Here is a 57,671-nt window from a genome sequence, read left to right on the forward strand (position 1 = left end):
TCTTCTTTACGCTGGCCCCTGGTTAAAAAAGGTTCGCCTTCAATATTGATGTCCCTGTCTACACGCATCATTTCTTTACCCTTACTATCCAGCGCTGGCTTAAAGCGGCTGATGTTTTTAACCTTTTTAAATAAATAGATTATGATGGTGATTAGAACCAGCGGAGAAAAGATGATCAGCCAGAAATTCTTTTTGTTAAAATTACTTACGGAATTAAAGAAGTTTTTATCGTCATTGTGCATTTTTCGCAATGCCGAAATGTGGAAAAGGTACCTGCCGAATAGTGCAAGCGCCAACACAACATATAAAATAACCGGTACATGTTTTAAGCTTATTTTTTCAATTAGCTGGAAGCCACCAAAAAAGAAGAAGATAAAGCATGTTACAAAGGTGATCATCATCGCCAATGCACAACCTTTACCAATTTTATCATATTTATTATTATCTGCCTTTGATGTTTTGATCGTGTTTTTAGCCTGCCGGTTTACAATTTTAAATACTCCCCAGAAAAGCAGGCAGATTACCCCGGTTGGCAGCCAGAAATTTTCTAAATGATTACTGCTATCGTGCTGGGTGAAAAACTGGTTGAGCTCCGATTTATTCTCAGGTTTTAAAATCACCTCGCCAATGGCATTTATGGCATTGGTAATACCAGTTGCAAAATCATTTTCTCTGAAAGCCGGTAAAAGCTGTTGTTCGGCAATGTGCTTTAGCTTTACATCGGGTAAAACACCTTCAGCGCCTGTACCTGTAATAAAGCGGTATTTGCGGCGCTCCTTCGAAATAAATAATAGCAGGCCATTATTACTGGTTTTAGAACCTATTCCCCAGGTGTTAAACAATTCATAAGCAAAATCGAAGTCTTCCTTGTCATGGTCGAAATCGTTAACCACCACCACTGCCACCTGCACATTGGTTTTTCTTTCGAAATCTGCAATGGTACTGTTAAGGTGCGAAACCGCGTCGATTCCTAAAATGCCATCAGGATCACTAACATAACCTCCGCCATTGTTTTTCGGATCTGGGATATCTTTTACCTGATAGGCTTTTTGTGCAAATGCAATATTGGCAATAAATAGAAAAAATAATAAAGCAAAGCGTTTAAACAGCGGGATGTGGAGCATTATATAAATTTAAGTGTAAGGCTTTTACATCATCATTTAACAAATGAGTGCCGATATAGTTTACTCTTTTAATATTTTGGCGAGTACTTTATCCAATTTTGCTTTGTCTTTCATATAAGCTTCTAAATCATACAGTTGCACCGTTTTAAATTCTATCGGGTGACTTTCGCTTTGCAAAGAAATATAACCAGATTTTAGCGGTTTGCCGTCTATTTTAACTTTCGGATCAAAGTTGGAAACGTTGCCGCCACCAATTTGAGGTTTGGTATATTCCAGAACAACCTCGCCTTCAATGATGTGTTTTACAACCGAATCGCCCAGCACTAAAAACTCTGCTGTTACCCATTGGTCGCCTGCATAGGTCTTAGATTTAGAATCCAGGCAGTGTGGGGTAAATAATTTACCATTATAATTAATTAAGGTTCCCGGGGTACAAACATTACTGGTATGGCGCTCGTGTTCGCCATCGCCACCCAAAATTTGTCCTTCAATAGAGATGGGAAAATCCTGGTTTTTTAACATCGTGGCCGGATCCTGGCAGTGCAGCATGGCGCCGCTGTTCCGGGTTGCCCAGCCTTCGCCACCTTTAGCCTGCTCACCAACAAAACGATAGGTTACTTTTAAAAGATAGGCTGAAAAAGGTTTTTTATAGAAAATATGTCCGTATTGCTGGTCAAATTCCTGGTAACCATCATAACTTACTTTCATTACCCCGTTTTCTACACGGAAAGTATTGGCATAATTTTCTTTATAATCGTGTTTGGCAATTTTGATGTTCCAATCTTTTAAATCTTTCCCGTTAAACAGATTGATCCAGCCTTTTTGGGCATTGGCATTTAACATAATGAGGGATAGAAATAATACGGTAAGGTAAATTGATTTTAATTTCATAGCAACATTTGGGTTAGGTGCTAAAAATATGAAATTTTTTCTGAAGTCAATGATTCAATAGGTGGGATAGTTTATGGTTGATAGCCGAGGCGATCCTAACTAAAATAAACAACTGGTTGTTCCTTCGGTATGTCACCCTGAGCGGAGTCGAAGGGTTGGTAGTTAAGTCTGGTGGCCCATAGCTCAGGTTTCAGTTCACCAGTTTAAACAATTAACCAGTTAACCCAATAAACCAATGACCAATAAACCAATGACCAATAAACGAATGACCAATAAATGAATGACCAATAAATGAATGACTAATAAATGAATGACTAATGACAAGTGAACTAATGAAACATCCGCTAATGAACCAAAAAAGGATTTACCTTCTCCAACGCAAAGTCCAGTTGTTCTTCTTGTGTCAGGTCGGTATTGTCTAAAATAATGGCATCATCGGCCCTCACCAGCGGACTTTCTTTTCTGGTAGTATCAGCATAATCACGGTGTGCCAGATTTTCGAAAACCTCTTCCAGTGTCGTTTCGTTGTTACCTTTACTTTCCAGTTCCTTAAACCTGCGTTCGGCCCTGATTTTTGGATCAGCCGTCATAAAGAACTTTACCGGTGCATCAGGAAAAACGGTGGTACCAATATCGCGGCCATCCATCACGATGTTTTTCGATTTACCCATACGCTGCTGTTGTTTTACCATTTCATGACGCACAATTTTATGCGCCGAAACTTCGCTTACATTTTCAGAAACGGGCATCAAACGGATCTCGTCAGAAATTTCTTCACCATTAAGGGTAATGTGCGATTCGTAATCGCGGGAGTGGAAATTCAGTTCGATATGCTGTAGCGCGTCAACAACTTTAGCATCATCAGATACATCAATATTATTCCTTAAAAAATATAGCGTAACGGCACGGTACATCGCTCCGCTATCTACATAAATAAAACCTAATTTTTTAGCCAGCGCTTTCGCTAACGTACTTTTTCCGCAAGATGAATAGCCATCTATTGCTATTACCAGGTTTTTCTTCATCGTAGCGCAAAGGTAAAAAATAGAAAGAGAATGCTGAATTTTTTGAGGATATAAAGATAGATTCTAAACAAGCTCATGCTAAAACATTGATTTGCTGATTGTGTTTATAGTAAAATTAAATACACTATTATGTTGTTATCTGAAAAAATGCTGGCGGCTCTGAATAACCAGGTTAAGCTGGAAGCCGAATCATCGCAAGTATATTTGGGGATTGCCTCGTGGTTAGAAACTCAACCAGGCCTGGAAGGATATACCGAGTTTTTCTACCGCCAAAGCGACGAAGAACGTCACCACATGTTAAAGTTGATCCACTACATTAACGACCGCGACGGACATGCCATTATAACCGCCCTGGATATGCCAAAAAATACATTCGGACAGGTTATAGAGGTTTTCCAGGATTTTCTTGATAACGAATTGCTGGTATCGAAAAGCATTAACGACCTGGTAGAACTTTCGCTTAACGAAAAAGATTACCTCACCTTTAAATTTTTGCAATGGTATTTAGATGAACAACTGGAAGAAGAAAAAATGGCAAAAACCATGTTGGAAAAACTACAGTTGGTGGGCAGCGACAGGGGCGGAATTTACCAGTTGGATAAAGATATTGTGGGTTTACGCACTAAGGTAAGCGAAACCAAAGAAGGAGAATAAGCTATTTTTATTCGCAAATTCTTACTTTTGCAGCATGTTGCCTGCAAGAGAAGAAATTTTACGGTCTGTTACTTTCAAAACTTCCAGAAGTGGGGGTAAAGGTGGACAAAATGTAAATAAAGTTTCGAGTAAGGTAGAGCTTATTTTCAGTATTGATGCTTTTGAACATTTTAGTGAGGAAGAAAAAGCACTTTTGAAAGAAAAACTTCAGCGTCGTTTAGATGCTGAAGGACTTTTGCACATCGTGTCGCAGGAAGATAGAAGTCAGCTGCTTAACAAAGAGAAAACCATTGTAAAACTGATCGATTTGTTAAAACGATCGCTTATTGTACAAAAAAAAAGAAAACCGACTAAAATTCCCAAAGCGGTTATCGAAAAAAGATTAAAAAATAAAGCCTCTACCTCCGAAAAGAAGAAAAACAGGAAAATGACTGAATTTTAATGGCTTAAACATAATTTTCTACTATTTATTTAGTTGTTCTCTTAAGTGTTTTGAGAAAGCTTATCAAAGTTTAAAATTTGTGCGTGTCAATGGCATAAAAATTGACGGTGCTGGCACACACACAAATAATTAAACCAAATGAAAAAAACTATTTTAGCGCTGGCCCTTATGGCCACACTTGCTGCCTGCAAGAAAAACTCAGAAGAAATTCCAAATCCGGTTCCCGAAGAAAAATTATCGCCTGATATTGCTTTTACTGTTAAAGGAGCCACACAAGAAACACAGCCTTTATACCGGCCATCCGTAAAATATAGTTTTTTAGGCAATGGATATGATGTTACGGATAAATTCGATGATGCTGTTTCTGTAAGAGCTGGTGTAGTTGACATTCCTGCTTATGATGCCAGCGGTAAATACAGGGTTAACCTAGCGGGGGGAACTCAAAGTTCGTGGACCACCACTCAGGCTGAAAGTGCGGTAGATCTGGCAACAAAACTTTCTAATTCATACGATGCAACCAAGGGCTTAAAGCTTTTTGGAAACACGATCGATAAATTTCCGGGCACTGATATTACGGATAAAAAATATGTCTACGGGTATTATTCTTACTATATGATATGGAAGAGATATAATTTTGATGAACAATTGCGTGTGAATAATTATTTAACAGCTGATTTTAAAAGGGATATTACTTTATTAAGCACGCAGGAACTTATTAATAAATATGGAACACATGTACTGGCGGAAATAAAAATAGGCTCTAAATTCGATGTTGTTTATCAGGCAGAAGCGCCTCAGAATGGAAGAAGGGGGAATATTATTATGGAAGGATTGCGTTATACACTAAAAAGAACATTTGGTTTGCCTACCGGCTACCTGGATGAGCCTAACCTCCGCGATTTAAATGATAATACTTCAGCTCAGATTTATTACAGTTCAACCGGTGGCGATATCAGTAAACTAAAAACCGAAACGATAAATAACAGGTTAATTTTGAACATTAACAATTGGGTAGCTTCCACAACTGAAGATAAAGCGACTTTTATAGGCGCTACCGATGATGGTTTGATTCCGCTATATAACTTTATTGATGATGCAGTTAAAAAAGCTGAAGTGAAAGCTTACCTCGATCAGTATTATGCGTCAAAAACAGTAAAACTTAAAAATTAGTAAAAATAAAGGGGCGATTTAATCGCCCTTTTTGTATAATTTCTACTTCTCAAATTCAAAATAGAATTTAAGGCCTGATCTCAATTTTGGTTCCGATTTTTACAGCAGTAAACAATTCATCTATTTCTGTATTGGTTAAAGCCATACAGCCGTTGGTCCAGTCGAAAAGCCTTTGAAATTTACCAATAAAACCTATATGGTTTCTGATTCCATGTATTTTGTCGCCACCCGGATCCTTGCCTAGTAATTTGGCCGTGGCTATATCTTTTGCATTCGGATAAGATACCCCCAGGTTTTTGTGATAGCCACTGTTCGGATTTTTAGCATTAATGGTATAAATACCTTCAGGCGTTTTTTCGTCGCCTTCAAATACTTTATGTCCGGTAGGATGGTCGCCTAAAGAAATCTCATACGTTTTGATTAGTTTTTGCTTTGAATAAGCCAGCAACTTCCGGTTGGATTTTTTTACAACGATATAATCAATTTCGGTATTACCAGGAAGTTTTTTTTCAGGATACAGATTGTAAATAGCTGCAGCAGCAATAACGAGTAAAATGGCAAAAACAATTACTTTTTTCATACAGTAAATTTATTTTTTTCATTTTCAATAAACCTTTACCAGTTTACAGTTGGCAGTTTTCGGTTTTCAGTTAATGCCTCAATTAACCGATTAAACAGTTAACCAATTAACCTTTACCAGTTCACAGTTGGCAGTTACCAGTTAATTCCTCAATTAACCGATTAACCAATTTAAACAGTTAACCAATTAACTCTTCCCAAACCTATAATACAAGCTCAAACCACCGTAATTCTGTGCTTTGGCAACACTTTTTACCTCTTTTGTTTTAAAAATCACGTTAAAATCAGCAGTAAATCTTCTCGAACTATAATTTACACCAAATTGTTGCTCAAAAACAATAGGTTTTACCCCAAACGTAACCGGACTATTGTTGTTAAACAAACTTCCCTGTATCGTAGCATCATAAGCCACAAAATTAAGCTGCGGTTTTACATAAAAGAAAAATTCCGAATTGTTCAGGCTTTTAGTTTTCGAATTCCCGATTACTGCATTATGGTAAGCACTGTTAAACAATTGATTTAATTTGCCAATCCTAATAAGTGCAGACGCACCCAAACCAGAAAAAGTGGTACCTAAATTGGCATAACCCTGTCCGCTGATATCAAAAACAGGATCTTCGGGCCTGAAAAGTAATTTGCTATAATTTGCGGCGAAATTTACAGCTAGTTCGTTTTTAATCTGATAGTCCCAGCCTGCCGGAGTGTAGAAACCAACGGTTTTATGGAGAAAACGCTGCGCATCCTGGGCAAGCGAGTTAGGGCCAACCGTACCTACCTCTACACTGGTTTTTAACACACTTTCGTTTTTATAGAAAACCGAATAGGCGCCACCAGCATATAAATATCCCGCAAAAGGCCTGTCCTGGTCTTCTTTGTTGGGTACCTGCCCCCAGTAAGGCGTGTACATTTTCTGTCCGGCAGAAATTTCGAAAGTCTTTTTTTCTATTTTATCAGAAAGCTTTTCGGTATTTAGTGCCCTGCGATAATAAATAAATAAGCCGTTGGTGTAGTAACGGTCGTTTAAAGTAGCCAGATAAGCATCGTTTTCAGTTTTAAAACCAAATTCGTTTTTAAAAGATTGAGCAAAACCGGTTGAAACAACCAGACAAAAAACTATAGTGGATAAAATTGATTTCATAAAAAAAGTCCCGATGATTACCGGGACTATAAAAGTATTTATTGTAATTGGATTTTTGACTGTTAATCAAAAAGATTTACCAATTAGTTTACAATCGGAGCAATTTTAATGCTCAAATCCAACGGTTTTTTAACCTTGTTTTTAGTTAAAGCCAGTTCAATTACCTCGCTCATTTCGGTTACATAGTGGAATGTTAAATCTTTGATGTAACTTTCTTTGATCTCTAAAATATCTTTACGGTTGCTTTTGCAAAGGATAATTTCTTTGATATTTGCCCTTTTTGCCGCAAGTATTTTTTCTTTGATACCACCCACCGGAAGCACTTTTCCACGCAGGGTAATCTCACCTGTCATGGCTAAATGTTGCTTTACTTTACGCTGTGTAAATGCCGAAGTTAAAGCCGTTAGCATGGTTACACCTGCCGACGGGCCATCTTTTGGCGTAGCACCTGCCGGAACGTGAACGTGAACATCCCAGTTATCAAATAAAGTATAATCGATGCCGAATTCTGCAGCATGGGCACGTAAATAAGCCAGAGCAATTACTGCTGATTCTTTCATTACATCGCCCAGGTTACCAGTTAAGGTCAGTTTTCCTTTACCAGGACTTAAGCTCGACTCGATGAATAAAATATCGCCACCCACACTTGTCCAGGCTAAACCCGTTACCACACCGGCAACTTCATTGCCTTCGTACAAATCTTTATCGAAAATCGGTGCACCTAAAATACGCTCAACATCATCATTGGTTAGGTTAGCTTCATAGGTTTCTTCCATGGCAATTTTTGTGGCTACACCACGCACCAGCGAACCTATTTTTTTCTCTAAACCACGAACACCCGATTCTCTTGTATAATCTTCGATCACTTTCTCAATCAACGCAGGTTTGAGGTTGATGTCCTTCGTCTGCAAACCATGATTTTCTTTCTGTTTTGGCAGCAGGTATTTTTTGGCAATCTCTATTTTTTCTTCAATGGTATATCCGTTTACTTCAATAATTTCCATACGATCTAACAAAGCAGGTTGTATGGTACTTAAAGAATTTGCGGTGGCTATAAACAGGATATTCGATAAATCGTAATCCACCTCTACATAATGATCGTAAAAAGCATTATTCTGTTCAGGATCCAAAACCTCGAGCAAAGCTGATGACGGATCGCCACGATGATCGGTACCTACTTTATCAATCTCATCTAAAACGAAAACAGGGTTATCTGCGCCAGCTTTTTTGATGGAAGAAATAATGCGGCCTGGCATTGCACCAATATAGGTTTTACGGTGACCACGGATTTCGGCTTCATCGCGGATACCACCCAAAGCCATCCGCACATATTTACGGCCTAAAGCTTTGGCAATTGATTTACCCAAAGAGGTTTTACCCACTCCCGGAGGGCCAACCAGGCATAAAATCGGCGCTTTCATATTACGCTTTAGTTTAAGAACGGCCAGGTACTCGATAATACGCTGCTTTACTTTTTCTAAACCAAAGTGATCCTTATCTAAGATGCGCTGTGCTCTTTTCAGGTCGAAATTATCCTTTGTAAACTCACTCCAGGGTAAATCAAGAAGCAGTTCAAGGTAATTTAACTGTACCGAATAATCGGGAGCAGCAGGATTCATCCTGCCTAATTTATCTAATTCCTTGTCAAAATGGTCGGCAACGGTCTGTGCCCATTTTTTCTTTTTGGCTTTTTCCTGTAAAGCATCAAACTCTAAATCGGCCGAATTACCGCCCAGCTCTTCCTGGATGGTTTTTAACTGCTGATTTAAGAAATAATCACGTTGTTGCTTATCCAGATCGGTACGCACTTTAGACTGGATCTGGTTTCTCAGTTCCAGCATCTGCAGTTCTACCATTAAAAGCTCCATTACCTTTTGTGCCCTTTCCTGCAATTTATCCATTTCGAGGATTTTTTGCTTATCGGCCATTTCGGCATTCATGTTTGACGAAATAAAATTGATCAAAAATGAATTGCTCTCTATATTTTTAAGCGCGATGCTGGCCTCGCTCGGGATATTCGGAGAAAGCTGGATAATCTGTGCAGACATCTCGCGGATAGAGGCGATCAATGTTTTGAACTCTTTATCTGCCTTATGTTTCTGCTCTTCAAACTTTTTAACAACGGCTTTAATATAAGGCTCGTTCTGTACTTCTTCTATCAGGCTGAAACGTTGTTTACCCTGTATAATTACAGTGGTATTTCCGTCAGGCATCTGCAACAGTTTAATAATGTTTGCAACGGTACCAACGGTGTTAAGTTGCTCAAAGGTAGGGTCTTCTATCGAAACATCCTTTTGAGATACCACTCCGATAATTTTATTTCCCTTATAGGCTTCCTTAATTAATTTAATTGATTTATCCCGGCCAACTGTAATGGGAATCACTACGCCCGGAAATAAAACGGTGTTTCGCAAAGGCAATATGGCCAATGTATCAGGGGTTTCCTCATTGTTCATTTCCTCTTCGTCCTGCTGAGACATTAAAGGGAAAAACTCGGTATCTTCGTTGATGATTGGCATTGCTGACTGGAAATCAAATATATCTTGTTTACTCATTATCACATTTTCCGCTAACGACAAACTGGCAGTTTAATCGTATTCACTTTGTTTAATTTTTGTATTAAGTTAATAAATTCAACTCTTGTGCCAAAGTGAAAATAGTATTAATCTTATGTTAAAAAGGCAGAGTAACATAAATATTTCCATCAATATCATATAAAGCGGATTTTAGCGTTAAAGCTAATGTTTGGCGCATTTGGTTTTGAATGAAAGAAAATTAAAACTTTTAAATTATCAGAATAGAATTATATTGCGAAAAAATTCTCCTATAATTTAATAGGCGTTTGATTTGTTAAACTTATTACTCATACATGAACTATTTTAAAAAGGCGATTTTAGGACTTATTATTTTTTCATCTACCGCTAGTTTTGCACAGAGCAATTACGAAAGGAGTATGCAGGCAATGATGAAAGGGGACTATAAAACCGCTGCTGCGCAACTGGAAAAAGCCGATCTTAAAACTCCTGATAATGCACAGGTTTTACAGATGCTTGGATATTCATATTTTCAGAACCGCGAATATGAGAAATGTATTGCCACTTACAGCCGTTTATTAACCGTTAAACCAACAGAGGTTTCGGCTTATTATTACCGTGGAATTGCCCGGTTAAAAATTGCCAACGATCCTAAAGAATCGTTAAATACCATGCGCGAAAACTTTTATCTGGCATCTCTCAAAGATTTTACAAAAGCCATAGAGATTAATGGCGATGAAGATGCACAGATGTTTCAGAACCGTGGCTTAGCTTACAAGGATTATGCAATTTTTAAATCGTTTAAAGCCAAGAAAAAAGAAGAGAAAACAGCTTGCGTGGCATTATTCAATAATTCAATTGCCGATTTCCAAAAAGTATTGACTTTGCAGCCGTTAAGGAAAGATATTATTGATTGGGTTACTTATGATAAAGCGCAGATTGCGAGCTTGAAATAATAACCGGCCAACAAAAGAAAAAGGGATCTGAACATATTCAAATCCCTTTTTTTATTTCAATTTTCCAATAATTGAATATTTCTTTTCATTTAAAAACCTTATTTTCTGCTGTTTTTTGATGGCATACAAACTATCAGGATAATATGTTAAAGTATCCTGAGATTGATATAAAATGTTTTTATTATCAATAATGATCTCCACCTTTTCCACTTGCTGATTTTTCTCTGTTACAGAAATTTTCTTGATCGGAATTTTTTTACTGTCAGAGGTGTAAACATTAATTCCGTTCTGTTTAACCGTTTTAAAACTTCCCTTCCATGAAGTTTTATTGATGTCAGCATTAACAAAGATGGCCAATTCTTTAGTCCAGTCGTTAATTTTTGATTTTTTGTTTTCTGAAGTTCCGTTTATGCTTACAGTTTTGTCCACATCAGGGTTTAACTGCTGCATGCGCGAAATTTCTTTCCCGAAATAGCCTTTTATGTCAAAATATGTCAGATCAGTATTTGCTTCAGCTTCTTTTCGCTGATTACAGGAAAACAAGGCTAAAGCAAATACCAGGATATACAGTTTTTTAGTCATTATACTAAAACGTTTCCTGTCATTTCTGCTGGAATGGCGACACCTAATATTTTTAAAACAGTAGGGGCAATGTCGCCCAATTTACCATCAGCAATGGTTTTGTAATCGTTATCAATTAAAATACAAGGAACCAGGTTAGTGGTGTGCGCAGTATTGGCAGAACCATCACCATTTACCATAAACTCTGAGTTTCCGTGATCGGCCAGAAGAATAAACGAATAACCGTGTTCTAAACCTTTTTTTACCACTTCTTCAGCGCATTTATCAGCAGTTTCAACAGCTTTAATTACCGCTTCAAAAACACCGGTATGGCCTACCATATCCGGATTGGCAAAGTTTAAACAGATAAAATCGGCCCAGCCGGTTTCCATTTCTTTGGTAATGGCTTCGGTAATGCCAGCAGCACTCATTTCAGGCTGAAGATCGTAAGTAGCTACTTTTGGCGAAGGGATTAAAAGACGTTTCTCGTTAGTAAATTCGGTTTCCCTACCGCCAGAGAAGAAGAAAGTCACATGCGGGTATTTTTCAGTTTCGGCAATGCGGATCTGGTTTTTATTATTATTGGCCAGCACTTCACCAATGGTTTGGGTTAAATCATCTTTAGTAAAGATTACATTTACCTTTTCAAAACTCTCATCATAAGTAGTCATGGTAACGTAGTACAAAGGCAGTTTATGCATTTGCTGCTCGGGGAAATCTTTCTGTGTTAGGGCAGTGGTAATTTCACGGCCTCTATCAGTACGGAAATTGAAACAGATTACCACGTCATCATTCTGGATGGTAGCAACGGGAGCGCCATTATCCTGTGTTAATACAACCGGTTTTAAAAATTCATCAGTTATACCTTCAGCATATGACTTTTTGATCGCAGCCAAAGCATCCTGGGTTTTTTCGCCAACACCATTTACCATCACATCATAAGCTTGCTTTACGCGCTCCCAACGGTTATCGCGGTCCATTGCATAGTAACGGCCAACCATGGTCGCTAATTTTGCACTGGTATTTTGAATATGATTTTGAAGATCGGTAATAAAGCCTAATCCCGAATTTGGATCGGTATCTCGGCCATCTAAAAATGCGTGCACATAAGTATTGGGTACGTTTGCTTCGTTAGCTGCATCGCATAAAGCTTTTAAATGCTCGATGTGGGCATGCACACCACCGTTTGAAACCAGCCCTATAAAATGGACAGCTTTATTGTTTTGTTTAGCATAATCGAATGCGCTCAGCAAAATGGGGTTATGGTGTAATTCTCTGTCGGTAATCGATTTATTGATTCTTCCAAGTTCCTGGTAAACCACACGGCCGGCACCTAAGTTCATATGTCCAACTTCTGAGTTTCCCATTTGTCCTGCTGGCAAACCTACTGCCTCACCAGACGCTTCAAGCTTAGAATTTGGGTATTTTTGTAATAACGAATCGAAAAAAGGAGTGTTGGCAGCATAAGCAGCATCAGAATTGTCTTGTTTTCCGTAGCCCCAACCATCAAGGATTATCAGCGCGAGTTTTTTATCGTTTACCATCTTTATTGTAAAATTTATTGATACCTGTTAAAACATTTTCATGCATAACATGTTTTAGTGTTTTGTTTATATGGCAAATATAACTTTATTGATGCTTATACAAATTAAGAAATCCTTTTTTTGATATGCTAATGGCATAATTTTAGCTGTAGGGTTCTGTATAAAATACAGAAATGATCCGGAGCTTATTTTTATTCATTATTAGTTTGTCATCGTTATATAGTTCTAAAGCCTTCCAGGCTGATATTATTGATGATTTATCCTCGTATTTTAAAGCTGGCAACGCTAAAGAGATTGCCAAAAGTTTTGCGTCTACGATCGAACTGATCATAGTTGATGAAGAAGATGTCTACTCAAAAGCACAAGGTGAACAAATTTTGAGAGATTTTTTTGTGAAACATCCTCCTGTTAAAACCAGTATTTTTCATAAAATTAATACCAATCCAAATTATCGTTTCGGCGTAATTATCCTTAGCACCGCTAAAGAAACTTTTAGGGTTTCCATTACGATGAAAAAATTTAACACCAGTTTTTCGATCACTGAATTAAGAATTGAACCTGTTAAGGATTAAGCTAAATCGGAATTCGGAAAAGTTTTGCCAAATAATTCTTATTTTTGCGGCATAAAGCCTACGTTTTGGATATTCAACTTATACATCAATTTATAAAAAATGCCCTTACCGAAGATGTTGGTGATGGCGATCATACTTCACTTTCAACCATTTCTTCCGGTACACAGGGAAAAGCAAAACTCATTATCAAAGAAGAGGGTATTTTGGCCGGAATCGAATTGGCTATTGAGATTTTTAAGGAAGTTGATGCTGATCTGAAAGTTGATGTACTATTGAAGGATGGCGCTGCAGTAAAAGTGGGCGATATTGCTTTAACCGTTTCGGGAAGCACACATTCTATTTTAATTGCAGAGCGTTTGGTTTTAAACTGCATGCAACGCATGAGCGGTATTGCAACAAAAACCCATCGCATTGTTTCGCTGCTGGAATCAACTAAAACCAAAATTTTAGATACCCGCAAAACCACACCCGGACTTCGTTATTTAGAAAAATGGGCCGTGCGAATTGGTGGCGGCGTAAACCACCGCATCGGTTTATATGATATGATTCTGATTAAAGATAATCATGTAGATTATGCCGGAGGAATTGCGAATGCCATTACAGCTGCGCAAAAATACCTTGCCGATAAAAATAAAAACCTGCAGATAGAAGTCGAAGTGAGGAATTTAGAAGAGCTGAAACAGGTTTTAACCATTGGTGGTGTAGACCGGATTATGCTTGATAATTTTAGCTTTGAAAACCTGAGGGCAGCAGTTGCCTTAATCGACGGTAAATTTATCACAGAAGCTTCCGGAGGAATAACCGAAGAGAATGTTGCAGAATATGCAGCTTGTGGTGTCGATTTTATCTCAATGGGTGCGCTAACACACTCTGTAAAAAGCCTGGATATGAGTTTAAAAGCATACTAAAGTGATTTGCTATAAAATTAAAAGCTTATTTTTTGTATCATTGTAGGCTATGGTTACGGTTTATTCTCTCAGCGCACTATTAATTGCTTACCTTTTTGGATCTATACCAACAGCTGTATGGCTTGGTCAGGCCTTTTATGGGGTTGATGTAAGGGAATACGGAAGTGGTAACGCTGGCGCAACCAATACATTCAGGGTGTTGGGCAAGAAAGCCGGAATTGCCGTAATGATTATTGATATTGCAAAAGGTTATACCGCAACCAATCTGGCCTATTTAATCGGCATGTCGGTAACCGGACCACAAAATTCAGTTGTTTTTGTTAACTATCAGCTCGCACTGGGTGTAACCGCGGTAATGGGGCATTTATTCCCTGTTTTTGCCGGCTTTAGGGGAGGAAAAGGAGTGGCTACACTTTTTGGAATGGTTTTGGCAGTAAACTTTGAAGCATCTATGCTTTGCGTTCTGGTTTTCGTGGTGGTGTTGTTATTAACCAAATATGTTTCATTAAGTTCCATCTGTGCAGGCTTTACATTTCCGCTAAGTGTGGTCTTTTTGTTTCAGGTTTCCATCAAATCTGAAGTGCTTTATGGCATGGTGGTTTGTATTTTAATCCTGGTAACCCACCAAAAGAACCTCGAAAGATTGCTGAAAGGCAAAGAATCCAAAGTGTACTTGTTTAGGAAGAAAACTAATTAATTAAACAAAACACATTTCATTAAAACTTATTTATTGGCTTGCTGTTTAATCTTCGGTTTTGCTTACAGGTATTACTAATCATTTAAAATCGCATTTATGAAAAAGTTATTTTTAACAGCAAGTGTTGCTGGTATTTTATTATTTAACTCATGTTCTACCGTTCCTTTAACAGGCCGTAGTCGATTTGATTTAGTTAGTAACGATCAGGTTTTGCCAATGGCATTTCAAGCTTACAGTACTTTCCTGACAGAAAATAAATCAACCGTTTTGCCCGCTTCAAGTGCACAGGCATTAAAGGTTAAAACCATCGGCAGCAGGTTAATTACTGCTGTAAAATCTTATATGAACAGCAATAACTACGGTAATTTAATTGCCGATTACCAGTGGGAAGTTAACGTAGTACAAAACAATGAAAAAAATGCATGGTGTATGCCAGGTGGTAAAATTGTTGTTTATACGGGTATTTTGCCGGTAACACAGGATGATGCTGGCTTAGCAACGGTGATGGGCCATGAGATTGCACACGCTATTGCTGGTCACTCAGCTGAACGTATGTCGCAGGAAATGGTTGCTCAGGGTGTTGGTGCAGCTGCAGGTGTTGCTTTGTCTAAAAATCCAAAAACACAATCTATTTTTAATACTTTGTATGGCGTTGGTACCCCGGTGGCGATGTTGAAATTCAGTCGTAACCAGGAGCTGGAAGCCGATCGTTTGGGATTGATTTTTATGGCTATGGCCGGATATAATCCACAAAGTGCCACTGCTTTCTGGAACAGGATGTCGGCTGCTTCTGCCGGAGCACAAAAACCTGCTGAATTTTTAAGTACACACCCAAGCGATGCTACCCGTATTGCACAAATTCAAAAATATTTGCCCGAAGCACAACAGTATTATAAGAAATAAGTGGAAGCTTGAAAGTTAAAGGTAAAAGGTGGAAGGTTTTGCAAAGTGCAGAATATTCCACCTTTTTTTTATCATTTTCCCAAGTTACCGTCATTTCGAGCGGAGTGGAGCGCAGTCGAGAAATCTAACAAGCAGGATATACTGGATAGATCTCTCCCTAAGACTGTTCACTTAGTTATAGCTAAAATTGTTATTTTGATCAGAGTGAGACGCTACGACGAAAAAGAGATAACATAAATGAAATGATTCTTCACTGCGTTCAGAATGACAAACTATGTAATAAACAATGAACTACTGACCAATGACTAATGAACGAGTCAACTAATGACTATTGAACTAATCTCTCAAAACCTTCAAAATAGCACTGGCTTTCAGCAAACATTCCTCATATTCTGAAGCCGCATCACTTTGGTAAGTAATCGCTCCTCCAACCTGAAAAGACAGATATTTTGATTCAGTATTATATAAAATACTGCGGATAACCACGTTGAAATCGAAATCTCCATTAGGACTGATACAACCGAAAGAACCCGAATAAATGCCTCTTTTGGTTACTTCGTATTGCTCAATCAATTTCATGGCTTTAACTTTCGGTGCGCCCGTCATTGAACCCATTGGGAATGCATTTTTTATGGCATCGATAAAATGGATTTCAGGGTTTAATTCGCAACTAATGGTAGAAATCATCTGATGAACCTGAGGGAAGCTGTAGATGCCAAATAACTCATCAACCTTAACCGAACCTTTAACGGCTGATTTTGTAAGGTCGTGGCGTACTAAATCCACTATCATGACGTTTTCTGCCTGTTCTTTAATATCGTTTCTTAACCGCGATTTTATCGCTTCATCCTCTTTAGGGTTCAGACTTCTTTTTGCAGTGCCTTTTATGGGTTGAGAAATCAGTTTTGAACCGCGTTTGCATAAGAACCTTTCAGGCGTTGCCGATAAGATATATTGATTATAGATTTTAAAATAGCCAGCAAATGGGGTAGGAGAAACTGTATTGAGCAGTTCGAAAGTTTGGACAGGATCTATCTCCGCATTTTCAGCAAAAAACTCCTGGCAGAAATTAACTTCGTAGATATTGCCTCTTAAAATATGATCTCTTAACGCTTCTACTTTATCGATGTATTGATCTTTTGATAATCTTTGCGAAATCTGTAAAGTTTCCGATTCTTTCTGTTTTTGCGGTTGAAACGATTCAATTTCTTCTAAAACCGTTTCCTCTCCGAGCAATATTTCAGCTTTTCCTTCTTTAAAAGCAATTAAGAAATTCGGTACAAAAAAATATAAATCCGGAAAATTTAAGCCGTCAGGATTATTAGATTGAAGATCTTCTGTTTCGTTTTTTAAATCGTAGCTGAAAAAGCCGAAAATCCACTGTTTATGCTTGTTGTAAAAGCTTTTCAGGTGTTCGAAAGCCTTTCCTGTTTCACATTTTAATTCATGTTTAACACCGGCTGCAATGATAAAATCATAGGCTGAATAGTCATCTTTATAATTATTGGAGTCTAAGAAACAGCAAACCTCGAACTGATTGGCCCAGTGTAAAGCTTTTTGTTTAAAATCGGGTATGTTTTGCAGGGTTTTCAAGCTGCCGCAAAGGTAAAAATAGAGATGATAATTGTAAGAAATTAATTTTTATCTTTTGGAACGACTTCTTGATTTTCTCATAGCACTTTCATTAGATAAATCGTCATTTCGAGCGGAGTGCAACGCAGCCGAGAAATCTAACTAGAGATACTTCTAGATAGATCTCTCCATTTCGCTGTGCTACAGTCGAGATGACGACTTGATGGTAAATAGCGAATGACGCTTCAAACAAAAAAAGCAACCCGTCATGGGTTGCTTTCATTTATTGTTACTTGAAGAGTATTTTAATGTAATTCTAAAGTTTGTGCCCTGTCTGGTCCAACTGAAAGGAATTTAATTGGCACTTCCAGTTCTTTTTCCAAGAACGCGATGTATTCAGTTAATTTAGCTGGAATTTCATCAACAGAGGTAATTTTGGTTACATCAGTAGCCCAGCCATCAATTGCTTTTAATACTGGTTTTGGTTCGATAGAAATGATGTCATACGGCATGTAATCAATCGTTTCGCCATTATATTCGTAGTGGGTACAAGCATAAATGGTATCGAAAGTATCCAAAACGTCAGCTTTCATCATAATCAATTCGGTTACACCGTTTAACATGATGGCATATTTTAATGCAGGAAGATCAATCCAGCCACAACGACGTGCTCGACCCGTAGTTGCACCAAATTCGTGACCTAGTGAACGTAAATTTTCGCCAACTTCGTTATCTAACTCGGTAGGGAAAGGCCCCCCGCCAACACGTGTGCAATAAGCTTTGAAGATACCATAAACCGCACCAACTTTATTAGGCGCAATACCTAAACCGGTGCAAGCGCCAGCTGTTGTGGTGTTGCTCGAAGTTACAAAAGGATATGAACCAAAATCTACATCCAGTAATGTTCCCTGTGCACCTTCAGCTAAAACGGCTTTTCCTTCTTTTAAGAAGCCATTAACATAATGTTCGCTATCAACATGCGGGATGGTTTTTAAGAATTCGATCGCTTCAAAGAAAGATGCTTCTTTTTCGGCCAGTTCATATTCGAAACCTTCGTAATGAGAAAGAATTTCGGTATGTTTTTCAACTAATTTAGCATAACGCTCTTTAAAATCAGGTAGGGTCGTATCACCAACGCGTAAACCATTACGGCCGGTTTTATCCATATAAGTTGGACCAATACCTTTTAAAGTTGATCCGATTTTATTTTTACCCATGCGCGCTTCGTTAGCTGCATCCAGTAATTGGTGGGTGGGTAAAATTAAGTGTGCTTTACGGGCAATTACCAGTTTACCATCGGCAACAGGATCATGACCAGCTTTTTTTAAATTATCTAACTCTCTTTTTAGGATAATAGGGTCGATTACTACGCCATTACCGATGAGGTTCATAGTTTTTTCGTTAAAAATTCCTGAAGGGATGGTGTTTAAAACGAATTTTTTGCCATCAAACTCTAAAGTATGTCCGGCATTTGGGCCACCCTGAAAACGGGCAATAAGATCATATTTTGGACTTAGTACATCAACGATTTTTCCCTTTCCTTCATCGCCCCATTGCAGGCCGAGAAGTACATCTACTTGCGTCATTATTAATAAATTAAGCTGGTTTTATTTGAATTTTGATTTAATTTGCTTCAATTTTTGCAGCGGTTGCTGCACTTTCGTTTACTTTTCTGGCCATACTGCAATCAGAGCAGAAGCCGTAAAGATTTAACGAATGGTGTTTAACATCAAATTTTAAAAGATCACCAACCATGGTTTGGATCTGGTGGATTCGGGGATCGCAGAATTCTACCACTTTACCACATTCGATACAGATTACGTGATCGTGCTGGCGGTAACCATAAGATTTTTCGAATTGTGCCATATTTTTACCAAACTGGTGTTTGGTAACTAAATCGCATGAAACCAGTAATTCCAAGGTATTATAAACTGTAGCACGGCTTACGCGGTACTTCTGGTTTTTCATATGGATATAAAGGGTTTCTACATCAAAGTGATCGTTTCTTGAATATATTTCTTCCAATATCGCGAAACGCTCTGGTGTTTTACGTAGATTTTTGTTTTCTAAATAAGCTTCAAAAATCTTGCGAACGAGCTCATTTGTTTTTTGTTCAGACATAGTATTTAAACTCCATTCAAAGGTAGGTAAATTGTTTGATTGTTCGAGCGTTAGATTGTTGAAATGTTGTAATAAGTCGGAGGTCAGGAAGTCAGAGGTCCGGAGTTTAAATCACAAATAGCTGCGATTATTTTTAAAATAATGACTTCTTACTCCGGACTCCTGACTTTCGGACTAACTAGGCATCAAACCTGGTCACCCCGGTAACTCCTCTAACCTTTAATAAATTTTTAATCAGGTTTTCGAGATGTTCGGTATCATTTACAAAAATCATAATCGAGCCATCAAATATTCCTTCGTTGGTGTCGACCGTAATGGAACGCATATTCACCTTAAAATCTGTCGAAATTACCCTGGTAATGTTGTTAATCAAGCCTACATCATCAATACCTACAATGCGCAGGCCGGTTAAGAAAGTGAGCTCCTGTTGTTTATTCCATTTTGCTTTTACTACGCGATAACCATAATTGGCCATCAATTGCGCAGCATTCGGACAGTTTGTACGGTGTATTTTAATGCCTTCACTTACCGTAATAAAGCCAAAAACATCATCGCCCGGGATTGGGTTACAGCAGGCCGCAAGTGTATAATCAATGCGCTGCATGTCTTCACCAATGAGTAAAATATCAGATTCTCCACCTTTAATTTTATTCTTAATCCCGTCAACAGATAAATTTTCAGGGCGTTCCGGTCCACGGTTTTCTACTTCTTTTTCGCTCGTCAGGTATTCTCTGATATCTTTCAGCTCGATTTTTCCGAGGGCTACATTTACAAAAAGTTCTTGTGTAGAAGGGAGTTTAAAGAAATAACTCAGTTTTTGAATGTTATCTGTATTGTAGGTTATTTTTAACGATTTTAGTTTTCTTTCTAAAATTTCCTTGCCATTTTCGGCAATTTTGCGTTTTTCTTCTTTTAAAGATGATTTAATCTTCGATTTCGCCTTTGCAGTAACCACCACATTCAGCCAATCTTCTTTTGGTGCCTGCTTGCTCGAGGTAATAATCTCTACCTGATCGCCATTCTGCAATTTATAAGAAATCGGAACCAGTTTATGGTTCACTTTAGCGCCGATACAGGTTGCGCCCACGTCGGTATGGATCTCGAAAGCAAAATCTAAAGCTGTAGCACCCAATGGCAACTGGATCAATGCACCTTTTGGTGTGAAAATGAAAATCTCATCAGAGAAAAGGTTCATTTTAAAATCATCAAGGAAATCTAAAGCATTGGCTTCGGGATTACTCAGCATTTCGCGTACTTTCTGAATCCACTGATCCAGACCGTTGTCATTGCTCGATTCTTTATACTTCCAGTGTGCCGCGAAACCTTTTTCTGCAATTTCGTTCATGCGTTGCGTACGGATCTGTACCTCAACCCATTGGCCGCGAGGACCCATTACCGTAGTGTGCAAACTTTCGTAACCATTTCCTTTTGGAGAAGAAACCCAGTCGCGTAAACGGTCCGGATTGGGACGGTATAAATCGGTTACAATTGAATAAGCTTTCCAGCAATCAGCTTTTTCATTTTCGGGAGCCGAATCCAGGATAATCCGGATGGCAAAAAGATCATATACCTCTTCAAAAGGAATATTTTTCTTTTTCATTTTGTTCCAGATGGAATGGATTGATTTTGGCCGGCCGTAAACATCGGCAACCAAACCCTGCTCGTGAACGATTTCATCAATCGGCTCGACGAATTTTTTAATGAAAAGTGCACGTTCTGCTTTTTTCTCATTTAATTTTTTGGCGATAAATTTATAGGTATCCGGATCAAGATATTTCATGGAAAGATCTTCCAGTTCCGATTTTATCGCATATAAACCCAAACGATGGGCGAGTGGGGCGTATAAATAAATGGTTTCGGAAGCGATTTTAAGCTGCTTATGGCGCGGCATAAAATCCATCGTACGCATATTGTGCAAACGATCAGCCAGTTTAATCAAAATTACCCTAACATCATCGGCAAGGGTAAGCAGCATTTTACGGAAATTTTCTGCCTGTAAAGAGCTGTTGGTGTCAAAAACGCCCGAAATTTTGGTTAAACCATCTATAATTTTAGCAGTTTTCTTGCCAAATTCGCGTTCAATATCTTCTAAAGTGATGTCGGTATCTTCTACCACATCATGCAACAGGGCACATACAATTGAGGTTGTTCCGAGGCCAATTTCTTCTGCCGCAATCTGTGCCACGGCAATAGGGTGATAGATATATGGTTCGCCGGATTTACGGCGCATATCTTTATGGCTTTCGAGCGCCATATCGAAAGCTTTCCTGATTTCTTTTTTATCGCCCTTTTGTAAAGTAGACTTGCTTGCCCGTAGTAATGCCCTATATCTTTTTAGAATTTCCTGCTTTTCCGCCTCTAAATCAATCACTAACTCTGTTTTCATTTGTGTTTTTTGCGTAAAAATTGCGTCTTATTTCTGAATAAAACTTATATTAGTTTTGTGAAACAACTAATATATGAAATAACACCTAACTTTGTAAAAGTATAAATTTATGAAATTTAAAGGGCTCTTTTTTCTTTGTATTGTAATGATTTGTAGCATTTCGCTATGGGCACAGGAGCCTGCTGCCCCGGTGTTTCCAAAAATGGGCAAAAGTGATACGATACGAGTGGCCTCAACAAATGATAATGGTGTAATGATTCCGTGGATGCAGCTTAATGAGGTAAGCATCTATGCAGCAAGGATATGGAAATCGCCGGCGGAGCAGGCTGCTTATAACCGCTTAAGATACAATGTGTTAAAGGTTATGCCCTATGCGCTGTTTGCCAAGCGCCGGTATGAGCAATTAGAGCAGGATTTGGCCAGAACACCGGAGAAAAAAGAGCAGAAACAACTGGTTAAGCAATGTGATAAAGAAATTAAAGACATGTTTAACCGCGAAATAAAAGAATTAACAATTACTCAGGGGCAGATTTTAACGAAACTGATCGACCGTGAAGTGGGGCGCACAACTTATGAAATTGTAAAACAGACCAAAGGTGGTTTTGCAGCATTTTCTTATCAGATTGTTGCGCGTGTGGTAGGACATAATTTAAAAAGCACTTACGATCCTAATGAGGACAGGGATATCGAATCGATTATCCGCACCTCAGGATTTTATCAATAACATATAATGCAGGAACGCATTCCGAATATTTATTCATTTAAGGTTAAGAAAATTAATGGCGAAGAACAGCCATTATCAGCCTACCGCAACAAAGTTGTTTTAATTGTAAATACAGCTTCCGAATGTGGTTTTACCCCTCAGTTAAAAGAATTACAGCAACTTAAAGATGAGATTAATCATCCTGATTTTGAAATTCTCGGTTTTCCCACCAACGATTTCGGGAAGCAGGAGCCTTTAAACGGTTCGGATATTGCTTCTTTTTGTGAGATTAACCATGGCGTAAAATTCCCTGTTTTTGATAAGATTATGGTGCGTGGTGCACATGCCCATCCGCTTTATCAGTTTTTGAGCGATAAAAAGCAAAATTCAAAGTTAAGTTCGAAACCCCGTTGGAACTTCCATAAATATATTGTGAACAAAAATGGCGAACTGGTAGATTATTTCTTGCCCTTCACCAAGCCACTGAGTTCGAAAATTAAAAAGAAAATTCAGCAGTTGCTGAACCAAAATGCCCAATAGAATACAGATGAAATTAGATATTTTAGTTATAGCCGTGCACCCTGATGATGCAGAGCTTTGCTGTTCAGGTACGATTTTAAAACATATTGCCCTCGGTAAAAAAGTTGGAATTGTAGATTTAACGCGTGGCGAACTGGGTACACGTGGTACTGCAGAAACCAGAGATGAAGAAGCAGCAGATTCGGCGAAAATTTTAGGCTTACATGCCCGCGAAAATCTGGGTATGCGTGATGGTTTTTTCCAGAATGATGAGTTTCACCGTTTGGAGGTGATAAAAGTGATCAGGAAATACCAGCCAGAGATTATTTTAAGCAATGCGTTGGAAGACCGTCACCCGGATCATGGCAGGGCAGGCGACCTGGTTTACGATTCGGTATTTTTATCGGGTTTGCCAAAAATCGAAACTTCGGTGGATGGTGTAAATCAGGAAGCACACCGCCCGAGGTTGCTGTTGCAGTACATACAGGATAGGTATTTAAAGCCTGATATTATTGTGGACATCACCGAACATATCGATAAGAAAATAGAGTCCATTAAGGCTTTTAAAACACAATTCTACAATCCTGATGTAGAAGGATTACAAACTTATATTTCTTCGCCGGAATTTTTTGAAAGTATGATTGGCCGTGCGAGGGAATTTGGTAAAAGCATCGGTGCTACTTTCGGAGAAGGTTTTACTTCGAGGAAATTGTTAGGTGTAGATAATTTATTTGATTTGAGGTAGCCAGTTACCTATCCGTCTTTTTCTCCCGTAATGGGAAAAATAAAAAAGGCAAGCCTGTACGGTTTGCCTTTTTCGTTTAAAACAGATGCTTATTTATTGGCGTCGAGATTACCTTTAATTTCACCAGCTTTGAAAGCAGCCTGAGTTTTAAGGTCATCAACCTTATCTGCAGCTTTATCTGCCAAATCGCTGGCTTTATCTTTCAGGTTTTCGCCCGTAGCTTCTGCATTTCCCTTGGCTTCGCCTGCAGCAAATGCGCCTTTTGTTTTTAACTCATCGTACTTGTCTTCAGCTTTGTCTTTTAACTCTTCGGCTTTATCTTTTACATTTTCCCATGTATCCTCCGCCTTGTCCTTAACGTCTTCCCAGGCATCTTCTGCTTTATCTTTTAGTTCGTTAAGTTTGTTTTTTGCTTTATCGAAGAAACTCTCTTCTTGGCCCTGATTTTGATTTTCTATACTCATGGTTAGTTAAATTTTTCAGGTTAACAATCCGAATCAGGTATAGTTTTTAAATTTTTAGTGGTGGCCTGCTAATGTCAAAATTTTTATCACAAAACAACAAAAACACCCTTCATTTGTTATTCTCAAAACGAATAATAATGGCGAATATATTCTCATCTCTCAAAAATGCATACAATCTTTTTAAACATGTAGATTTCGATAAGCTAGAAGCTTTATCGAAAAAAGTCGATTTACCCAAAATGGTCGAAACGATATCAAACCTGGATGATAAACAGATCCAGGGCATGATGAAAATGATGGGAGGATCGCATAAAAAGAGAGAATTACCCCCGATTGAAGGCGATTTCTATCATTTAGGTGATGAAGCGTTAAAAGATGAAGACCGCGAATTACAGCTAAAAGTTCGTGCTTTTTTAGAGAAAGAAGTAAAACCCATTGTAAATCATTATTGGAACAAAGCTGAATTTCCTTTCGAAATTATACCAAAACTGGCCGAACTCAATATCTGTGGCTTAACCTATAAAGGTTATGGCTGTCCGGGTAAATCAAATTTAATGGAAGGTATTTTAGCTATGGAAATGGCGCGGATTGATACCTCAATTTCTACCTTTTTTGGGGTGCAGAGCGGTTTGGCCATGGGATCGATTTATTTGTGTGGATCGGAAGAACAAAAACAGCAATGGCTGCCGCTGATGCAGCAATTTAAGATTATAGGTGCCTTTGGCTTAACTGAGCCCGAAGTGGGGTCTGCAGCAGCGGGAGGCTTAACCACCACCTGTAAAAAAGTTGATGGCAAATGGGTGTTAAACGGGCAGAAAAAGTGGATTGGTAACGCTACTTTTGCCGATATCCTGATTGTTTGGGCCCGCGATGAGGAAAGCGGCGAGGTTAAAGGTTTTATTGTAAAAAAAGATAATCCGGGTTTTGCTGTAGAAAAAATGCAGGATAAGATGGCCCTTCGCATTGTGCAAAATGGAATTATTACTTTAACCAATTGTGAGGTAGAAGAAGCTGATCGCCTCCAGAATGCAAATTCATTTAAAGATACCGCCAAGGTGCTGCAGATGACCAGGGCAGGTGTAGCCTGGCAAGCGGTAGGTTGCGCCAGGGGAGCCTACGAGAATGCGTTAGAATATACCCGCACCAGGAAACAATTTGGTAAACCCATTGCCTCTTTTCAATTGATCCAGAACCATCTGGTAGAAATGCTATCGAATTTAACAGCTATGCAAACATTGTGCTTCAGGCTATCTCAATTGCAGGATCAGGGTTTGTTGAAAGATGAGCATGCTTCGTTAGCTAAAGTATTCTGTTCGTTAAGAACACGCGATGTGGTAAGTAAAGCCCGTGAAGTAATGGGAGGCAACGGTATTTTGCTCGAATATAATGTAGCCCGTTTTGTGGCCGATGCCGAGGCTATTTATTCGTATGAGGGTACAAAAGAAATTAATACGCTAATTGTAGGCCGCGCCATCACCGGTTTCTCCGCTTTTGTTTAGGGGAACTAATAAAGTTTTACAAGGCAAAAGTATAGGCATTACTTAATGAGTTTAATTATATGAGATGTTTGTCAGTGTGAGGGATAATTAATTTTATAAAAATCAATATGAATGACAGAAGAATCTTCGCGCAACGATAAGCCGCTAAGTTCGTCATTGCGAGAAGGCTTTTTCAGCCGACGAAGCAATCTTTCTAACAATGATCGCTAGCAGGAAAGATTGCTTCGTCGTTCCTCCTCGCAATTGACGACCTTTCTAAATCTGTCAATGATAGCGTATTCGAAGACTTTTAGTTAAATTAAAAAGAGTATTAATAAACAAAATTTAGCTTTTTTATGGTTTAGAAATGGATGTGAGTATTTCATAGCTGCTGTAGTCCTGCCATTCGCTGCAATCTTTTTGCGGGTTTTGAAGTGCCGGGGTTTAAAGCAGTGTTCCATGGTCCGGAGATGCTTCGTGCCTCAGCATGACAGCATATTAAAAGTTAGTGCAAGCAAAAAGGATTTTCGCTGCTGTCAGGTTTATTAAGCAATGGTTGGTTCATAAAGACAAACTTCCGTGGTCTGTGTCCTCATATACCATTTTCGGTTATCTCTCAATAATGTTATTCTGTTCTGTGAGGATACATATCGGGGAGGCGGTGCTTGTCGGTCTGAGCGTAGTCGAATACTGATGAGTTTGATAAATAGCAGGATTTTTATGGTTTGGAAATGAATGTAAGTATTTCATAGGTGCTGTAGTCCTGCCATTCTCTGCAATCTTTTTGCGGGTTTTGAAGTGCCGGGGTTTAAAGCAGTGTTCCATGGTCTGGAGATGCTTCGTGCCTCAGCATGACAGCATATTAAAAGTTAGTGCAAGCAAAAAGGATTTTCGCTGCTGTCAGGTTTATTAAACAATGGTTGGTTCATAAAGACAAACTTCCGTGGTCTGTGTGCTCACAGACCATTTTCGGTTATCTCTCAATAATGTTATTCTGTTCTGTGAAGACACATATCGGGGAGGCGGTGCTTGTCGGTCTGAGCGTAGTCGAATACTGATGAGTTTGATAAATAGCAGAATTTTTATGGTTTGGAAATGAATGTAAGTATTTCATAGGTGCTGTAGTCCTGCCATTCTCTGCAATCTTTTTGCGGGTTTTGAAGTGCCGGGGTTTAAAGCAGTGTTTTATGGTTTGCAGATGCTTCGTGCCTCAGCATGACAGCATATTAAAAGTTAGTGCAAGCAAAAAGGATTTTCGCTGCTGTCAGGTTTATTAAACAATGGTTGGTTCATAAAGACAAACTTCCATGGTCTGTGTCCTCACAGACCATTTTATGTTATATCTCAATAATGTTATTCTGTTCTGTGAGGATACAAACCGGGGATTTGGTTTCTCGGGGTACAAACTTTGTAACTAAACCCGATTGGCGTGGATGCCGATTTTTTTCCAATCGGCAGGAACAAAAGCGGGACTGAAAATGCCAAAATGCATAGAACCTTTCATTTCCAAATCAAAAATTTTTTTATTTTTTGTGAATAAATTTATTGTTTTTTATCGCAAAAATTTCGTTCTGTGCGGACACAGACCGGGGATTTGGTTTCTCGAGTACAAACTTTGTAACTAAACCCGATTGGCGTGGATGCCGGTTTTTTTCAATCGGCAGCAACAAAAGCGGGACTGAAAATGCCAGGTACACAGAACCCTTCATTTCCAAATCAATAAAAAATCAAAATTTACGGAAATTAGCCTATTATTTATTCCGTTCTGTAAGGACACAGACCGGGGGGAACCAGACGAAATTTTATTAATACGGATGTTTATTAAATGCCACCTGGCTCATCGCACTTTTTTCATATAAGGCAATACAGGCTTTATTAAAAGCAGGATCGAAGTTTACTTCTCCAGGCTGTAAGGTTTTTGGAACATTTCCGTTTTGCATGAAGAAGTACACTTTTGTATTTCCGTATTTGGTATGCGGCATTAAATTACCGTAATCTTCCATCTCTTTCCATACCGAATCTTTAACCGTTACCACGTAAATCCGTTGCACAGGCCCGGTATTATTGGCGTTTCTATACTTCACTATCTCTTTAAAACCAGCTTTCATATCTTCAATGCCTGGCTGGTTAAAGGTATCTTTCACAATAAAGAAAGTTAAAACCAGAACAACAGCAACAATAAGGTAGGAGAGTGATTTTTTCTTCATGCCTACAATAAAGGCAATATTTTTTCCATAACCGTCAAGCCTTCGTCAATATGCTTTTGTTCGATGCAAAGCGCCGGACGGAAACGTATGGTTTTCTCGCCACAGCCCAAAAACATTACGTTGTTTTCCAATCCTTTGCTGATAAAAGCATTCCGCATTTCTTTGGTGGGGAAATCGAAAGAACATAACAGGCCTCTTCCACGTACATTGCTCATTTGATCGAACTGATGTGATAACTTTTCTAAGTTTTCTTTTAAATAAGCACCTACTTTTGCTGCATTTTCACACAACTGGTCTTCTTCTATAATCTGTAAAATCTGTGTAGAGCGTACCATATCTACCAAATTACCTCCCCAGGTAGAATTGATGCGGCTGGGAACTTTAAATACATTGGTTTCAATTTCATCTACCTTATTGCCAACCAGGATACCGCAAACCTGCATTTTTTTACCGAAAGCAATAATATCTGGTCGGGCTTTTTCGCTAAAATGCTGGTGACACCAGAATTTGCCGGTTAAACCAACACCTGTTTGTACTTCATCATAAATTAAAAAAGCTTCATTTTCATCCGCTAATGTTTTAAGCCGGATCAAAAACTCTTCCCGTAAGTGGTTATCGCCGCCTTCTGATTGTATCGGTTCAATAATAATGGCGCAAATTTCATCTTTATTTTCAGCAAATGCCCTTTTGATCTGCGCCAGCGAAGCTTCTTCGGTTTCGATGGCATGGTTTAAATGATCGCCAGAGAGTGGAAATTTAACTTCCGGAACGGCAACCCTCGGCCAGTCGAATTTGGCAAACCATTTGGTTTTATCGGGCAGGGTATTGGTTAAACTTAAAGTATAGCCGGTACGGCCGTGAAAAGCCCTTTCGAAATGTAAAACCTTAAAACCTTTTTCTTCCGTATATCCTTTGCTAAAGTTTTTTTGAACCTTCCAGTCCATGGCTACTTTTATTGCATTTTCGACCGCTAAGCCGCCGCCCGCAATAAAAAAAGCATGAGGCAGATAATCTGGAATCCCAACTTGCGAAAATGTTTCTACAAACTGTGCATATTGCTGGGTGTAAACATCCGAATTTGAAGGATTGGCCAAAGCAGCCTGAAAGAGGCTTTTCTTAAATCCCTCATCATTGATCATTTTAGGGTGGTTATAGCCCAAGGGAACAGATGCAAAACAGGTAAAAAAATCGAGCAGAGTTCTGTTGTATTTCGAATCATAAATGTAGGCACCATGACTCTTTTCCATATCGTAGGTGAGGTCGAAACCATCGGCCAGAATGTGCTTTCTTAACGATTCGTTAACGCGATCTGCAGGTACTGTTAATTGATACATAAACTTGGTTTTGGTATATTTCAAATTTAGTAAAATGTGCCTGCAATCAAAATTTAAGCACTTTTTGTGAGGATTCATCAAAAAACAGGTTTAAACTGTTTAAAGTATGATTATAGACAAAATCAGGTTTTGGACTTCACAGATGTGGAAAACTTTTTTGCTAAAAATAGGAACCAGAGCCCTGCCATGTACACTCATTTCAGGTTTATCCGGAGTTTCCTTCCAAGCCCGGATCCTTGTTTTGGATAGTTAGTGTTTTGCATTTCATTAAAATCAAATGACCTGCCTCTTCAATATTTAGTTTTAAAAAAAATAATATTAATTTGGCTGTATAATTTAAATCATGAAATATACTTTATCGCTCTTGCTACTTTTTGTAGCGCTTACTACATTTGCGCAAATCCCTAAACCTATAAAAGATACCTATGTAAATGATTTTGCCAAGGTTCTGTCGAAATCGCAAATTAAAAATTTAAACGATTCCATTAATCTGATCGAGAAAAATTCCGGCGTACAGCTTGCTATTGTAATTGTAAATGAGATTCCAAAAGAATATGATATTGAAGAATATTCGTTGCTTATTGCACGCAGATGGAAAGTTGGGAATAAAGAAGATGGTTTAGTGTACGTAGCTGCTGTTAACCAGCGTAAACAACGACTTGAAGTAGCCCGTAATCTGGAACCCATTTTTACTGCCGAAAACAGTCAGGATGTGTTAACAAAAACCAAAGCACATTTTCGTTTAAAGCATTATGGAAAAGGCATAGCGGCGTTAGTTTCAACTATCGCATTTAAGCTCGATAGTGCCGGTTATGATAATGCAGCGCAGGCCGTTCAGCCGTTAGCGGCTGTTAATGAAACGAATGTTAAAGCACCAGCTCAAAAAACAGCTGATTCAGGCCCGTCATTAAATATTATTTTAGGAGTGCTTGTAGGAATCGTTCTTTTCTCCGTTTTTATGGCTTTCCGGTCTGGAGCAAGAAGATATAACGGATATCAGGGAGGCTATAACAATAGTGGCAGAAGTAATTTTGGTTCATTTGCTTCAGGTGCGGCAACTGGTTTTTTCTTAAATGAATTATTAGGCAGGCGCAGAAATAACAACCAGCAATATCGCATGGATCAGGAACATCATAACCTGCATAATGAAGATTCCCAAAGTGCAGGCAATACAAGTATTTTTGGAAATTGGGGATCATCCAGGGGAAGCTCTGGCAGCAGCAACTCCTCTTCAGGTGGTGGTAGCTCCTCTTCCGGCGGTGGCAGTTCTTCTTCAAGCGGTGGGTTTTCAGGTGGCGGCGCGTCATCAGATTGGTAAACAGCAAAATAGTTTCTGTTCATAACAGTATTTATTGCCTCTCATGAAAATGAGGGGCTTTTTTTTGCTAAAAAGTATTTTTTAATTCCGTCCGGGGTTTTAAATGTTAATGTTAGGTTTATTTGTGCCAAAATTAATCCTGCCTTAATTTATTTTGTATCTTCGTTTTAACCAAATAACACACCGTTTCTAAAAAATATATGTTTAAAAATCTTAAGATTTTTCTGATTCTTATAGTTTTTTCTGTAATCCATGTTGATTTGATTCTTGCCCAAAATAATCTGTTCTCGGTAAAGTACATCGGTGTAGAAAAAGGTCTGTCTAATAATATTGTAAACTCCCTGTACCTGGATCATTTTGGTTTTATCTGGATGGGCACCTACGATGGACTAAACCGTTACGATGGTTATGGATTCAAAGTTTTTAGAAATAACTGGGGCATTGAAAATTCGCTGGTAAACAATCACATCACGGCGCTCAATGGCAGTGACGATAAAATCTGGATCGGTACCCAAAAAGGGATCTCTTATTATAGCTACTCCGACGGTGAATTCCACAGCCTTAAATACCTTGAAAAAGGTAAGTTGAACAACCTGTCTTTTTCGGTTAATTCGATTGCTGCAGATCAGGGTTCGAATGTTTTTATTGCTACAGATGAGCATGGGTTGTTTCTATTAAAAAAGAATGCGCCACATGCTGGGTTTGTAGGTTTAAACGGAGGTAAAATGCATGCCGTGAAAGGTTTATGTGTTGATGAAAAGCAAGATCTGTGGTTTTATGCCAAAGATTACGGCTTATGCAGGTATCATATCCAAAACGGGAAAACCCAGTTAAACAATTCGAAAATAAGAAATGTAACCGCCATTGTTAATGGTAAAAACGGAACACTCTGGATAGGTACCGAGCATGGTTTATACAGTTTTGATAAAGCCGCCAACAGCCTTAAACAGGTAGACCAGTATCCGGTTGCTGATAACATTATGGGGCTGATGCTTGATGGCGGGGGAAAGTTATGGGTATCAACCGATGGCAACGGACTTAGGGTGTATGATACGAAGCTTAAAAGTTTAAACAGTTTACCTACCGGGCGCAATAAGGGTTTTATATCGAGTAATTCCATCGGGCAGGTGATTGAAGATGGCGAGAAAAGAAAATGGATTGCTACGCTGCGGGGAGGGGTTAACATCATCGATCAGGAAAATGCGCAGTTCCAGACGATCAAAAATGACCCTCTGAACAAAAATTCGCTGATTAATAATTTTGTGCTTTCTTTTTGCGAAGATAGCACTCAAAACATATGGATCGGGACTGATGGCGGCGGTTTAAGTGTTTGGAACAGAAAGACCAATGCCTTTGCCAATTATTCGAAAAATGGTGAAAACGGAGCCTTAAAAAGCAATTTTATCACCAGTATATTGAGTGATGACGAAAATAATGTTTGGGTAGGGAGCTTTAGTGGCGGCATCGACCGCTTTGACAGGCGATCAGGTAAATTTATCCATTACAGGTGCTTCAATAGCACAAGGGGTTTTGATGATATTAATATCTGGAAACTCTTTTTGGATAAAAGCAAAAACATCTGGGCGGGTACCACCCGTGGCGGTGCATTGTACCTGTATAATAAAACTTCAGATAAATTCGAACTTTTTGATAACAGGCTTAAAGATATCCATACGCTATTCGAAGATACGGAAGGCAATCTTTGGGCGGGTAATTATGCACAGCTGATTAAGGTAGACAGAAAATCTAAAAAACATGTCTATTTTACCGTCAATACCGCTATAAGGGCCATAAACGAAGATGCCAAACATATGTTATGGATAGGCACCGAAGGCGGGGGGCTTTTATGCTTTAATCCCCGTACCAGAAAATTTAAACGCTATTTTGAAAAGGACGGATTGCCCAGTAATTCTGTATTAAATATTTTACCCGATAAAAACGGCAGTTTTTGGTGCAGCACCTACAATGGTTTATCGCAATACAATCCTGCAACAGGAAAATTTAAAAGTTATTATGCTTCCGATGGATTGCAGAGTAATCAGTTTAATTATAATGCGGCAATAAAATTAAAAGACGGGGCTTTTCTCTTCGGGGGCACAGCAGGTTTTAACCTGTTCTATCCATCAAAAATAAAGCAGAACCGTAGGGTGCCAAAAATTGTGCTCACCGATTTCAGGATTAACAATATTCCGCTCAATCAGGATTCTGCCTATAAAAATACAACCGTAGTAAACCTGCAAAAAATTTCAATCCCTTATAATGCTGCGGTAATTTCTGTTGATTATGCTGCCATTGAATTTTCCTTCCAGGATCAGATTTCCTATGCCTATTATTTAGAAGGCTGGGACAGGGACTGGAACTATGTAAACAAACTTTCTACAGCCTATTATTCGAGGCTGGATGAAGGCGAATATAAATTGCACATTAAAAGTACGGATACCGAAGGTAACTGGAGCAATAACGAAAAAATTATCGCCATCAGGATTCTGCCGCCCTGGTACCGTACCTGGTGGGCTTTTGCAGCTTATATTGTTTCGCTTTCTGCTGCAGTTTATGTTTTTCAGACTTACCGAAACAGGCAGCGCAATTTAAAACACGAGATCGAAATCACTAACCTCAAAATGGAACGTGAAAAAGACCTGAACGAGAAAAAACTTGATTTCTTTACCAACATTTCGCATGAATTACGGACACCACTTACCCTGATTGTTAACCCGATTAAAGATATTTTGAGCAGTAAGGAAGCCGGACAAGAAAAAAACGACCTGAACGTTGTGTACCGCAATTCGAGGCGCTTGTTAAGCCTGGTAGATCAGTTGCTCCTTTTCAGGAAAATGGAGAGTGAAAATGATGCCTTGAACATCGTAAAAATAAACCTCTACAAATTTGCCAAAGAAATATTCTTATGCTTCGGTTATACCGCAAAAAACAATAACATCAATTATATTTTCGAATGCGAAGATGAAAGCATCGAGATTTATGCGGACAGGGATAAGCTGGAGATCATTCTGTTTAATCTTTTATCTAATGCTTTAAAATTTACCCCAATGAGCGGGATGGTGAAATTAAGCATCGTTACGCATCAAAACGGAGTTAAAATTGAAGTGAGCGATAATGGTCCAGGCATTTCTAATGAGGTTTCAGAAAAACTCTTCGATAAATTTTATAAAGCTGCCGGTAAAGAATCGTTAAAAATGGGATTTGGAATCGGTTTATACCTGGTAAAAAGTTTTGTAGAACTCCATAAGGGCAAAATCTATTTTTCGTCGGTTAAAGGAGAAGGTACCATATTTTCGATAGAGATGCCTTTGGGAGAATCTCCAGCCGAACCGGTAGATTGTGCAGATGGCGACCAGTTGCTTTATGTAAACGAACTGATTACACAGGAAGAGGAAAGCCCTGATTATGCAGAACAGGAAAGTAAGGGAAACCTTGAACTGCTGATTTCTGATTTGCATAGTATCCTTGTTGTGGATGATAACATGGAGATTATCGGCTACATTAAACAGATTTTTCAGGATAAGTTTAAAATTTATAATGCTACCAATGGTATCGACGGGCTAAAAATATGCAAAGATGTTTTGCCCGATATTATCATTTCGGATGTTAACATGGATGGCCTTAACGGTATTGAGCTTTGCCGGGCCGTTAAAGAAGATTCGGAACTGAGCCATATTCCGGTAATCCTGCTTACGGCCGATCCGAGCGCCGAGGTGCGTTTAAGTGGGATAGAAGTAGGCGCCTACGATTTCATCAGTAAACCTTTCGATAAGGAACTTTTTTCGGCCAAAATTAATGGCATCATTAAAAACAGGCAAAACCTGCAATCGTATTTTTATAATGAGATTACGCTTAAATCAGATGCCCATAAAGTTTCTCAGGAAGACAGGGGCTTTCTGCAAAACTGTATTAACATTATTGAAGATAACCTTACGGAAGAAAACTTTAGCGTAAAAATCCTGGCCTCTGCATTGGGAATGAGCCATTCTAACCTGTATAAACGCATCAGGGCAACTTCCGGGCAATCGGTAAGTAGTTTTGTAAGGTTTATCCGTTTAAGAAAAGCAGCAGAATTACTGATCAACACCAACCTGAACATTAACGAGGCTGCTTTTAGGGTAGGCATTAATGATATTAAATATTTTAGGGAGCATTTCCAGAAATTATTCAACTTAACCCCTTCAGAGTTTGTAAAAAAACACCGTAAAACTTTTCATAAATATTATAACCTAAATTCGCTCGGTTAACTTAATCAGGCCATATAAATGTATTTTTCCTAAATCACCCCCTGTAAAGTATGATTTACCCCCCTGTTACTAAGCGTAAAAAGTTGCTATTTAGCCTAACCAAATATAAACAGGAATCACCATTGTAAATTTAACATGCTTTTACCAATGGCTATCCCTAAACTGTTATGATATTGTATAAATTTAATCCCTGTTCTTTGCTCTCCACCAGCCTGGCTAAAATGATAAGCCAAAAAGCCTGTTTTTTATTTTGTTTAACCGTTTTTGGTGTGTTGTTTTTGTCTGTTAACCATTGTGAGGCACAACACATAAAAATTAGCTCAATAGCCGGTAACGGATGGGCCAATAACTCAGTAAATGCCGTTATTTTTCGTAAAAACTCAATTGTAACTTATAAAAACACTCAATATGCGGCTTTTTATGATGCCGATCAGTTTGTGGTTCTAGCTAAAAGACAAAGTAAAGCCAAATCCTGGATCTGCAGTAAAACGCAATATCAGGGCGATGCAACCGATGCGCACAAATCCATCAGCATTGCAGTCGACGGGGCAGGATACCTGCATATGGCTTGGGGGCAGCACAACAACCAGCTAAATTATGCTAAAGCAGTTTCTCCCGGCTCGCTAATGCTTGGTGAAAAAAAACCGATGCTTGGAAAAAAGGAAGAAAAAGTAAGTTATCCGGAGTTTTACAAACTCAGCAATGGAGATTTGCTTTTTTTCTATCGCGATGGGGGCTCGGGCAATGGAAATTTGATGATTAACCGTTATTCGCTCCGCAATAAACAATGGAGCCGCGTGCAAGATGGCCTGATTGATGGAGAAGGCAAGCGGAACGCCTATTGGCAGGTAGCAACTGATAAAGCCGGTGGATTGCATATTTCGTGGGTTTGGCGCGAAAGTCCGGATGTGGCCAGTAACCACGATCTAGCCTATGCAAAATCATCCGATGGTGGCATTACCTGGCTTAAAAGTACAGGTGAAAAATATAAATTGCCCATCACTGAATCAAATGCGGAGTATGCACTTAAAATACCTCAAAAAAGTGAATTAATAAACCAGACATCAATGTTTGCAGATGAAAACGGAAGGGTTTTTATAGCAGGATACTGGACAGATAAACCAGATTCCATTCCACAATACCATATTGTTTTTAACGATGGGAGCGGCTGGAAAGTGAATAAACTGGCTTTCAGAAATACACCTTTCAGTTTAAGTGGCGGCGGCACAAAGAAAATTCCCATTTCCCGTCCGCAGATTATAGCCTGGCCTTACCAGAAAAGTTATGCTGCCGGAATTTTGTTCAGGGATGCCAAACGAGGCAATAAAGCCTCGATTGCATTAAATCAAAATATTTATACCAGCAACTGGAAAGTGGAAGACCTTACCCAAACCAGTGTGGGCGATTGGGAACCGAGTTACGATACCGAACTCTGGAAAGATCGCGGCATCCTGAATATTTACATCCAGAATGTAACGCAGATCGATGGGGAAGGCAAAGCGGCTACAAAGCCAACAGCTGTGGAGGTGCTGGAGTGGCAGCCAAAAAACAATAAATAAACTTAAACACACAAAGATTAAACTACATATGAAATTGATTTCGCGCTTATGGCTGCTGGTTTTTTTAATCCCCTTTCAATTAGCAGCACAAAAGAAAACCGCTGCAGATGAAAAAATGTCGGCTTACCTGTTTGTGTATTTTACCGGAAACAATAAATCGGAAGAGGCCATACATTTTGCCATCAGTAACGATGGATTTACCTACCGGCCACTCAATAACGATCAGCCTGTTTTATCCTCGGCAAACATCAGCTCAAGCGGGGGCGTTCGCGATCCGCATATTTTGCGTGGTGCCGATGGCAAAACCTTTTACATGGTGGCCACCGATATGGAATCGGCAAAAGGATGGGATTCGAACCGGGCAATGGTGTTGTTAAAATCATCAGATTTAATCCACTGGAGTTCCAAAGTAGTCAATATTCAAAAGAGGTTTAAGGGTAATGATAGTTTAAAACGCGTGTGGGCACCGCAGACTATCTATGATGCGAAAGCTAAAAAATATATGGTGTACTGGTCTATGAAACACGGAAACCAGCCCGATATTATCTATTACGCTTACGCCAATGCAGATTTTAGCGATCTGGAAACAGAACCGAAACAATTGTTTTTTAGTCCGACAAATGGCTCTTGTATCGATGGCGATATCATTTACCACGATGGAAAATACAATCTTTTTTTCAAAACAGAAGGTGAAGGAAATGGCATTAAAAAAGCCGTTTCAAGCGAACTGACAAGGGGTTATGTGCAGGAAGATCGTTATTTACAGCAAACTAAAGAGGCGGTAGAGGGTGCCGGGGTATTTAAGCTCAACAATAACAGCGGATATATTTTAATGTACGATGTGTACATGAAAGGCCGCTACCAGTTTACCAGAAGTACTGATCTAAAAAACTTTAAAGTGGTTGATGAAGCCGTAAATATGAACTTCCACCCCCGCCATGGTACTGTTTTGCCCATTACCTCCGCAGAAGCGGCGAGGCTGGTATCTGAATGGTATTCTCCACAGGCAATTTTCGAATCGGCAACTGCTTCTGTTATCAAAACCAATAACATTGTGGGCGATTCTGCTAAAAATACCGTGTTTTTTCCGCTTAAGTATGGCGCAAATTTAAAAGCGGTTAATCCACAGTTTATTTCTTTTCCGGGTATTGAAATTTCTCCGTCCGGACCTGTCGATTTCAGTAGAGGTGCGGTAAATATCAAAATTAAACTGGCAGGTAAAACAGCGCAAACCTTTAAGGCATCGGTTGAAATCAATAATAATCCGGTATTGCCCGGTTATTTTGCTGATCCCGAGATTATTTATTCTCATAAAACTTCGAAATATTATCTATATCCAACCAGCGATGGTTTTACCGGCTGGAGCGGCACTAATTTTAAAACCTTTTCTTCTGCCGATCTGGTGAACTGGAAAGATGAAGGCATTATTTTAGACCTGAACCGGGATGTAAGCTGGGGGAAAAGAAATGCATGGGCGCCAACCATCGCTGAAAAGAAAATCGGAACTGAATTTAAGTATTTCTACTATTATACTGCCGCCCAAAAAATAGGGGTGGCGGTTTCCGATCATCCGAACGGACCATTTAAAGACAGTGGCAGGGCATTGATTGACAAAAAGCCAAAAGGCATAAAAAACGGGCAGGAAATTGATCCGGATGTATTTACAGATCCCAAAACGGGCAAAAGTTACCTTTATTGGGGAAATGGTTACATGGCCTGTGCTCAATTGAATGATGATATGGTTTCTATTGACAGCAGTACCGTAAAAATAATCACACCGACCAAAAGTTTCAGAGAGGGTACAGAGGTATTTTTCCGAAATGGAAAATATTATTTCCTGTGGTCAGAAGATGATACCCGCAGCGAAAATTACAGGGTAAGTTATGGCTATTCTGATAGTCCAACCGGCCCCATCACTATCCACGAAAATAACCTCATTTTAGCCAAGGTACCCGAGGAGGGGATTTATGGCACCGGGCACAATAGCGTCATCCAAATTCCCGGTAAGGATGAATGGTATATGGTATATCACCGTTTTACCCTTCCAAAAGGGATAAATATGGGCAGGGCAGCCGGTTATAACCGTGAAGTTTGCATTGATAAAATGGAATTTAATTCCGATGGTACCATCAAAAAAGTCATTCCAACCAAAAAAGGTATAAATCCAGTCAACTAATGAAGAAAATATACAACACATTTATACTTGCAATACTGTTTTCGGTTATTGTAAAGGCACAAAACACGAAGCCGGAAGTACTCCGGATCATTAATAAAGTAAACCACTACTGGCAAAGTAACAACAAAGCCGAAGTACGTGCTTTTTGGGATAATGCAGCCTACCATACCGGGAATATGGAGGTATTTGCCTTAACAAAGGATGAAAACTATCGTAAATATTCTGAAACCTGGGCCGCATATAACCAATGGATGGGTGCAAAATCAACCGATAAAAGTCAGTGGAAATATAAATATGGCGAAACCGACGATTATGTACTTTTTGGCGACTGGCAAATCTGCTTTCAAACCTATATCGATCTCTATCATTTAGATCCGCAGGAACATAAAATAGCCAGGGCCAAAGAAGTAATGGAATATGAGATGGCCAGTCCGGCAAGCGATTATTGGTGGTGGGCCGACGGTTTGTACATGGTAATGCCGGTAATGACCAAACTTTACAAAACCACAGGCAACAAACAATGCCTCGAAAAATTGCACGAATACTTTTCATACGCCAACAGCATTATGTACGATCAGGAAACGGGGCTTTATTACCGCGATGCCAAATATGTGTATCCCAAACACAAAAGTGTAAACGGGAAAAAAGATTTCTGGGCACGGGGCGATGGATGGGTTTTCGCCGGTTTGGCAAAAGTGCTTAAAGATTTGCCTAAAAATGATCAGCACCGAAAAGAATACATCAGCAAATATAAACGAATGGCCAATGCCATTATCGAAAGTCAGCAGGCAGAAGGCTATTGGACGAGGAGTATGCTGGATGCCGCACATGCTCCGGGCCCCGAAACCAGTGGAACAGCCTTTTTCATCTATGGTTTACTCTGGGGAATTAATAATGGTTACCTCAAAGAAAAGACTTACCTGCCTGCTGCCATAAAAGGCTGGAAATACCTTAGCAAAACGGCTTTACAGGAAAACGGGAAAATTGGTTTCGTGCAGCCCATAGGAGAGAAAGCCATTCCGGGGCAGGTTGTAGACCAAAACTCAACGTCCAATTTTGGCGTGGGTGCTTTCCTGTTGGCAGGATGTGAATATTACAGATTTTTAAAAAAATAGCATGAAAACATTATACAAAAGCTTATTGGTAATTGCAATTGCTGCTTTAACCTTGCCGGTATCGGCACAAAAAAAGAAAAAAAGTGCAGAAAACTTAAGCGACAGGCAATTTTGGCTGCAACAGATGGATAAAATGGTAAGGCCGGTTTTGTACAACCTGGCTAAAGATAGTCTGCGTATTGCCATGCCGCAGGTTACCTCCATCCATATTGATAATAAAGATCACCGGATAAAAGTACAATATGTAGAGGTGTTAGGCCGCGTTTTAAGCGGAATAGCGCCATGGCTGCAACTGGAAGATGGCGATGCAAAGGAAATTGCGCTTCGTAAACAATACCGCGAATGGGTAATCCAGGGGTTGAAAAACTCCCTTGATTCGAACGCCAGGGATTTTATGAACTATGATATAGGCGGACAGCAACTGGTAGATGCTTCCTATGTGGCACTGGCCATCATCAGAGCACCATGGATCTGGGAACATCTGGATGCGAAAAATCAGGCGCTGATGGTGAAATCGATCATCACCACCCGTAAATTTAAACCTGTATTTTCGAACTGGCTGTTGTTTTCGGCCATGAACGAGGCCTTTTTGGCTAAATTCGGTTACAGCTGGGATCCCATGCGGGTAGATTATGCCTTACAGCAAATGGAACAGTGGTATGTGGGCGATGGCATGTATAAAGATGGCAGCACTTATGCTTTCGATTATTATAACAGTTATGTGATTCATCCATATCTCGCCAAAATAGCCGAGATTATTGGAAGTAAAGTAAAGGACTATAACGGTATGTTTGAAAAAATCAGGAGAAGAAACGAACGTTATGCGGTTATTCAGGAACGCCTGATTAATACCGATGGAACTTATCCTGCTACCGGCCGATCTATCGTGTACCGTGGCGGTGCCTTTCACCACCTGGCAGATATGGCCTATAGAAAAGCCTTGCCTAAGCAGCTCAGTCCTGAGCAGGTACGTTGTGCCCTCACCGCTGTAATTAGAAAAACACTCGAAAGCCCAACCACTTATAAAAACGGTTGGTTAACCATAGGTTTGTATGGTTCGCAACCCGATCTTGGCGATTTTTACAATAACCAGGGCAGTCCTTACATCTGTACCAATATTTTTCTTCCTTTAGGTTTGCCTGCCAGCGATCCATTTTGGACTAACCCACCTGCCAAATGGAGTGCGCAGCGCATCTGGGCCGGAGAAGATTTCCCGAACGACCATAGTGCCGATTTAAGGTAAACTATCAACTTAAGCGTACTGCTGTTAAGTTTAGAATTTTTAACCACAAACGCACACAGATAAACACGGATTGATATCTGTGTGCATTCTTTTCATTTGCAGTTAGATAAGACAATCCTTATATTTTTTAAAATAAACGTTTTTTAAACGGTTAAAAATCCTTCGAAATCTATATAAATGCCTGGAACGGCCTTTTTTTAACAAAAAATCAGAATTTAACCCCCATTAATTACCGTATTACCCCTCACTGCGGAGGTAATATTTGTGCTTTATTTGCTTAAACCAAATATAAAACTATCCCAACATGTAACTAAATCCCCATTACCCGTCATCAGGAAAGTCTCTGATTGACCGCGGAAAGAAAAACGTCAATTATTCAGTAATTGATCTTCATCCCTAACAACTAACCAAATAACATTATGCAAAAAAAATTACTATCACTATTAAAGTATATGGCACTGCTGGCAATATTCGTTATTGCGGGTGCAGGCCATTTGTTCGCCCAAACTGTTCCGGCAGAGATAAGCGGAACCATACAGGATATAAAGGGTGCACCAATTCCGGGTGTTACGGTAAAAAACCTAACCTCTTCAAAAGTAGTCGTATCAGATGGCAACGGAAGGTATAAGATAGCCGCTGCCCGGGGCGAAAGTTTATCTTTCAGTTTTATCGGTTATAACACCATCACACAGGTTGTGGCCAGCCAGGCGGTAATAAATGTAAAACTCCAGGAAGCTGGCGACAAAACATTAAACGATGTAGTGGTTGTGGGTTACGGTACGCAGAAAAGATCGGATGTAACCGGTTCAGTAGTATCGGTACCTAAAGCAAGGCTATCACAATTACCTGTAACCAATGTAATGCAGGCTTTAGAAGGCGCGGTTGCAGGTGTTAATGTTACAACTACTTCATCCGTACCTGGCAGTCAACCTGCAACGCTTGTACGTGGACAAAATTCGATTAACGCCAATTCAGGCCCTTATGTGGTGGTAGATGGTGTGCCGTTGACAAAAACCGGCGGTTCGCTGAATGATATTAATCCGAATGATATTGCTTCGATGGAAATTCTGAAAGATGCCAGTGCAACAGCAATTTATGGTACAAACGGCTCTAACGGTGTAATTCTGATCACCACAAAAAGAGGAACCTCGGGCAAGCCGGTAATCCGTTATAGTGGTTATGCAGGATTAGAAAACCTGGCGCATATTTTAGAACCACGCAGTGGTGAGGAGTATCTTCAAAAATATGCCGATTATTTAAAACAGACCAATCAGGTACAGCAGCGTCCGGTACCAAATATCGGCGAACTTCCGGCCTACAATGCTGGTACCACAACCGATTGGGTAAAAGAAGCAACACAACAGGGGCAGATGCAAGACCATAGCCTGAGTATTTCGGGCGGCTCTCCTGATGTAAAATATTTTATTTCCGGCGATTACCTTAAACAAAAAGGTGTAGTAAAAGGCTACCAGTTTAACCGCGTTGCCTTACGTTCTAACCTGGATGTAAATGTAACCAGTTTCTTAACCGTTGGTACTTCATTGTTTCTTACCAGCAACAATTACGATGGCGGAAGGGCTAACTTATTGTTTGCTACGGCGATGAGCCCTTACGGGCAAGAGTATAATGCAAATGGAACTTATGCCATTTATCCCATGAATCCGGAGCAGTTGTACACCAATCCGCTTTTAGGACTAAACACTACACAGATCAGCAGGACTACCAATATCAATGGAAACGGTTATGCTGAAATTAAATTTCCTGGCGTGTTACAGGGTTTAAAATACAGGTTAAATGCGGGTTATACCTATTTTCCAAAAAGGGAGGGCAGTTACATTGGTCGTTTAGCTAACGATATGCTGGGTACGGCCAGAAGTTTCAATGCCTCTACAAACAGTTACACGGTAGAAAATATCTTAACCTATTCAAAAGATATTAAAAAACACCATTTCGATTTTACGGCGCTTTATAGTGCCCAGGAACGTAAATACAACGAAACTACAGCTGGTGGTGTAGGTTTTATAAACGACGAACTGGGTTTAGATAATATCGGTGCCGGTGCAACGCAAACCAGTGGCTCATACCGCGATAGATATGGCCTTAATTCGCAAATGGGACGTTTGTTCTATTCGTATGACAGCCGTTATTTATTAACCTTAACTGCCCGTAGAGATGGTTCTTCAGTATTTGGCGCCAATACCACTAAATATGGCGTTTTCCCTTCAGCGGCAATCGGCTGGAACATTTCTAACGAAAGCTTCATGAAAAATGTTTCGTTAATCAATAACCTGAAATTAAGGCTTTCTTATGGTAAAACAGGTAATGAAGCCATTCCGGTTTACAGAACCATTACCACTGATGGAACATCCCGATCGCCATTTAATGGCATCAGTACCATTGGCGTACAGGCAGGTAATTTAGGTAATACTTCACTGCAATGGGAAACCACAAAAACAGCTAATATTGGTGTCGATTTTGGAATCCTTAAAAACAGGATCAACGGTAGCATTGAGGCTTACCAGAACAAAACCAGTGGATTATTACTGTTAAGAAGCCTGCCAATTATTACCGGTTATAACAATGTTTACGATAATATCGGTAAAACAGAAAACAGGGGCTTAGAACTAACCTTAAATACGCAAAACTTTGTTGGTGATAAATTCCGTTGGGAAACCATGCTGGTATTCGCTACCAATAAAAATAAAATTACTTCATTGTATGGCGATGGAAAAGATGATTTAGGAAACAGGTGGTTTTTAGGTCAGCCGATTAGCATTGTTTACGATTACAAAATGACAGGTGTTTGGCAAACCGGTGAAGACGTTTCAAAACAGGATCCTACTGCCAAACCGGGAAGCTTAAAATTTGCTGATTTAAATGGTGATGGAAAAATCACTGCAGATGACAGGACTATTTTAGGCCAGATTGCGCCAAAATGGACCGGTGGTATTACCAATACATTCCATTACAAAAATGTTAACCTGAGCATTTTTATTCAAACCGCACAAGGAATGACGAAAAACAACCCTGATTTAACCTATGGTGATGAAACAGGTCGTAGAAATACACCAGCCGAAATCGGGTACTGGACGCCTGAAAACATGAGCCAAACCAGACCGGCACTCTCTTATAATAATACCTTAGGTTATGGATACGCTTCAGATGCAAGTTATACCCGCATTAAGGATGTTACATTGAGTTATGTTTTTGGTCAGTCGGTTTTAGATAAACTGCACCTGGGTAGTTTAACCGTTTATGCCAGTGGCCGTAACCTGCACACTTTTACAAAATGGGTAGGCTGGGATCCTGAAAACAATTATTCTTCCCGTGGCTCTGGCGACTGGACCAACAACTATCCCATCACCAGAACCTTTGTATTCGGTTTAAATGTTTCATTACGTTAAATTTTATTATCATGAAAAAGAATATCACCATCATAACAGCATTAGCGGTATTATTTTTTGCATTTTCATCGTGTAAAAAAGCATTTCTGGATGAAAAACCCTTTTCTGCATATACCCCGCTAACGCTTACCGATTCACTGGGCTTTGAGGCCTCGTTAATCGGTTTATACAACCATACCAGTACCATCTTTTCGTGGTCTGACCAACAGGGCTGGCCAAGTGTTTGGCAGGTAGGTACCGATGTTGCCAATGCAACCAATAACCAGCAGGGCGTAGAAATCCCTTATTATAACTATGCCACTTTAACCCCTACGGATAATGGTTCTGCCCGCACCTGGAACAGAAATTACATTATGATCAACCTAACCAACATTATTGTTGATGGGATCGAAAACCCTTCTGTTACCACGTTAAGTGCCAAAGGGAAAAGCCTGGTAAGTGCAGAAGCTAAATTTTTCAGGGCTTATGCCTACAATAATCTGGCTACCTGCTATGGGGGTGTACCTTTAATTGTTCATGCCTTGAGCGGTCCAAAAACCGATTTTGTACGTGCACCGCTAGATGATGTAAATAATTTTATCGTAAGTGATCTCATTTATGCTGCGGCAAATTTACCAGATATCGAAGCGGTAAAAACAAATACAAAAGGCAAAATGTATGGCAGGGCCAACCGTTTTATGGCTATGCAGCTTCTTGCTGAAGTGTACCTTAGAATGAATAAACCAGATTTGGCAGAACAACAGGCCCAAGCCATTATTGCCAGCGGAAAATTCAGTTTAATTAAAAACCGTTATGGTGTTAAAAGCAGTTTGCCAGGCGATTATTATTCTGACATGTTCCAGTATGGCAACCAAAGGCGCTCGCAGGGCAATACAGAAGCCATATGGGTGTTGGAGCAAGAAAATCCAACCAGTGTGGTAGGCGGTATTACCGATAATCCGCAACAACGCAGGGTATGGGGTGCAGCCTATTATAATATTGCAGGTATGGCATTGGCCGATTCGTTAGGAGGCCGCTCTATTGGCCGTTTGCGTTTAAGTAACTGGGTTTTATATGGCCTGTATAAAGGAAAAGATATCAGAAACTCTCAATACAATATCCGTAGAAGATACTATTACAACGACCCGAACCCTACTTATGCAGCAAGATACGGTAAACAGGTGCCTTTCACCGGACCAGATACCCTGATCAATATTTGCCCAAGTACAACAAAATGGGGTGCTTTTGATCCCAATGATACTTTTGGTTATGCGATGATCAAAGATTTTATCCTGATGCGCCTGGGCGAAACTTATTTATTACTGGCTGAAGCGCAGGTAAAACAGGGCAAAACCAATGAAGCTGCAAACACCATTAATGTATTGAGGACGCGTGCAGGTGCAGATCAGGTTTCGGCATCACAAATGACGATGGATTTCATTTTGGATGAACGTGCACGTGAGCTGATCGGAGAGGAAAACAGAAGGATGACTTTAATGAGAACGGGTACCCTGGTAGAAAGAGCACTTCGTTTAAACTCAAATGATGCCTCTAAACCAATTACCGGTTTAACTGCCAAAAATTTATTATTACCGATCCCGTTGGGCGAAATACAATTAAATAAAGATGCCGTTATTACCCAAAATCCGGGTTACTAATTAATTATCAGGGTCATCATTTACTGATGGCCCGATAATAAAACATTGATTATATTACCGCATCAAACTTTTCAAACAAAACCTGATTATGCTTAAAACCAGATTACCCCTTGCACTGATTTTATTCTTTATTTCATTTTCGAATAACTTATTCGCACAAGAAAAGCTCAATGCTTTTTTCCCCGGTAAAATATGGAAAGACAATAATGGTGTGCATATCAATGCACATGGCGGCGGCATTGTAGAATACAAAGGCACTTATTATTGGTATGGCGAACATAAAATTGAAGGCGAAAAAGGCAATACCGCGCAGGCGGGTGTACACTGTTATTCATCAAAAGATTTATACAACTGGAAAGATGAAGGCATTGTCCTTGCTGTTTCTGATGATTTGAAAAGCGATATTGCCAAAGGATGTATTTTGGAGCGCCCAAAAGTGGTGTACAACAAAAAAACCAGGAAATTTGTAATGTGGTTCCATTTAGAGCTTTTGGGTAAAGGTTACGAAGCTGCCCGTGCAGGTGTGGCCATAGCTGATAAAGCAACAGGACCTTATACCTTTATCAAAAGCTATCGTCCAAATGCAGGTAAAATGCCATTTTATGCAGATGGCACACCTTTAACTGAACAGGCTAACTGTGATCAACCAGCCAATAAAAGCGATGGCTTTTTCTGCCGCGATTTACCCGGAGGCCAAATGGCGAGGGACATGACGGTTTTTGTTGATGATGATGGCAAAGCTTACCACATTTTCTCTTCCGAAGAAAACTTTACCCTGCACCTTGCAGAATTAACACCAGATTATTTAAGCCATACCGGAAAATTTATCAGGATATACGTGGGGCATCAAACCGAGGCGCCTGCACTGTTCAAAAAAGATGGGATTTATTATATGATAGGCTCAGGCTGTACCGGATGGGCACCCAACCCGGCCAGGTGGTTTAAATCAAAATCGATTTTCGGTCCGTGGGAGTTTATGGGTAATCCCTGCGAAGGCGAAAAATCAAATATTACTTTTGGAGGTCAGAGTACCCATGTGCTGCCTGCCCCGGGTAAAAAAGGCGAATTTATTTTTATGGCCGATAAATGGGAACCTAAAAATGCAATTGATGGCCGTTATTTATGGTTACCGATCAAATTTGATAAAGGAGATCTCAGAATCAGCTGGCTCGATAAATGGGATCTGAGCATCTTCAAATAAACTAAAATACAATAAAATTAAAAACAACTTGCGCTGAAAAGCGGGATAATGGATGTTTTTTATCCTAAAATTCTACCTATGAATACATTAAAATTAAAAAAATACCTGCTCCTGATTAGTGCTTTATGGTATGCCGGAGCAGCATTTGCACAGCAGGGCAACCATACTTTTAAACTCGGTGAAAGTGATTTCCTTTTAGATAACAAACCTTTTCAGATCATTTCAGGAGAGATACATTATCCAAGGGTACCGAAAGAAGCCTGGCGCGACCGCATGAAAATGGCGAAAGCTATGGGCTTAAATACCATAGGCACCTATGTATTCTGGAACCTGCACGAACCCCAGAAAGGTAAATTCGATTTCTCGGGCAATAACGATATTGCAAGCTTTGTTAAAATTGCTAAAGAAGAAGGCTTGTGGGTAATCCTGAGGCCTAGTCCATATGTTTGTGCCGAATGGGAATTTGGCGGTTACCCATATTGGTTGCAGAACGAAAAAGGCCTGGTTGTGCGTAGCAAACAGGAAGAATACCTGAACGAATACCGCAAATACATCAACGCTGTGGGCAAACAACTGGCACCATTACAAATCAACCACGGAGGAAACATCCTGATGGTGCAGGTAGAAAACGAATATGGTTCTTACGCCGCTGATAAAGAATACCTGGATATCAACCGGAAAATGTTTATCGACGCAGGCTTTGATGGATTACTTTACACCTGCGATCCTGAAAGTGATATTGTTGGTGGGCATTTAAAAGGTTTATTGCCGGCCATCAACGGTCAGGATAATCCAGAAAAGGTTAGAAGCGCCATCAATAAATACCACGATGGCAAAGGACCATATTTTATTGCAGAATGGTATCCCGCCTGGTTCGATTGGTGGGGAGCGGCACACCACACTATTCCCGCTGAAAAATATACAGGCAAACTTGATTCGGTACTGGCTGCGGGTATTTCTTTAAATATGTATATGTTCCATGGCGGCAGCACAAGGGCATTTATGAACGGTGCAAATTATAAAGATATTTCGCCTTACGAACCGCAAATCAGCAGTTACGATTACGATGCCCCTTTAAACGAGGCAGGTAACGCAACCGAAAAGTTCAGGCAGTTCCGTGCCGTGATCCAAAAGCACCTGCCAAAAGGCACAAAATTGCCAGCTATCCCTGCTGATAAGCCTGCAATTGCCATTAAACCTTTCAAGCTTACCAGTGTATCAAACGTTTTTGATCATTTGCCCAAGGGTATGGAGAACGATAAACCGCTAACTTTTGAAGATTTAAATCAGGATTATGGTTATATGCTTTACCGCACCACAATTGAGGGTGGCAAAAAAGGAATGCTCAAAATTAATAAACTGAGGGATTATGCCCTGATTTTTATCAATGGTAAGCGGGTTGGGATCTTAGATAGAAGACTCAACCAGGATAGTATCATGCTGGATTTACCTAATGGCAGGCTGCAACTTGATATTTTTGTAGAGAATATGGGGCGGATTAATTTTGGTAAATACCTGTTAGAAAATAAAAAAGGTATTACCGAAAGTGTTTTATTCAATGGCGCTGAATTAAAAAAATGGACAATGTTCAGTTTGCCTTTTAACCATACTGAAGCCACTGATGCCAAAGCCCCTGCAAATATCGCCGGTGAAGGCCCGGTAATCAGAAAAGGAACTTTTAACCTTGTCAAAACCGGCGATACCTATCTTGATATGCGTGCCTGGGGCAAAGGCGTGGTTTGGGTAAACGGACATAATTTAGGCAAATATTGGTCTATTGGCCCACAACAGACCATTTACCTGCCAAAAGAATGGTTAAAAGCGGGTAAAAACGACATTATTGTATTAGAATTGCTGGATAATAAGCAAGCTACGTTAGAGGCCATATCTACCCCGATTCTAAACAGCCTGAAAAAATAATGAGTGCATGAAACCGGGGTATGCAAGTGCAGATTCCGATAAATAAATTTTTACCTTAGGTAGCTGTAATAAAAACGCCAAAATTATCACCGTTAAAATATTGAACATGAAGTACTGCCTGTTTTTTTTATTGATCTGTGCAAAATTAAGTTTTGCCCAAAACCTGCAGGATTACCGCATTAGTCCTGTAGAATTTAATAAGGTAAAGCTAATAGATAAATTTTGGCTGCCCCGTGTTGAAACCAATAAAGAAGTTACTATCCCGACTTCATTTGCCCGTTGCGAAAATACCGGTAGGTTAAAAAACTTCGAAATGGCGGCAAAAAAAAGCGGGAAATTCTGCACGGCCTATGTATTTGATGATACCGATATTTACAAAACCATCGAGGGGGCTTCTTATTCGCTCGCTGTTTATCCTGATGCAAAGCTCGAGGGGTATATCGATTCATTAATTGTGGTAATCGCAAATGCACAGGAACCGGATGGTTATCTCTATACCGCAAGGACCATAAATCCTGCAAATCCGCCATCCTGGTCTGGAAAAGAGCGTTGGGTAAACGAAGGGAATATGAGTCACGAATTGTATAACTCAGGCCATTTAATCGAATCGGCAGTGGCGCATTACCAGTCAACAGGCAAGAAAAACCTGTTAAATATTGCCATAAAAAACGCTAATCTGCTCGTCGCCACCTTTGGGCCGGGCAAAAGGAGTGTAGCTCCCGGACATGAGATTGTAGAAATGGCCCTCGTGCGATTATACAGGGTTACAGCAGATGAAAGTTACCTTAAACTGGCGAAATTTTTTATCGATCAGAGAGGAATAAAGCAATACGATGCAAAAGATAAAAACCCCTGGAAAAACGGCGCATACTGGCAGGATCAAACTGCGGTAATCAACCAGGATGAAGCTGTTGGCCATGCCGTAAGGGCGATGTATTTATATTCCGGCATGGCCGATGTTGCTGCTTTAACCGGAGATAAAGATTACCTGAATGCCATTGATAAAATTTGGGCCAACATGTGCGGCAAAAAAATGTATGTAAACGGTGGCATTGGTGCTGTACCCGATGGCGAACGCTTTGGTAAAGATTACGAATTGCCCAACGCCACTGCTTATAACGAAACCTGTGCAGCAATTGGTAACGTGTACTGGAACCAGCGCATGTTTTTGTTGCATGGCGATGCTAAGTATATCGATTTGATGGAAAAAGTGATGTACAATGCGTTGCTTTCAGGTGTAGGCCTGGATGGGAAAACATTTTTCTATACCAATGCGATGCAGATTTTCGACGGGCCTCATCATAAAGATGCTGAGCCGGGAAGGTCTGGCTGGTTCGAATGTTCCTGCTGCCCAACCAATATGTCGCGCTTTTTGCCCTCTCTTCCAGGTTATATTTATGCACAATCCAAAGATCAGGTTTATGTGAACCTTTTTGTAGCCAGTTCTACTGAGCTGAAAGTGAATAATCAGTTGGTTAAAATTACCCAGCAAAACAATTACCCCTGGGAGGGAAACCTTAATTTTAGTATAGATCCTCAGGAAGCCAGCACTTTCAGTCTTAAACTGCGCTTGCCTGGTTGGGCAATGAACGAGGCAATTCCCTCTGATCTTTATAGTTACCACCAGAAAGGCAAAGCAGGATTTATGATAAAAGTAAATGGTAAAAACGCAAAATATCAGATCGAAAAAGGTTATATAACCATCCAAAAACTTTGGAAAAAAGGGGATAAGCTTGAATTTGTGCTTCCGATGGAAGTGAAAAAAGTAACCGCAAATGCAAAGCTTAAGGAAGATGCAGGCAAGATCGCTTTGCAACGCGGACCAATCATGTTTTGTGCAGAAGCGGCAGATAATACAGCAAAAATAAGTGCGATTAAGGTGCCCGGAAATACACAATTTAAATATTCTTTTAATTCAGCGCTTTTAAATGGAGTGGCAGAACTGAGCGGTAACGCTGTAACCACCGCAGCTGATGGAAATGATGTAACTGTGCCATTTAAGCTCATTCCATATTATGCATGGGCAAACAGGAGCAAAGGAGAAATGAGTATCTGGTTTCCTGAATTGTAAAAAAAAATCCCGCGGTTTGTCACCCTAAGGGATAATTTATTGGATAAAATTAGTATAAATGATAGAAGAATTTACGTAAATAATATAGTCATTTCGACTGAAGCTCACCGATTTTTCATCGGTAGCATAATGGAGAAATCTTTTTAAATTTGATGCAAAGATCTCTCTACTTCGCGTTGCTTCGGTCGAGATGGCGATTTTTCTATTGGACTTGCGTGAATAATATCGTCATTTCGACTGAAGCTCACCGATTTTTCATCGGTAGCGTAATAGAGAAATCTTTTAAATTTGATGCAAAGATCTCTCCACTTCGCACTGCTTCGGTCGAGATGACGATTTTTCTATTGGACTTGCATGAATAATATCGTCATTTCGACTGAAGCTCACCGATTTTTCATCGGTAGCATTATGGAGAAATCCTTTAAATTTGATGTAAAGATCTCTCCACTTCGCGTTGCTTCGGTCGAGATGACGACTTTTCTATTGGACTTGCTTGAATAATATCGTCATTTCGACTGCAGCTCACCGATCTTTCATCGGTAGCATAATGGAGAAATCCTTTAAATTTGATGCAAAGATCTCTCTACATCGCGTTGCTTCGGTCGAGATGACGATTTTTCTATTGGACTCTGTCAATGGGAGTATTCCCGGTTGTGCTGGAATGAAGACCCTTCTTTTTTATTTCGCTTTTTTCACGCCTTCACTCGTCATTACAATTCTTTTGATCGTTCCGTCGCTATTGTAATTTAAATAATCGATACAAACTGATCTTCTAAAACTTCCTCCATCGGTATTAATAGCGCCGTTATGGTAAATAAAATATGATTTTCCTTTAAAATCGATGATGGCCTGGTGATTGGTATTGGAGTTTCCGGCAATTTCATTTAAAATACCTTTATATTCCCATGGGCCATTTATATTCCTGCTCATGGCATAAACAATCTTTTCAGGGAAACCCGATGCATAGGATAAATAATACCATTTTTTGCGTTTATGGATCCACGGTGCCTCTGTAAATTCAGGAACTTCTACTTTCTGAACAGGACCATCCAACTCAACCATATTCTTTTTCAGTTTGGCATAATAACACCTTTGATTGCCCCAAAATAAATACGCCTGTCCGTCGTCGTCAATAATTACTGTCGGATCGATATCATCCCAGCTAATTTTTACATCAGTAGTCATATCATTTGTAATCAAAGCTTTTCCAATCGCATCTTTAAAAGGACCGCGTGGGTTATCGGCAACTGCCACACCGATAGATTTACCATGGATACTGCCGTGCTGGATGGCCACATACCAATAAAACTTTCCATCGCGTTCAATTACCTGCGAAGCCCATGCGTCATCGCTGGCCCAAGCGAAACTTTTTACATTCAACGGCGATGGATGCTCCTTCCAGGTCACCATATCAGCTGATGAATAACATAGCCATTCGTGCATTTCATAACGTTCTTTGCCTTTGGGTGCAACATCGTGTCCGGTGTATAAATAAACCGAATCGCCATAAACAAAAGCTGCCGGGTCGGCGGTATATTTATCTGTAATAATCGGGTTGCCTTTAGAAACGATGATTTTCTCTTGTGCTTTTGCTGCTAAGAAACTAATTGAAAAACCTAAGAGCGATAAGAATATTTTTTTCATTTTTATTGAGTTAATAAATAGATCAGTTTTTTGTTATTCTACTAATAAAACAAATCCACCATTCGGTTTCATGGTGATTATACTGGTACCCTGGCCATTCCATCAGGCGTTTCTGCCAAATGCTGCACTCACGATTGAAAAATTACTGGGAAGGCAAGTTCAAAGCCATTAGTAGTATTACGGTTTATTTTAGGAAACTTGTTCAAGGTCATCGGTGTAAAATCCATCGGTTCGAACACATTTTGTATGGCAATAATTATGGCAAATGCAAGGGCAGGGACTTTATATTTCATTACGGGATTATTTTAATTCGAGTACGACGACAGATTGTGCAGGAAGCTCCACTTTCAATGTATTTCCCGATTTTTTAGCCCCTGTAAATTTTGCATTGTGCACTTTACTGGCATTTGTAAACGTATTTACATCAGTAAGTTGTGCTGATGTTAAAATCTGGCCGGTAACGGTTTTCCATTTTAATTCTCCAAGATCTGTGCGTAAATCAATTTTGTTTTTTGGATCTAGGTTAACCAGCGAAATATGGATGGCCCCTGTACTATCCTGCGATGCAGAAACATTTAACGCGGGGATTTTTTTATCCCCCAGGCTGTAATCGGGACTGGTAAAATTAACGGGCAAATATTTGGCATCCATGTGCACTTTATACAGATCGAAAACATGATAAGTGGGGGTAAGTACCATTTTATCTTTTTCAGTTAAGATTAAAGCCTGTAGTACGTTTATGGTTTGCGCCAGGTTTGCCATTCGCACACGATCGGAATGGTTGTTGAAAATATTAAGGGTTGTGCCGGCAATTAAGGCATCGCGCAGGCTGTTCTGCTGGTAAAGAAAACCAGGATTTGTGCCAGGCTCTACATCCGTCCAGATTCCCCATTCATCAACAATGAGCGCTACTTTCTTTTTTGGATCGTATTTATCCATAATAGCAGCGTGTTTGCTCACAATTTCTTCCATGCGCAAACAGTTTTTCATGGTGTTAAAATACTGTTCTTCATCAAATTTTGTGGCAGATCCTTTGGCGCTCCAATTGCCCGTTGGCAGGGTGTAATAATGCAGGGTTAATCCCCACATTCTGCCTGCCCCAATGTTTTTCATGCAGGTTTCTGTCCATCGGTAATCATCCGCGTTGGCACCACTGGCAATTCTTTTTAAAGGTGCCCCTGCATAATCTCTTGCATAAGTGGCATATCTACGGTATAAATCGCTGTAATATTCAGGGGTCATATTTCCCCCGCAGCCCCAGCTTTCATTCCCAACGCCCCAGAACGAAACTTTCCAGGGTTTATCCATACCATTTTGTTTGCGGATGGCTGTCATTGGGCTTACACCGTCGAAATTAAGGTATTCTACCCATTTAGCCATTTTCTCAACGGTTCCGCTGCCTACATTGCCGGCAATGTAGGGTTCGCAATCGAGCATTTTACAAAGGTCCAGAAACTCGTGCGTACCAAAACTATTGTCTTCGGTTACGCCTCCCCAGTTGGTATTTACCATTTTTGGGCGTTCGTTTCTCGGGCCTATGCCATCACGCCAATGGTATTCATCGGCAAAACAACCGCCCGGCCAACGCAGATTAGGAACTTTTATTTTTTTTAGGGCATCTACCACATCTAATCTTATTCTGCCTTTATTCGGGATACCGGAGTTTTCGCCCACCCAGAAACCATCGTAAATGCAACGGCCCAAATGCTCGGAAAAATGGCCATAAATGTGTTTGCTAACAATTTGATTTCCTGCTGGTTTAATGCTGAGCAGGGCTTCGGTTTGTGCATGGATTAATGAGCTGCTACAGAGCAGAGCAATTAAAAGGGTTAATTTTTTCATCTGTTTAGATTGTTATGGCGCCCGGTTTTTTAATTAAAAGGGATTTTAATCACGCTGAAAGAATAGGGCTTTAAGCTGGTATTTAATTTTTTGCCCTTTAAATTGATGGTTGAAACTTTTGGACTTAGTGCCTGAGGATTATCGAATGAATTTACCTGATTGAGGTTCGAATCAGCCAGTTCTTCCAGTGTTCCGCTGTTTTTTAATTTGGTTTTTCCATCCAGTTCAAAATCAATTAACTGGCTTTTGCCCGTGTTGTTAGCTATTTTGATAATCAGTTCTTTTTTGTTTTTATCGAGTACAGAGGAGGCGTACAACCCGTCCTGACCAATGATATTTTTATCATCCAATGTGATCGAAACTACATCAGTTCCTTTATTGGTGGCAAAAAGTTTCTGCACATAATAATCGGGCGTGCCGTAAACATTCAGGTTATCTACCCAAATCATATCCGGAGCCCACTGCCAGGCATCAATATGTGCAAAAAGTGGTGCATAAGAAGCCATTTGAACCACATCGGCGTTACGCTCCAAACCTGTCATTAAAGCCGCTGAAGCCAGGGCACTTTGCCAGTTATTGCGGTTGCTGCCAATCACGTTTTTATCGGCGTGAACAGCATATTCGCCTACAAAAACCTTCGATTCGTTCCGTGGATAATTATCATAGCGTCCCGCATTTTTCAAAAACCAATCTGCCGGGCGGTAATAATGTTCATCTATAAAATCGGCTTTATTTTCTCTTAATGAAGTATTGAGCAGGTTAAAACGGTCGCCCTCTGGATCAGTGCCCGAACTGTTGATGAGTTTAAAATCAGGATATTTTGCTTTAATGGCCCTGGTGAAAATGGCTAAACGTTCCAGGTATTGAGGTCCCCAGTTTTCGTTTCCAATGCCCATCATTTTTAAGTTAAAGGGTTTCGGGTGACCCAGATCTGCCCTCATTTTACCCCATTTGGTGTTTACCTCGCCATTGGCAAATTCGATCAGGTCGAGGGCGTCCTGAACATAAGGATCAAGCTCATCCAGGGCGACTACTTCCCCGGTATTAAACTGACAGGCCATGCCACAGTTTAAAATGGGCAGGGCTTCCGAACTAATATCTTCTGCCAGCTGGAAGTATTCGAAAAACCCCAGGCCAAAACTCTGGTAATAATCTGGCGCAGGGCGGTGTGCAAATTCCGTATTCCACCTGTTGATGAGTTGCTGCCTGTTTTCTATCGGGCCTATTGTTTTTTTCCATTGATAGCGGTTGGCCAAATCGGTGCCTTCTACAATGCATCCTCCGGGGAAACGGATAAAACCAGGTTTCATATCTGCCAAAAGCTGAACCATATCGGCCCTTAAACCTTGCTTACGGCCTTTCCAGGTATCGCCGGGAAAAAGCGAAACCATATCCAGATCGATTTGACCTTTTCCTTCAAAGACGATGGCAAATTTTGCCTTTGGATCTGTTTCTGTGGCAATAAAACTGGCTGATTGTTTTTTCCAGTCGCTGCCGCTTTGCTCCGGAACAAGGTTTCCTTCTCCAATTACTTTATTGTTTGCACTTAATAACTGTAGGTGCAGGGTTACACCGGAACTTTTCAGACGGTACATCACCGAGAAATCATAACGCAATCCTTTCTTTACACCTATGCCTTTAAAACCCTCGTTGGTGAGGCCAAAAGTGCCGTTTTCGTTGTTAATTTGCAGGTAACGTGGGTTTGCCGTATTTACTTCTTTACGGTTAACAACCAAAATTTCGCCCTCACTGGCTTTTTCTCTTTGAATGCTCCAGCCCATTAAGGGTTTTGCAAATTCGAACGACCTGTTTTTAATCAGTTCTGCATAAATTCCGCCATCGGCACCAAAATTAATGTCCTCAAAAAATACGCCCCACATATTGGGTTGAACCTTTGCAAGGGTATAATCTGGCTTAATTTTAACAACTTTTGGGATTTGCGCCTGCACTAACATCGGGATGGCTGTAAAACTTAGCGAAAAAGTAAAACAGGCGTTTAACACGCTTTTTTTAAGTGCGTTTAATTTCATTGGTTTTTAATATTTGGTCGATTCTAATTGTAAAATTAAAATATTTAACATAATAAACGTTATTTATACGATTATTATTTCCAAATAAAATAATCTACAATGTTATCATGTACAGAAAAATGAACTGGCTTTATTGAATCAATAAAATTTAGCTGAAAAAAGTAAAATTGCTGATTTTCAGAATGATCGCTATTGAATGACTATAATGCTTCACTGTAGTATATTAACATCGGGAAGATAAAATATCACGGGCAATATGGCGCACCGAATTAGCTGTTTTCTGTTTGCATAAGTTACATTTCCCGATCCAAACGTAAGCGAAAAGTAATGGTAAACCATCAGGGGTAAAACTTCGGACAAAGGAAAGTTTACTGATTTGCGTATTTTTTAAAAACGTGAACCAGACTTTCGGCAATGATTTTATTGCCTTTATCAGAAGGGTGCAAACCATCATAGGTCATTTTAATTGCATCCAACGGGTAAGGATAATCGTCGCTTTGAGGCTGGTAGGGGATAGAAGCCGATTCGGGATATTTATAGTTTTGGTACGCTCCGGTAGACGGATTTTTTAACCTTTTAAATTTGACTGATTTTTCGACTTTAAGTTTTTGATTATGGTAAAGATCAACTACAGGGAAGTTTTCATGCTTGCCAATTTCGGCGATTGCGTTGGCAAACATTTCTAAAGTCTGGCCATTTTTTGCTTTATACGATCCGAAGGCATTGTTGTTAGCATTGGCGATGTACACAAAATCATTCCGTTGCATTGGCGTTATGATTACAATTTTAGCGCCAGGGTTTAAACTTCTGATTTTATCAATGATGATGCGGTAAGCACCACAGGTAGTTCCTGTTCCGGTGTTGTTGATATAATCGCTTAAAGAACCAACCGGGATTCCAGCCCACCAATCATTAGTACCCAGAAAAATGGAATATAAGTCTGACTGAACAATTCCCAGCTTATTAATTTCTTTCGCGATGCCAACGCTTGTCCAGCCGTTATGCCCCTGATTGATATAACTGATATTTGGTAAACG

The 57,671-nt window shown here is 39.8% G+C and carries 43 protein-coding genes (2 of these 43 cut by a window edge); 23 read left to right on the top strand and 20 right to left on the bottom strand.

What is annotated here, in order from left to right; all coding sequences use genetic code 11:
• The 3 genes from ABD769_RS06265 to cmk all read right to left on the bottom strand — a co-directional run.
• Positions 1-1,124, bottom strand: partial view of a TPM domain-containing protein gene (locus tag ABD769_RS06265; RefSeq protein WP_344850348.1) — the 5' portion only. It extends 292 nt beyond the left edge of the window; only the first 1,124 of its 1,416 coding nucleotides appear in the window; its start codon is at positions 1,122-1,124; the stop codon falls past the left edge of the window.
• 60 nt (positions 1,125-1,184) lie between these two features.
• Positions 1,185-2,015, bottom strand: a complete 831-nt coding sequence (locus ABD769_RS06270) for a 3-keto-disaccharide hydrolase (RefSeq protein ID WP_344850349.1) — start codon at positions 2,013-2,015, stop codon at positions 1,185-1,187.
• A 344-nt stretch (positions 2,016-2,359) separates the two neighbouring features.
• Positions 2,360-3,040, bottom strand: a complete 681-nt coding sequence (cmk, locus tag ABD769_RS06275) for a (d)CMP kinase (RefSeq protein ID WP_344850350.1) — start codon at positions 3,038-3,040, stop codon at positions 2,360-2,362.
• 129 nt (positions 3,041-3,169) lie between these two features.
• On the opposite strand from cmk, the gene ABD769_RS06280 reads away from it, so the two are divergent.
• The 3 genes from ABD769_RS06280 (at position 3,170) to ABD769_RS06290 (ending at position 5,306) form a co-directional block, all read left to right on the top strand.
• Entirely contained in the window at positions 3,170-3,694 is a 525-nt protein-coding gene (locus ABD769_RS06280) for a ferritin (RefSeq protein WP_344850352.1), read from the top strand.
• A 34-nt stretch (positions 3,695-3,728) separates the two neighbouring features.
• Positions 3,729-4,136, top strand: a complete 408-nt coding sequence (gene arfB / locus ABD769_RS06285; protein ID WP_425568850.1) for an alternative ribosome rescue aminoacyl-tRNA hydrolase ArfB — start codon at positions 3,729-3,731, stop codon at positions 4,134-4,136.
• A gap of 138 nt (positions 4,137-4,274) precedes the next feature.
• Positions 4,275-5,306 (top strand): MAC/perforin domain-containing protein, encoded by a 1,032-nt coding sequence (locus ABD769_RS06290; RefSeq protein ID WP_344850353.1) that lies wholly within the window; start codon positions 4,275-4,277, stop codon positions 5,304-5,306.
• A gap of 67 nt (positions 5,307-5,373) precedes the next feature.
• On the opposite strand, the gene ABD769_RS06295 is transcribed toward ABD769_RS06290, so the two are convergent.
• From ABD769_RS06295 to lon, 3 genes are all read right to left on the bottom strand, one after another.
• The gene (locus tag ABD769_RS06295) at positions 5,374-5,886 is read right to left on the bottom strand and encodes a L,D-transpeptidase family protein (RefSeq protein WP_344850354.1); all 513 of its coding nucleotides are present in this window, start codon (positions 5,884-5,886) and stop codon (positions 5,374-5,376) included.
• Positions 5,887-6,072: 186 nt separating this feature from the next.
• On the bottom strand, positions 6,073-7,023 hold the full coding sequence (locus tag ABD769_RS06300) for a lipid A deacylase LpxR family protein (protein WP_344850356.1): 951 nt from the start codon (positions 7,021-7,023) through the stop codon (positions 6,073-6,075).
• An 83-nt stretch (positions 7,024-7,106) separates the two neighbouring features.
• Positions 7,107-9,578 (bottom strand): endopeptidase La, encoded by a 2,472-nt coding sequence (gene lon, locus ABD769_RS06305; RefSeq protein WP_344850357.1) that lies wholly within the window; start codon positions 9,576-9,578, stop codon positions 7,107-7,109.
• 314 nt (positions 9,579-9,892) lie between these two features.
• Here lon and ABD769_RS06310 point away from each other — a divergent pair, with 314 nt between their 5' ends.
• Positions 9,893-10,513, top strand: a complete 621-nt coding sequence (locus ABD769_RS06310; protein WP_344850358.1) for a tetratricopeptide repeat protein — start codon at positions 9,893-9,895, stop codon at positions 10,511-10,513.
• A 51-nt stretch (positions 10,514-10,564) separates the two neighbouring features.
• Here the strand turns inward: ABD769_RS06310 and ABD769_RS06315 are convergent, their stop codons facing one another.
• A complete protein-coding gene (locus ABD769_RS06315; protein ID WP_344850360.1) occupies positions 10,565-11,095 on the bottom strand; it encodes a hypothetical protein in 531 nt (176 codons plus the stop codon).
• A complete protein-coding gene (gene gpmI, locus ABD769_RS06320; RefSeq protein ID WP_344850362.1) occupies positions 11,095-12,618 on the bottom strand; it encodes a 2,3-bisphosphoglycerate-independent phosphoglycerate mutase in 1,524 nt (507 codons plus the stop codon). Before gpmI ends, ABD769_RS06315 begins: the two co-directional genes overlap by 1 nt.
• 206 nt (positions 12,619-12,824) lie before the next feature.
• Between gpmI and ABD769_RS06325 the strand changes: the two genes are divergently transcribed.
• From ABD769_RS06325 to ABD769_RS06340, 4 genes are all read left to right on the top strand, one after another.
• Positions 12,825-13,190 (top strand): DUF4783 domain-containing protein, encoded by a 366-nt coding sequence (locus tag ABD769_RS06325; RefSeq protein ID WP_344850364.1) that lies wholly within the window; start codon positions 12,825-12,827, stop codon positions 13,188-13,190.
• A 65-nt stretch (positions 13,191-13,255) separates the two neighbouring features.
• Positions 13,256-14,098, top strand: coding sequence for a carboxylating nicotinate-nucleotide diphosphorylase (gene nadC, locus ABD769_RS06330; RefSeq protein WP_344850366.1), 843 nt, complete (start codon positions 13,256-13,258; stop codon positions 14,096-14,098).
• A gap of 49 nt (positions 14,099-14,147) precedes the next feature.
• Positions 14,148-14,795, top strand: coding sequence for a glycerol-3-phosphate 1-O-acyltransferase PlsY (plsY, locus tag ABD769_RS06335; RefSeq protein ID WP_025143663.1), 648 nt, complete (start codon positions 14,148-14,150; stop codon positions 14,793-14,795).
• Between the two features lie 96 nt (positions 14,796-14,891).
• Positions 14,892-15,698, top strand: coding sequence for a M48 family metallopeptidase (locus tag ABD769_RS06340; protein ID WP_344850369.1), 807 nt, complete (start codon positions 14,892-14,894; stop codon positions 15,696-15,698).
• Positions 15,699-16,034: 336 nt separating this feature from the next.
• Here ABD769_RS06340 and ABD769_RS06345 read toward each other — a convergent pair whose 3' ends face one another.
• The 4 genes from ABD769_RS06345 to ABD769_RS06360 form a co-directional block, all read right to left on the bottom strand.
• Positions 16,035-17,291: an anthranilate synthase component I family protein gene (locus ABD769_RS06345; RefSeq protein ID WP_344850370.1), complete on the bottom strand. Its 1,257-nt coding sequence runs from the start codon at positions 17,289-17,291 to the stop codon at positions 16,035-16,037.
• A gap of 284 nt (positions 17,292-17,575) precedes the next feature.
• Entirely contained in the window at positions 17,576-18,856 is a 1,281-nt protein-coding gene (locus ABD769_RS06350) for an adenylosuccinate synthase (protein ID WP_344850372.1), read from the bottom strand.
• A 37-nt stretch (positions 18,857-18,893) separates the two neighbouring features.
• A complete protein-coding gene (locus ABD769_RS06355; RefSeq protein WP_025143668.1) occupies positions 18,894-19,391 on the bottom strand; it encodes a Fur family transcriptional regulator in 498 nt (165 codons plus the stop codon).
• A 178-nt stretch (positions 19,392-19,569) separates the two neighbouring features.
• Positions 19,570-21,777, bottom strand: a complete 2,208-nt coding sequence (locus tag ABD769_RS06360; RefSeq protein ID WP_344850375.1) for a RelA/SpoT family protein — start codon at positions 21,775-21,777, stop codon at positions 19,570-19,572.
• 109 nt (positions 21,778-21,886) lie between these two features.
• On the opposite strand from ABD769_RS06360, the gene ABD769_RS06365 reads away from it, so the two are divergent.
• Genes ABD769_RS06365 through bshB1 form a run of 3 tightly spaced genes read left to right on the top strand, consistent with a single transcriptional unit; the run spans position 21,887 to position 23,744 of the window.
• Entirely contained in the window at positions 21,887-22,501 is a 615-nt protein-coding gene (locus ABD769_RS06365; protein ID WP_344850377.1) for a DUF4294 domain-containing protein, read from the top strand.
• A gap of 6 nt (positions 22,502-22,507) precedes the next feature.
• On the top strand, positions 22,508-23,020 hold the full coding sequence (locus tag ABD769_RS06370) for a glutathione peroxidase (RefSeq protein WP_344850378.1): 513 nt from the start codon (positions 22,508-22,510) through the stop codon (positions 23,018-23,020).
• Positions 23,021-23,027: 7 nt separating this feature from the next.
• Positions 23,028-23,744, top strand: coding sequence for a bacillithiol biosynthesis deacetylase BshB1 (gene bshB1 / locus ABD769_RS06375; protein WP_344850380.1), 717 nt, complete (start codon positions 23,028-23,030; stop codon positions 23,742-23,744).
• An 89-nt stretch (positions 23,745-23,833) separates the two neighbouring features.
• Here the strand turns inward: bshB1 and ABD769_RS06380 are convergent, their stop codons facing one another.
• Entirely contained in the window at positions 23,834-24,208 is a 375-nt protein-coding gene (locus tag ABD769_RS06380; protein ID WP_344850382.1) for a YtxH domain-containing protein, read from the bottom strand.
• 137 nt (positions 24,209-24,345) lie between these two features.
• On the opposite strand from ABD769_RS06380, the gene ABD769_RS06385 reads away from it, so the two are divergent.
• Positions 24,346-25,707 (top strand): acyl-CoA dehydrogenase family protein, encoded by a 1,362-nt coding sequence (locus tag ABD769_RS06385; RefSeq protein WP_344850384.1) that lies wholly within the window; start codon positions 24,346-24,348, stop codon positions 25,705-25,707.
• Positions 25,708-27,491: 1,784 nt separating this feature from the next.
• On the opposite strand, the gene ABD769_RS06390 is transcribed toward ABD769_RS06385, so the two are convergent.
• Both ABD769_RS06390 and lat read right to left on the bottom strand, forming a co-directional pair.
• Positions 27,492-27,893 (bottom strand): hypothetical protein, encoded by a 402-nt coding sequence (locus ABD769_RS06390; RefSeq protein WP_344850386.1) that lies wholly within the window; start codon positions 27,891-27,893, stop codon positions 27,492-27,494.
• Between the two features lie 2 nt (positions 27,894-27,895).
• Positions 27,896-29,227: an L-lysine 6-transaminase gene (gene lat, locus ABD769_RS06395; protein WP_344850388.1), complete on the bottom strand. Its 1,332-nt coding sequence runs from the start codon at positions 29,225-29,227 to the stop codon at positions 27,896-27,898.
• Positions 29,228-29,570: 343 nt separating this feature from the next.
• Between lat and ABD769_RS06400 the strand changes: the two genes are divergently transcribed.
• From ABD769_RS06400 to ABD769_RS06450, 11 genes are all read left to right on the top strand, one after another.
• A complete protein-coding gene (locus tag ABD769_RS06400; protein ID WP_344850389.1) occupies positions 29,571-30,545 on the top strand; it encodes a TPM domain-containing protein in 975 nt (324 codons plus the stop codon).
• Between the two features lie 200 nt (positions 30,546-30,745).
• On the top strand, positions 30,746-34,792 hold the full coding sequence (locus ABD769_RS06405) for a hybrid sensor histidine kinase/response regulator transcription factor (protein WP_344850391.1): 4,047 nt from the start codon (positions 30,746-30,748) through the stop codon (positions 34,790-34,792).
• A 221-nt stretch (positions 34,793-35,013) separates the two neighbouring features.
• Positions 35,014-36,351, top strand: a complete 1,338-nt coding sequence (locus ABD769_RS06410; protein WP_344850393.1) for a BNR repeat-containing protein — start codon at positions 35,014-35,016, stop codon at positions 36,349-36,351.
• Positions 36,352-36,379: 28 nt separating this feature from the next.
• Positions 36,380-38,527 carry a glycoside hydrolase family 43 protein gene (locus ABD769_RS06415; RefSeq protein WP_344850394.1) on the top strand — a complete coding sequence of 716 codons (2,148 nt, stop codon included), beginning with the start codon at positions 36,380-36,382 and terminating at the stop codon, positions 38,525-38,527.
• Complete coding sequence (locus tag ABD769_RS06420; RefSeq protein ID WP_344850396.1) at positions 38,527-39,642, top strand: glycoside hydrolase family 88/105 protein; 1,116 nt, start codon at positions 38,527-38,529, stop codon at positions 39,640-39,642. Before ABD769_RS06415 ends, ABD769_RS06420 begins: the two co-directional genes overlap by 1 nt.
• A gap of 1 nt (position 39,643) precedes the next feature.
• On the top strand, positions 39,644-40,885 hold the full coding sequence (locus tag ABD769_RS06425) for a DUF2264 domain-containing protein (RefSeq protein WP_344850398.1): 1,242 nt from the start codon (positions 39,644-39,646) through the stop codon (positions 40,883-40,885).
• 419 nt (positions 40,886-41,304) lie between these two features.
• The gene (locus ABD769_RS06430) at positions 41,305-44,289 is read left to right on the top strand and encodes a SusC/RagA family TonB-linked outer membrane protein (protein ID WP_344850400.1); all 2,985 of its coding nucleotides are present in this window, start codon (positions 41,305-41,307) and stop codon (positions 44,287-44,289) included.
• An 11-nt stretch (positions 44,290-44,300) separates the two neighbouring features.
• Positions 44,301-45,926 (top strand): RagB/SusD family nutrient uptake outer membrane protein, encoded by a 1,626-nt coding sequence (locus tag ABD769_RS06435; protein WP_344850401.1) that lies wholly within the window; start codon positions 44,301-44,303, stop codon positions 45,924-45,926.
• An 88-nt stretch (positions 45,927-46,014) separates the two neighbouring features.
• Complete coding sequence (locus ABD769_RS06440) at positions 46,015-47,127, top strand: glycoside hydrolase family 43 protein (protein ID WP_344850402.1); 1,113 nt, start codon at positions 46,015-46,017, stop codon at positions 47,125-47,127.
• 78 nt (positions 47,128-47,205) lie between these two features.
• Positions 47,206-49,047: a glycoside hydrolase family 35 protein gene (locus ABD769_RS06445; RefSeq protein ID WP_344850404.1), complete on the top strand. Its 1,842-nt coding sequence runs from the start codon at positions 47,206-47,208 to the stop codon at positions 49,045-49,047.
• A gap of 106 nt (positions 49,048-49,153) precedes the next feature.
• Entirely contained in the window at positions 49,154-51,118 is a 1,965-nt protein-coding gene (locus ABD769_RS06450) for a glycoside hydrolase family 127 protein (RefSeq protein ID WP_344850406.1), read from the top strand.
• 678 nt (positions 51,119-51,796) lie between these two features.
• On the opposite strand, the gene ABD769_RS06455 is transcribed toward ABD769_RS06450, so the two are convergent.
• From ABD769_RS06455 to ABD769_RS06475, 5 genes are all read right to left on the bottom strand, one after another.
• Complete coding sequence (locus ABD769_RS06455; RefSeq protein WP_344850408.1) at positions 51,797-52,762, bottom strand: glycoside hydrolase family 43 protein; 966 nt, start codon at positions 52,760-52,762, stop codon at positions 51,797-51,799.
• Positions 52,763-52,890: 128 nt separating this feature from the next.
• Positions 52,891-53,055, bottom strand: a complete 165-nt coding sequence (locus ABD769_RS06460) for a hypothetical protein (RefSeq protein ID WP_344850410.1) — start codon at positions 53,053-53,055, stop codon at positions 52,891-52,893.
• Positions 53,056-53,062: 7 nt separating this feature from the next.
• Complete coding sequence (locus tag ABD769_RS06465) at positions 53,063-54,604, bottom strand: alpha-N-arabinofuranosidase (protein ID WP_344850412.1); 1,542 nt, start codon at positions 54,602-54,604, stop codon at positions 53,063-53,065.
• Between the two features lie 29 nt (positions 54,605-54,633).
• Positions 54,634-56,634 (bottom strand): alpha-L-arabinofuranosidase C-terminal domain-containing protein, encoded by a 2,001-nt coding sequence (locus tag ABD769_RS06470; protein ID WP_344850414.1) that lies wholly within the window; start codon positions 56,632-56,634, stop codon positions 54,634-54,636.
• 368 nt (positions 56,635-57,002) lie between these two features.
• On the bottom strand, positions 57,003-57,671 hold the 3' portion of the coding sequence (locus ABD769_RS06475) for an SGNH/GDSL hydrolase family protein (RefSeq protein ID WP_344850415.1). Its footprint extends 186 nt past the window's final position; the window shows 669 of its 855 coding nt (coding positions 187-855); its start codon lies off the right edge, out of view; its stop codon occupies positions 57,003-57,005.

Origin of the sequence: Pedobacter jeongneungensis (genome assembly GCF_039538295.1) — a bacterium.
GTDB lineage: Bacteria > Bacteroidota > Bacteroidia > Sphingobacteriales > Sphingobacteriaceae > Pedobacter > Pedobacter jeongneungensis.

Bases quoted from the DNA above. Each gene is read 5' to 3' on its own strand.
- ABD769_RS06270 (WP_344850349.1), bottom strand. From the start codon at position 2,015: ATGAAATTAAAATCAATTTACCTTACCGTATTATTTCTATCCCTCATT.
- cmk (WP_344850350.1), bottom strand. From the start codon at position 3,040: ATGAAGAAAAACCTGGTAATAGCAATAGATGGCTATTCATCTTGCGGA.
- ABD769_RS06280 (WP_344850352.1), top strand. From the start codon at position 3,170: ATGTTGTTATCTGAAAAAATGCTGGCGGCTCTGAATAACCAGGTTAAG.
- arfB (WP_425568850.1), top strand. From the start codon at position 3,729: ATGTTGCCTGCAAGAGAAGAAATTTTACGGTCTGTTACTTTCAAAACT.
- ABD769_RS06290 (WP_344850353.1), top strand. From the start codon at position 4,275: ATGAAAAAAACTATTTTAGCGCTGGCCCTTATGGCCACACTTGCTGCC.
- ABD769_RS06295 (WP_344850354.1), bottom strand. From the start codon at position 5,886: ATGAAAAAAGTAATTGTTTTTGCCATTTTACTCGTTATTGCTGCTGCA.
- ABD769_RS06300 (WP_344850356.1), bottom strand. From the start codon at position 7,023: ATGAAATCAATTTTATCCACTATAGTTTTTTGTCTGGTTGTTTCAACC.
- lon (WP_344850357.1), bottom strand. From the start codon at position 9,578: ATGAGTAAACAAGATATATTTGATTTCCAGTCAGCAATGCCAATCATC.
- ABD769_RS06310 (WP_344850358.1), top strand. From the start codon at position 9,893: ATGAACTATTTTAAAAAGGCGATTTTAGGACTTATTATTTTTTCATCT.
- ABD769_RS06315 (WP_344850360.1), bottom strand. From the start codon at position 11,095: ATGACTAAAAAACTGTATATCCTGGTATTTGCTTTAGCCTTGTTTTCC.
- gpmI (WP_344850362.1), bottom strand. From the start codon at position 12,618: ATGGTAAACGATAAAAAACTCGCGCTGATAATCCTTGATGGTTGGGGC.
- plsY (WP_025143663.1), top strand. From the start codon at position 14,148: ATGGTTACGGTTTATTCTCTCAGCGCACTATTAATTGCTTACCTTTTT.
- ABD769_RS06340 (WP_344850369.1), top strand. From the start codon at position 14,892: ATGAAAAAGTTATTTTTAACAGCAAGTGTTGCTGGTATTTTATTATTT.
- ABD769_RS06350 (WP_344850372.1), bottom strand. From the start codon at position 18,856: ATGACGCAAGTAGATGTACTTCTCGGCCTGCAATGGGGCGATGAAGGA.
- ABD769_RS06355 (WP_025143668.1), bottom strand. From the start codon at position 19,391: ATGTCTGAACAAAAAACAAATGAGCTCGTTCGCAAGATTTTTGAAGCT.
- ABD769_RS06360 (WP_344850375.1), bottom strand. From the start codon at position 21,777: ATGAAAACAGAGTTAGTGATTGATTTAGAGGCGGAAAAGCAGGAAATT.
- ABD769_RS06365 (WP_344850377.1), top strand. From the start codon at position 21,887: ATGAAATTTAAAGGGCTCTTTTTTCTTTGTATTGTAATGATTTGTAGC.
- ABD769_RS06370 (WP_344850378.1), top strand. From the start codon at position 22,508: ATGCAGGAACGCATTCCGAATATTTATTCATTTAAGGTTAAGAAAATT.
- bshB1 (WP_344850380.1), top strand. From the start codon at position 23,028: ATGAAATTAGATATTTTAGTTATAGCCGTGCACCCTGATGATGCAGAG.
- ABD769_RS06380 (WP_344850382.1), bottom strand. From the start codon at position 24,208: ATGAGTATAGAAAATCAAAATCAGGGCCAAGAAGAGAGTTTCTTCGAT.
- ABD769_RS06385 (WP_344850384.1), top strand. From the start codon at position 24,346: ATGGCGAATATATTCTCATCTCTCAAAAATGCATACAATCTTTTTAAA.
- ABD769_RS06390 (WP_344850386.1), bottom strand. From the start codon at position 27,893: ATGAAGAAAAAATCACTCTCCTACCTTATTGTTGCTGTTGTTCTGGTT.
- lat (WP_344850388.1), bottom strand. From the start codon at position 29,227: ATGTATCAATTAACAGTACCTGCAGATCGCGTTAACGAATCGTTAAGA.
- ABD769_RS06400 (WP_344850389.1), top strand. From the start codon at position 29,571: ATGAAATATACTTTATCGCTCTTGCTACTTTTTGTAGCGCTTACTACA.
- ABD769_RS06405 (WP_344850391.1), top strand. From the start codon at position 30,746: ATGTTTAAAAATCTTAAGATTTTTCTGATTCTTATAGTTTTTTCTGTA.
- ABD769_RS06410 (WP_344850393.1), top strand. From the start codon at position 35,014: ATGATAAGCCAAAAAGCCTGTTTTTTATTTTGTTTAACCGTTTTTGGT.
- ABD769_RS06415 (WP_344850394.1), top strand. From the start codon at position 36,380: ATGAAATTGATTTCGCGCTTATGGCTGCTGGTTTTTTTAATCCCCTTT.
- ABD769_RS06420 (WP_344850396.1), top strand. From the start codon at position 38,527: ATGAAGAAAATATACAACACATTTATACTTGCAATACTGTTTTCGGTT.
- ABD769_RS06425 (WP_344850398.1), top strand. From the start codon at position 39,644: ATGAAAACATTATACAAAAGCTTATTGGTAATTGCAATTGCTGCTTTA.
- ABD769_RS06430 (WP_344850400.1), top strand. From the start codon at position 41,305: ATGCAAAAAAAATTACTATCACTATTAAAGTATATGGCACTGCTGGCA.
- ABD769_RS06435 (WP_344850401.1), top strand. From the start codon at position 44,301: ATGAAAAAGAATATCACCATCATAACAGCATTAGCGGTATTATTTTTT.
- ABD769_RS06440 (WP_344850402.1), top strand. From the start codon at position 46,015: ATGCTTAAAACCAGATTACCCCTTGCACTGATTTTATTCTTTATTTCA.
- ABD769_RS06445 (WP_344850404.1), top strand. From the start codon at position 47,206: ATGAATACATTAAAATTAAAAAAATACCTGCTCCTGATTAGTGCTTTA.
- ABD769_RS06450 (WP_344850406.1), top strand. From the start codon at position 49,154: ATGAAGTACTGCCTGTTTTTTTTATTGATCTGTGCAAAATTAAGTTTT.
- ABD769_RS06455 (WP_344850408.1), bottom strand. From the start codon at position 52,762: ATGAAAAAAATATTCTTATCGCTCTTAGGTTTTTCAATTAGTTTCTTA.
- ABD769_RS06460 (WP_344850410.1), bottom strand. From the start codon at position 53,055: ATGAAATATAAAGTCCCTGCCCTTGCATTTGCCATAATTATTGCCATA.
- ABD769_RS06465 (WP_344850412.1), bottom strand. From the start codon at position 54,604: ATGAAAAAATTAACCCTTTTAATTGCTCTGCTCTGTAGCAGCTCATTA.
- ABD769_RS06470 (WP_344850414.1), bottom strand. From the start codon at position 56,634: ATGAAATTAAACGCACTTAAAAAAAGCGTGTTAAACGCCTGTTTTACT.